The organism is Apibacter sp. wkB309 (assembly GCF_002964915.1).
Classification (GTDB): Bacteria; Bacteroidota; Bacteroidia; order Flavobacteriales; family Weeksellaceae; genus Apibacter.
On record NZ_PSZL01000002.1, the window covers coordinates 288,357 to 340,669 of the forward strand.

Consider the following 52,313-nt stretch of genomic DNA (forward strand, 5'->3'; position numbering starts at 1 on the left):
CTTATTTCATTCTCTGCCGTATAAACTAATTGTAATTGGAATCCTTGACTTCTCTTTAGATTGGTAAATTGATTATTTATAAAATTTTCTGCTATTTGTTTTGCTTCCTCCTGATCTATTTGTTTAGACCATACCGGCAGACTATTAAATATAAATAATAATAAAAATAAAAAATTTCTCATAGTGATTTGTTTATAAATTATATTCAAATGTAATAAATAAATGAATTTGTTATGTGATTTCATTTAATTTTAATAAGCCAATCTAAGCCTTTATATTTTAAAAATACACTTAACATTCACATCTTTAATGGAATAAAATATTACCATAAATTGAAAACAATCTTGCCTTCTTTAATTTTTATAAACAAGTTTGATTAAAAGTTTTTTTATACATATAAAAAAAGGTTGAAAAATATCTTCCAACCTTTTTTTAGACCATTATTTATATATTTTAATTTTGTAATAGGTATAATAAAATATTATTATATTGAATGGATTATTAAAACTAGAGTGTTTCTTTTAACCATTTAAAAAATTCTTTTTGCCAGATTATACCATTTTGAGGTTGTTGAACCCAATGGCTTTCTTCCGGAAAATACAAAAGTCGGCTCTTTATGCCCTTTAACTGCGCTGCTTGAAAAGCTTCCAGCCCTTGAGTATAAGGAACTCGATAATCTCTTCCCCCGTGAATAATCAATATAGGAGTATCCCAATTAGAAACTAATTTAATAGGATTAAATTCTTTGTAAGCTTTGGGTTGAGGATTTTCCCAATAAGATCCTCCAATATCATAATTGGGAAAGAATATTTCTTCGGTTGATCCATACATGGATTCTAAGTCAAATACCCCACAATGTGAAATAAAAGTTTTAAATCTTTTCTTATGAATACCTGCTAAATAATAAACCGAATAACCGCCATAACTGGCTCCTACAGCACCTAAACGATTTTTGTCCACATAGGACTCTTTAGAAACTTCATCAATAGCTGATAAATAGTCTTTCATAGGTTGTCCACCCCAGTCACCTGATATCTCTTCGTTCCATTTTACCCCGAAAGAAGGCAATCCTCTTCGATTTGGGGCTACAACAATATAACCATTAGATGCCATAATCTGAAAGTTCCAACGGAAACTGTAAAATTGAGATACCGTACTTTGAGGCCCTCCCTGGCAGTATAATAAAGTCGGGTATTTTTTATTTTTATCAAAATCGGGAGGAAATATTACCCAAACCAACATTTTTTTTCCGTCGGTGGTATTAATCCACCTTTCTTCAACTCTACAACTTTTTATCTTTCGATAGAGGTCATCATTTACTGAAGTTAACTTAGTTTCTACTCCGGTTTTAATATTTACTTTATAAATTTCAGACGCATGATTCATGTCTTGACGCTCTCCAACCAAATAATCACCGGTGATACGTATACTAACATAATCATGCTGACCGTTAGTAATTTGTCTAATTTTTTTTGTTTTAATATCTAACTCAAAAAATTGTTTAGTAGCGTTGATACCGGCCAAAAAATAAATTTTCTTTCCATTTTTAGCCCAAACATAGTCTATTACCGTATTATCCCAAGTTGAAGTTAAATTTATAGTTTTCTGAGTAGCCAAATCATAAATTTTCAGATCATTCTTATCTGCCTCATATCCATCTGTCTTCATTGACAACCACGTCAACATTCCACCTTGTGGACTAAACTTAGGGTTAGTATCATAACCTTTATTTTCAACAGTTAAATTTTGCGTTTGTTGTGAAAATATATCATAAAGGTATATATTCGTATTGGTTGAAATTGCATCTTGAGTTCCGAAAAGTTTTTTGGATTGGTAAACTAAATATTTACTATCCGGAGAAAATGAATAATCTTCGGAAATATATTTTTCATCCTTATTGATATCCACCAAACTTCCGTTTGTACTACCAATGAATATATGTTTAAATTTTCCGTCTTTCCAGGTATCCCAATGTCTATACATTAAATGATCATACACTTTCACATCTGATTTTTCCATTGTTGGATATATATCTGTGCCTAAAACTTCTTCTAATTTCACCGATTTTGATATGGCAAAATGGTTGGAATTATTCGCATAAAGTAACCCGGAAAGAATTTCGTTTTCTTTATTTATTTTTTCTGTTTTCTTAGTTTTTAGATTATAAGAATAAATATCATCTCCCACCGAATATATAAATTCATTTTGTGAATGAAAAGACAACGCTTTTTCCTTGTCTTTACTTTCAGTAAGTCTGATAATTTGCCCATCTAGATTTAGATGATATAAATCTCTGGTACTGCTGTTTTCATCAACATTATAATATTGAACTCCATAAATAATGTCTCCGGTATCGTTTACAGCGTCTATAGATACCCTACCTAAACTCCAAAGTAATTCAGGAGTCAAATTTTGTTTTTGTGCCATAGTAAAAATCCCAATTAGAATTGATACAAGTAAACTACTTTTTCTCATTACTAACTCTTTCCGTTTTTTGAAATAATTTCAAAATTAACATTTTCTTAAACACTTATTTCATTACTTCTTAACTTTAATCAGATTTATGGGTAAATTAATAGTCATTATTTTTATATTGGCACAATTATTTCAAGATAATATAGTTAATATAAATATTTTGTAATCATGGCAATTTTAGTATTACTGAGACACGGTCAGAGTGTTTGGAATCTGGAAAATAAATTTACCGGTTGGGTTGATGTAGAATTATCCGACAAAGGAAAAGAAGAGGCTAAAAAAGCCGGCGATCAGCTTAAAGGTTTACATTTTGATTATGCGTATTCATCTGCTTTGAAAAGAGCTCAAGAAACATTAAAAATCGCGTTGAATGAAGCCGGAATAAAAAATGTACCCACGAAATTTGATAAGGCGTTAAATGAAAGAATGTATGGAGATCTGCAAGGTCTAAATAAGGCTGAGACAGCTAAGAAATTCGGAGATGAACAAGTTCATATTTGGCGAAGAAGTTACGATGTCGCTCCACCTAATGGAGAGAGCCTTAAAGATACTGCAGAAAGAGTAATTCCTTATTTTGAAAGTGAGATAGTTCCAAAAATTAAGGCCGGAAAAAATATAATAATAGCGGCACATGGAAATAGTTTACGTGCATTAGTTATGTATTTAGAAAAAATGACTCCCGACGAAATTATAAAATTTGAATTAGCTACAGGAGCGCCCAGACTCTATGAATTAGATTCCAATTTACATGTTTTAAAGGTTAAAAACCTCTAATATGTGTAAACTTCTTATGAAATTAACAAAATTATATTTTTTAAGCTAGCTTAAAATAAAAATATTAAAAAAAGTTCTTTTCATAGTAAGTTATTCTCTTCGAATAGCTTTTCTCAAATATTTAACTAAACATATGGTCCTGATTTCAATTGAAATCAGGACTTTTATATTATGAATTTTTTATTTATAATTATTTCATCAATAAACTATTCAAATTAAAAGCTTTTATATATATTTTTCTAATTAAAAATCTCAAGATTTACTTAATCATGTAATTAGTTATTATATACTAATATTTATATTGTTATTAATTTTATTATTATATATATTTTTTTATTCAATATATATTTGCAAGTTACTATATCTTTTTATATATTTATAAAATATAAAAACTTTATCATACTACAATAGATCACATACTTTTGAATAACCTAATATTGTCTAATTAGGTGTTTCCAACAATTACTTAGTAAAAAACGAAAATCCTATCTTATAACCATTTAATTCACCTCCTTATCATAGTTGAAATTTATAATTATTGCATTGACTGTGTACTTTTTAGTGATTGATATGAATTGACTATGGTAATAATTGGATTAGACACGTAAACAACTAGTTACGAATTTCTGATGATATTCTGTGTCTTTGAATAAAAATAATCATTTTATTAATGATATAGTTAAAATTAGAGGTATCATAAATTTAATAAACATGGTTGATCATAAATTACAATTATTTTTAGAGAAAGTTTTATTATCCCAATGGGAGAATAAAATACAATTTAAACCTGAAATGAAATTATATGAAGATTTTGGATTAATTGGACATGATGCAAATGATTTTCTTACATATTTTACGAAAGAATTTAATGTATCGATTAGCAATGAATTTAAATTTAACGAAAGGTTTTATCCTGAAACCTATTCTGCGTTAGATATATTAAAAAGTATATTTAATAAAATCGTAAATATCTTTCTTTATCAACGATTAATTTATGAAAAAGAATTAAAGGATCTTAGTATAAAAGAATTAGAATTAGCTATTGAAAGTGGGGTGCTATTATAATACAATTGATTTTACCAATAACTATATAATATTAAAAAATGATATTTTGCTTCATTTATAGTTATTCTAAACTTTTTAAATAACAAAAGGTCTCTATATTAAAAAGATTTGAGCATTGAAGAATTATAAGAGGTCATTAAATCGAATAGCAAATAAACATTATAAGATTTTACAATTAATTTATTCATAATTTTTTCTTACTTTCTGAAATGACAATTAATTTACATAAAAAAAGGCTTAAATTACTAAAAGTAACTTAAGCCTTAGATTAGTAGCCCGTAGGGGAGTCGAACCCCTCTTGCCAGAATGAAAATCTGAAGTCCTAACCGATAGACGAACGGGCCTACTATTATTTTTATTTACGCTAATGCGTTAACGTGCTTGTTTAATTTAGATTTCAAGTTAGAGGCTTTATTCTTATGAATAATGTTTCTTTTTGCTAACTTATCAATCTGAGAAAAAACAGCCGGTAATTTACCTACCGCTACAGTTTTATCTGTTTCAGCTCTTAATTCTTTAATAGCTGTACGAGCTGATTTATGATAATACTTATTACGTAATCTTCTTACGTGATTCTGTCTTATTCTTTTTATTGCTGACTTATGATTTGCCATTTTAATTCTTTCTTTTCATTATCTATTTGCGGTGCAAATGTAATTATTTTTTACAATCCTACAAATATACTTTTTCATTTAATTTGTTGTAGACCCACAGGGATTCGAACCCCGACAAACGGTACCAAAAACCGGTGTGCTACCGTTACACCATGGGTCTGTACCAACAAAAAAACCTTAACTGAAAAAAATCAAGGCTTTTCTTGTTGTGGGCGATGCAGGATTCGAACCTGCGACCCCCTGCTTGTAAGGCAGGTGCTCTGAACCAGCTGAGCTAATCGCCCCTTTAAAACAAAGACATTTAAGAGCTTTTCTTTATTACTTTGTTCCGTAATTGGATTGCAAATATACGCTCATTTTTTATACTTGCAAATATTTTTTTAAAAAATTTCTGCTACTACAAAATTACTTCCTCCTATAAAAATCAAATCTTCTTTGTCAGACTGGGTTTTAGCGGCATCAAATCCTTTTGCAACACTATCGAATTTTTGATAATTTTTGAAGTATAAATCTATTTTTTCGGAATATTCATTGGGATGTAGTCCTCTTTGAATAGCCGGTTTAACAAAATAATAGATGGCATCAACCGGCAATAGTGGAAATATTTTATCTAAATCTTTACCTTTTACAAAGCCGATTACAATTCTCAGTTTTTTATAGGTTACCCGTTTAAATTGTTCGGCCAATTGTTTAAAGCCATCCTCATTATGGGCCGTATCGCAGATAATCACCGGATTTTCCCATTGCAAAATCTCCCATCTTCCTCTAAAGTTCATTGAATCTTTTACATGCAAAAGGCCCTTTTTAACCTGATCAACAGATATTGTAAATCCTTTATCATTTAAAACATTGATGATACTTACTACCGTTTTTTTATTTTTTTCTTGATATATACCTTTTAAATCTGATGGATAGTTTACCTTATTTTTTGTCGCATCTATATATTCGGCATTACGCTCTTGAGCAATATGTACTAGTAATTTTTTAACTTCTTCCTTATCTTCTCCAATAACTACAGGAATTCCGGGTTTAATAATCCCCGCTTTTTCTGTGGCTATTTTTTCAAGTGTATCTCCCAATAAATCCACATGATCCATCGATATACTGGTTATTGCACATACTTCGGGAGTGATAATATTTGTTGAATCTAACCTTCCGCCTATTCCAACCTCTATTACAGCTATATCAACTTTTTCTTTAGCAAAATAGCTAAAAGCCATAGCGGTCGTTAATTCAAAGAAGGAAGGATTAAAATCCTTAGTAAAATGATCTCTAATATTAATTAAAAAATTATATACAAACTCTGCGGGGCATTCTTTTCCGTCAACCCTTATCCGTTCAGTGAAATTTTTAAGATGGGGAGAAGTAAATAATCCCACTTTATACCCGGCTTCTTTTAAAATGGAGGCGGTCATATTGGAAACACTTCCTTTTCCATTAGTTCCCGCTATATGTATGGATTTAAATTTTCTGTGCGGATTTCCTAAAATCTCACTCAGTTTTATTATATTTTCAAATCCGGGCTTATATGCAGAATTCCCAACATTTTGATAATTTGAAACTTGGGTATACAACCATTCTAAAATTTCTTCATATGTCTGCATGACTAAAAATAATACGATTTATATTATTATAAATTAAAATACACTTAAAGTAATCCGTAAAATTTTAAATAACCATTTTTTAATAAAGAAATTATTTTTCTATACTTTTTTTACAATTCCCACATACTTTCCTTCAAATTCAACAATTATGGTTTGTAAATGATTTTGATTTACCCAATCCATAAAAGCAGAATTATCTCCAATATCATCACTGATAAAAAAGCCGTTTTTTTCTATTCTTTCCCATAGTAAAGGATAGGCCCACATTCTACCTTTATAACTTTTATCGCTATCATAATGAGCTATCTCAAAAGTCTGTTGTTCTTTGAATATTTTAGGCAGGGATTCTTTATCTGCTTGTCTAAATAATTTCCAATAGTTTCTAAGATTATCAGGAACTACACATCCAACAAATTTATCATTATTCCTGTCCAAATAAGGCATATCTGAACTATACAAATTTCCACCTCTTTTTTGTAAAGACAATAAAGCCGCCAAAGAGCTCCACCCGTAAGCTACTCCGGTTTCTATAACATTTTTAGCCTGAGTATATTCACATAGTGCGTAGATAAGATCTAATGCTCCGGCTCCGCCCATTTTAACCGGACAAGCCGCCTCAATTTTTTTTGACTCCTCCATTGGTCCTGCAAAATCTTTATATAAAGAGTATTCATTTTTTGTAATCTGGTAAATTGCATCTTGCTGACTGATTGCTCTTTCTGCACACCATAATTCGGATTCTTTTTTTCCTTGAACCGCGCTCCCTCTGTCGAAAATATTTTTATAAATTTTTCTTACTAATTCCGGATATAATTGTGGTCTGGCTAAATAACCGAATAATGTTCTTAAAACTGATTGCATTTAGATTTTACTTTTTATTATACTGATATGATGCAAATGTAGTTAAAATACTTATACCATTAGATTGCTAACTATTTTGGACATATAGAGTGTTAATTCCCATGAAAAGGTTCGTTTTATCTTTTTCTCAATTTTTATAATTAAATAATTAATAGTATACCGTTTGATTTATAAGTGAACATAAATTTAAAAATTATATTTTAGCTATATATATATTATCCTCGATAATTCAAATCTTAATAATTCAATACAGTAATTAGCAATAAATGAGTATAATGCGAAAAACGATTAAAGATTTTATGAATAATGAGAAGTCCGTAGGAATACTTCTTATCTTGTGTACAATCTTTTCTATAATATTGTCAAATTCAACTTTTCACACTTTCTATCATAATTTTTGGGAAACATCGGTTTCTTTCAAATTAGGAAACGAATATCTTTTTAGCACCCAGGGGAAGCCTTTAACTGTATCTGAGCTAATAAATGATGGGTTAATGAGTATATTTTTTTTAATGGTGGGATTAGAACTTATTCGTGAAATACATATTGGAAAACTTTCCAATCGTTCGCAAGCCCTTTTACCTGTTTTGGGTGCTATAGGCGGAATGATTATTCCTGCGGGAATATATGCATATTTAAATTTCGGAAAAGACACTATTTCAGGTGCAGGAATTCCTATGGCAACCGATATAGCATTTGCGTTGGGGGTATTGAGTTTATTAGGAAAAAAAATTCCCTTGTCTCTCCGTGTTTTTCTTACTGCCTTAGCTGTAATTGACGACTTAGGGGCTATTTTGGTTATAGCCTTTTTTTACACTAAAAAACTTTCTTGGGTCTTTTTATTTCTTGCCTTATTCATATGGACGATACTATTACTTTTTAAAAAACTAAAGATCAATCATTTATATTTATATATAATCGGCGGTATAGGAATTTGGTATTGCTTACTTAATTCCGGTGTACATGCAACCCTTGCGGGTATATTACTGGCATTTACCATACCCTTTGAAGGTGGTGATCCCCATGGCCAAGCCATGAAATTACTGACTATACTCCAATTACCTGTCAATTTTATAATACTTCCTCTTTTTGCACTTGCCAACACAGCCTTATCTATTCAATTAAACATTCAAGAGCTTTTCTCTCAATCGTACACACTTGGAATATTTTTTGGCTTAATCGTTGGGAAACCTTTAGGAATTATTTTATTTACTTATCTGGCTTGTGCTTTGAAATTTTGCAGGCTTCCTTCGGAAACAGATTGGAAGCAAATGATAGGAATCGGTTTTTTAGGTGGAATTGGATTTACTATGTCTATTTTTATTACCTTATTGGCTTTTAATCCGGCTATACATGCCGACTATATAACTCATGCTAAAATTATGATTCTATTTTCCTCCCTATGTTCTGCTTTAATTGGATATATATACTTATATTTTATATTCCGAAAAAATAAAATCTAACAAAAATCTTTTGTATTTTCACACCTTTAAACCTAATAATAATATGAAAAAAATATTTTTATTACTTGTATTAACATTTTTTATAATGACCACGAACGCACAAATCTATAAAACTAAAACAGTAACAGATTCAAAGGGGTATACTTATGAAACGGTAACGAACGATCCCTCCAATTCAAGAATTTATACGCTGAAAAATGGTTTAAAAGTATATTTATCCCGAAATAATGATGAACCAAGAATTCAAACATACATTCCGGTACGTACCGGATCTGCTAATGATCCGTCCGAGAATACCGGCCTTGCTCATTATCTAGAGCATATGATGTTTAAGGGAACCAGTAAACTCGGAACTTCTGATTGGGATAAAGAATCTGTATTATTAAACCGTATTTCAGATTTATACGAACAACATAAAGCCGAAAAAAATCCAAAAAAGAAAAAGGAAATTTATAAAAAAATAGATGAAGTATCCCAAGAAGCATCCAAATACGCCATTGCTAACGAATACGACAAGTTAATTTCAGAATTGGGCGCTACCGGAACCAATGCGCATACTTGGCTAGATGAAACGGTTTATAAAAACAACATTCCATCCAACGAATTAGAAAGATGGTTATTTGTTGAAAAAGAACGATTTTCCGAATTAGTTTTACGTCTCTTTCACACAGAATTGGAAGCTGTTTATGAAGAATTTAATCGAGCTCAAGATAACGATATGCGTTTAGTTAATTATGAATTGATGGATGCTCTATTTCCTACCCATCCTTATGGACAACAAACCACTATAGGAACATCCGAGCATTTGAAAAATCCATCCATGAAAGCAATTCATGAATATTATGAAACTTATTATGTTCCCAATAATATGGCAATTGTATTGGTGGGCGACTTAAATTTTGATGAAACCATACAATTAGTAGATACCTATTTCGGCAATTTCAAATATAAAGAATTGCCTGTTTTGAAAAAACCCATTGAACAGCCGTTGACATCTGTTGTTAAAAGAGTAGTAAAAAGTCCATCTTCAGAAAGAATCCAATTAGCTTTTAGATGTAGTGGAGCCGGAAGCAAAGAGGCTCTTTACGTTAAAATGGTTAATATGATTTTGAATAATTCCGGTGCGGGGTTAATCGATATAAATATCAATCAAAAACAATTAGCTCAAGGGGCAGGATCGTATATATCTATTTTTAAAGACTATGGTCTTCATTCCTTATATGGAGCTCCTAGAGAAGGACAATCTTTGGAACAAGTACAAAAACTTTTACTAGATCAGTTAGAAATCATAAAAAAAGGAAATTTTGATGATTGGTTGATTAAAGCTATTGTCAATGATTTAAAAACGCAACGCATCAGCAGCTGGGACACAGCTAACGGGGTAGCAACTCAAATGTATAATGCTTTTATCCAAAATTTATCTTGGCAACAAATTTTAGATGAATTTAATGAGTTGGATAAAATGAATAAAGAGAGTATTGTAAAATTTGCCAATGAATTTTATAAGGATAATTATGTTGTGGTCTATAAAGAAAAAGGAATCAATGATAAACTGGTCCGCGTTGAAAATCCGGGAATAACTCCAATAACTTTAAATCGTACGGAACAATCAGATTTTTATAAAAAATTCTCGCAACTTCCCGAAAAAGAAATTCAACCTCAATTTATAGACTATAAGAAATTAATAACTTTTGATCATGTAAAAAATATTCCTCTTTCCTATATTAAAAATTCAAATAACGAATTAGGAAACTTATATTATATATTTGACTTTGGATCAGATAACAATGAAGAATTAGATCTTGCCCTAAATTATCTTTCCCTTCTGGGCACTGATAAGTATACAAAATCCAATCTTGAAAAAGAGTTCTATAAAATAGGAATCAGTTATACTATTCAGGTTCAAAATGAACAAATATTCCTAAACCTGCAAGGTTTAGAAAAAAATATTCCAAAAGGTATAGAATTATTTGAACATTTTTTGCAAAATGCTAATCCTGATTCAGAAACATATCAAAAATATGTACAAACTATACTTAAAGCCAGAAAAAATTCTAAATTAAATAAACAGGCAATATTTAATGCTTTAGCTTTGTATGCCCGTTATGGAGAAAATAACAGATTAAGAAATTCTATTTCTGAAGCGGATTTATTAAACAAAAAACCTGCGGACTTAGTTAAGATATGTAAAAGTTTATTCGATTACAAACATGAAATATTTTACTATGGACCGAATGAATCTGTTATTAAAAAAGCGGTTCAAAAATATCATAATTTCGGAAGCGGAAAAGAGTATAATTCTCCTATAACTTATAAGGAACTTGCAGCTGACGGCAGCTTGTTTTTTGCTCCTTACGACATGGTACAAGCCGAAATACTTTTCCAATCAAGAGGAAATAAATTTGATATAGCTAAAATGCCTTATGCAAAAGTATTTGGTGAGTATTTTGGCAGAGGTCTGTCTTCCATTGTTTTTCAAGAAATTCGTGAAAGTAAATCATTAGCTTATTCTGCTTACGCCAGTTATACCATCGCCTCTGATAAGGATAAATACGATTATGTTTCTTCCTATATTGGAACTCAAGCCAATAAATTACCACAAGCAGTTGATGCAATGAAAGATTTAATGAACAATATGCCTGAAATTACTAAACAATTTGACAATGCTAAAAAAAGTGCTTTGAAACAAATTGCTTCAGACCGTATAACTAAATCTGCAATTTATTGGTCCTATCTTGCCGCCAAAAAAAGAGGAATTGATTATGATTTAAGAAAAGATATGTATTCTCAAATACAAACATTGCAACTTAAGGATCTTAAAGATTTTTTTAATCGTGAAATCAAGGGAAAAACCTATAATGTATCTTTAATTGGAAAAAAGGAAAATCTTAATTGGAATTCGGTTAAAAAATTAGGAACAGTTCATGAATTGTCTATTGATGAATTATTTAATTATTAATACATCTTATTCTATATGAATTGTTTAAATTAATATTCTATTAAATTAAAAAAGAAAATTTTCTAACTTTTATAAGAAAAGAACCGAATATAATTATTCGGTTCTTTTTTACTTTTTATGTAAACTGACTTTTTCGATTAGAAATAGTAAATGTAAATAGAGATTAAATATACAGATCTAAATCTCCTTTTCCCCGGCGGAGTATTTCCGGACTCCCGGAAGTTAAATCTACAACCGTAGAAGGAGTATAACCTCCCGCACCGCTATCAATAACTATATCTACTAATTTATCATATTTCTCGGCTATTAATTCGGGATCTGTAATATATTCTAAAATCTCGTCATCATCATGCGTTGAAGTAGATGCTATGGGATTGCCTAATTTTTCAACGATAATTCTTGGAATATTATGATCGGGAATTCTAATTCCTACTGTTTTTTTATTCTTATAATAAGAGGGCAGCGTATTGGAAGCTGCAAGAATATATGTAAAAGGCCCCGGCAAAGTTCTTTTCAGAAGTTTAAATAGATTCGTTTCAATGGGCTTAGTGTACTGAGATAAATTTCTTAAATCATTACAAACAAAGGAAAAGTTTGTTTTTTCCAGTTTAACATTTTTAATTCTGGAAAGCTTTTCCATGGCTTTGTGATTAAAGATATCACAACCCAATCCATAAACCGTATCGGTAGGATAAACAATTATTCCTCCCTTTTTTAACACCTCAACTATTTCATTAATTGCTTTCTCTGAAGGATTTTCCGGATAAATTCTTAGGATTTTGGCCATAATGTTAATTCTTACAATTGGTAAACAATGTATTATTCTTTTACAAAATCCAGTGAAGCAGAATTAACACAATATCTCAATCCGGTTTTTGTAGGGCCATCGTTGAACACATGTCCCAAATGACTCCCACAATTAGCACAAAGGATTTCCATTCGAGTCATCCCATGAGAAGTATCTAATTTTTCGATAATTCGGCCTTTGGCTATTTCATGATCAAAGCTGGGCCATCCGCAATGCGAATCAAATTTAGAATCACTATCAAACAGAACCGCACCACAAGCTTTACAAGTATACACTCCTTTTTCAAAATGCATATTGAATTTTCCACTGTAAGGAGCCTCTGTTCCTTTTTCTCTCAAAATGTAATATTCTTCGGGAGAAAGCTGCTTTTTCCACTCTTCTTCTGATTTTGTTACCTTCATTTTTGTTTCTTTTTTTGTTACTTCTAATCTGTCTTTAGAAATGCAAGATAGTATGAGTAATCCCAAACCTATACTAACTGCCGACTGAAACAGCTTATTGAATTTATTCATGGTAAAAAACAAAATTCATTCCAATAGTAGAACTACATTTTCTTAAGGATTATCGCTAAATTCGTTATTGTAAACATCTAAAAGCAGGAAAAAGCCGGATAATAATATAGGACCGAAAATTAATCCGATAAATCCAAAAATATTCATTCCTAATATTACCCCAAAGATGGTAATTAACGGATGAACATCGTCCAGTTTTTTAAGTAATGTAAACCTCACGATATTGTCCGATGTTCCAATAATTATAATGCCGTACAATAAAATAAATACAGATTGCCAGGTTTCTCCGGAAGTGAACAATAAAATGGCAACCGGAACATAGGCCAATGCAGAACCTACGATAGGCAACATGGAAGTAAAAGTTGTAACCGCAAACCAAAACCATAAATTATCCAATCCTACAATGGCATAGCCGACAGCTCCTACCATTCCTTGAACAACAGCAACTAATGGGATGCCGATGGCATTGGATTGAATCATTTTTTTCAACCTTTGCCCTAGCCTTTCGGTATTTTGTTTTTTTAAAGGAGACCATTTTAAAAAGGTGCTTTCAATTTTCCTGATATTCATAATCATAAAATAGAATAAAACAAAAGAAAAGAAAAAAACAACTACAGAGTTTACCGTTGAATTTAATATTTTAGGCACGACCTTGCCTACCCAGGTGGTCGCTTGAATGATATTGTCTTTGCTAAGTATATTTAGTCCATATTTTGTTTGTAAATCATTTACAATACTGACCAGAGAATTATTTATTTTATCAAAATAAGTTATAGCCGTATGTACCTGTGAATAGGTTAATTCAATAATAAAATAAACAGGAATCGAAATGATCAATAAGGCAAGAAGAAAAACTATACTAATTGATATCCATTTTTTCAATCCCTTTTTTTCTGTCAGATATAAGAAAAAATCTTTGGATAAGGCATATAATGTAATTGCTCCTAAAAAGCTGGGAAGAAATATAGCCAACTGACTTATAATAAGGATAAAAAGAGATATTATTATAATCAAAAACAATATCTGATGTATTACTTTTCCACTTATTTTTTCATTCATTTATACTATCAATTACTTATTATTTATACTCGCTAGTTAAGGTTGCTTCATTTTTATTAAATATTCAATAGCTTCTTCATAACCGGGTAATCCTTTGCCTTTAATCTGATGTACACAAGCATCTTTAATGACTGAAATTTTTCTAAATTCTTCTCTTTTTTCAATATCGGAAATATGAACTTCAATAGCCGGTGCGGTTACTGATTTTATAGCATCGTGTATTGCATAGGAATAATGGGTATATGCTCCCGGATTAATTACAATACCTTCACATTTAAAACCTTTTTCATGAATCTTATCAATAATCGAGCCCTCATGGTTGGTTTGATAGTATTCTAATTCCACATCAATAAATTTTTTTTGCAAATGTTTAAAATAATCTTCAAAAGAATAATGACCGTAAATATCTGTTTCTCTTTGTCCAAGCAGGTTTAAATTAGGACCATTTATAATTAATATTTTCATAATCTTTTTTTACGAATATAAGGAAGAATGAATGAAATAAAAACATAAATTTTGGCGAAAAAGAATATTTAAGTATATTTGCACACCTGAAAAAAATGCCCAGGTGGCGGAATTGGTAGACGCGCTGGACTCAAAATCCAGTGGTAGCAATATCGTGCGGGTTCGATTCCCGCCCTGGGTACATGCAAATCGCAACATGTTTATTTATAAACAGTTGCGATTTTTTTTATATAATATACCTATTTGATTTCTTTAACTTTTACCTAAACCTTTTTAGCAAACCCGAGCTTTACCGCCTGGTTTTTACTATTTTTTCGATCTCACTGATTTTTATCGAATTTCTTTAAAATTAGCTAATTTTATTTTTTATTACTCCCGTTGCAACAGCAATATCTTTGGTTAATTTAGCTAAGGGTCTTTTAGTAAATTCTTTTTCATCATAAAAATTGCCATAAGCTAATTGATAGGCCTCTTCTAAGGTCAGATGAATATCGGGAAATGCTTGCTGTAAGGTTTCTATATATTTATCATTAAATATACATCTTTTCTTTATAATCTCTTGTACAATATCTCTGTGTTCATTAGCTATTTTATTATATTCAAAAACTTTGATATTTCCCTTTACTTTTTCTTGTAAACGTTGATCTTCATTTTCCTCATTTATCTTAGTGAAAACCTTTATTTCGTCAGTTTTCCCGATAGCACCCAAATAGGTTTCCGGTTTGTAATCATATTTAATTAATTGGTGCTTAGGATTGGATTCATAGGGTGACAAATATTTTTCATAAGAAAAATCAACAGTTCCTTTGCAGTCTCTATTGCAAACACTGCATGAAGGAATCAAATTAAAAAAATTTAATGCTAATAAAGGATGTTTACTTTTGGGCAAGAAATGATCAAGTTCGGGCCTGGTTATTTTTTTTACCCCTTTAGATAAGGTAAACGTATATTGGCGATTGCAATAGCAACATACTTGTATTCCTAGTTTTTTAGTCAGTTGATAGGGGCCCCATTCCTTCTCCGGTGTAATTTTCTGAAACCAGTTTTCATAATCAAAAATCTTATTTAGCAAGATTTTATAATTCCTATATTTTTCTTCATATTTTTTATATAGAACGATGTCTTCTTCATTTGAACTTAAATCCAAACCTAAAATTCGACGACAATTAGTATGTAAATCATTAAGTATCTTTAAAACCTTCTTGAAATCTTTAAGTTCTTCACGGAATAAGGATTTATTTTTTAATTTTTTATATTTTTTATCAACACTTTTATTGTCTTTAAAGATTACTTTAATAAAAGAATCATATTGTGAATGATGCAACCTAATTTTTTTTATATTATTCTCAACATCATCGTCTTCTATTTTTCCTTGATGGATTAAATGTATCGTTTCAAATAAATTTTTATAAAAATCAACTCTTTTTTTAACTTCTTCAGAAATAAATGCAATGTGTTGATCTCTGGCAGTTAACAAATCAGATTCTGAAATACATTCTCGTATACTAATCATGAGTTTTGTTTTTAAGATTTTTAAGATAATTTAGTCTTTCTTCCAATTCATGTATTTCATTTTCTATGGATGGCCCAAAAACTTCATTATACATTTTAATGAGCTTACTTTGGATTATATGTTCGTCAACCATACTGATTAATTTTCTAATCCTTAGTTGTTCTTCGTCTGAAATGTCAATGTGTTGATTATTGTTTTTATTTTCAATCATCTTATTCAAAACATGGATCATTTCTTCAATTTTCTTTTTAGCAAAATCTCCCACTAATCCATCTTCTAAAAAAAAGGAATCTGCCAATAAATTTGAAATATTAGCGCCAAAAGTTTTTCTTTTGTTTGTTAATACTTTTGTATAATTTTCACCTTTTCCCAAAAAAAGTATATTTTGATGAGGTATATCTGAAAGAGTTAAAGAGTCATGGGTGGTAAAAATGATTTGAAGCTTTTTATTAACAAAAATTAATGGTAGAACCTCCAAAAGCATGTTAATGTATTTCTTTTTCCACAAAGGGTGAAAGCATACATCTGCTTCATCCAGTAAAATTAAATATTCGTCTATATTATTCAATTTGTCCCTCTTTTTTTCAATATGATAAATTTGTTCATTGAAAATTGAAAATTGTTCGTACATCAATTTTTCACCACTGCTTAACTCTCTATCTGTAGAAAAATTAAATAAAGGCTCATCAGTAACTTTAAAATGTTTTTTAAATTCTTTGGTAAAATCCTGATATGCATCTATAATTTCTAATGTATTTAAATTACTAGCGTTGAAGTTGAAATAGTAATCGTGACGAATATCAAATTCATTTGATTTTTCTAATGTTGATAACAAAACATCAATTAATTTTTTTATTTCTTGTACAGGTAATTGAAATTCTATATTATTAACTTTGATATAGGCATTATCTAAATACCAAAAAAAAGCATCTTTAAGACCATAAATTTTTTTAGTTTTTAAATATTCCACGGTTTTACCTCCTCTTATAAAACCTTCACGTATGTATATGTTACCCGTTTCCTCAAAAATTAAATGTATTCTCTTTATTACAGCCTTTATAATATTTTCTTTTAATAAATGTTTTTCAAATGACTTTCTTACATAAAGCTTTTTTTCATAAAACTCTTTTTCACTATTAATTGAATTATATTTTCTCTCAAATATTCTTTCTTCTTCTTTTCGTTTTCTTTCTCTATCGTCTTTAAAATATTGAAAAAAAGGCTTAAATGTATCCGGTATATTATAATAATCTTTATTGGAATGATTTATTTTTATTTTTATATTATTTATCGTAGGCAGTCCCAGTTCTAATAATTTAGTATATACTTTTTTGTTTTTAATTAACCTAAAAATTCTTTCTAACATTGCATTATTATGAATTTTCAAGAACCTTGAAAATTCCGGGTCAGCATACTCACTATCTTTTTTTAATATTGAATATTTTGAAAGTGTTAGAACATTTTGGAGGGGTGAGCTGGTATTCGGATTATCATCATATCCAAGAATTGAATTATAATAAAATATTAATTTGGAATTATGGGGTATTTTTTTACCATCCGTTCCTATAAATTGGCAGTTACCATCTCTTATGGCTTTTAGCAAAGTGGATTTACCCGCACCGTTATTTCCTACAATAGCGGATACCGATTGAATATTTTCTCCCCAAAAATTTGAAATGTACTTAGGCTCTTTTTTTGAACCGGATGAATTTTTATTTTCAATATAATTTAAATCTGTATCCATCGCCTCGTTAACCAGATTTAGTTTTAACTCCTCATGATCAGAGCCGAAAATATAAGGCAAGGTCCCTTTAGGGATATGTATTTTAGAAATCATAATAAATTAGTTTTTTCAGATAATAAAGTTAAAAATTTGTCTTGATTGAAATAAATTTTTTTAATCTTTATTTTTTTATTTATCTGCCATATATTTTACATTCTAAATTCCTTAAAACTTTTTTATATCTATAAACAGTTTTACTTAATGTTTCGATTATTTTTAGGGATTATATACATATATCGTAAATTTTGTATCCGTTAAGTTCCTATACGTTCTATACTTATTAACAACGAAGGTATACCTCGGAAACAATAGGTATAACTTATCCTCCGGGCATACCCTCTTCCCCTAATTAGTTTCCGATGGCTATTTCATTACTTTTTAACTACTTAACTGTAATTTTTAGATTTTCATACTCATCCAAAAAAATAAGAGAACTTTAATAATAAAGCCTCTTATTGTTTTTAATGATTAAAAATTTTGTGTAAACTAAGTTTTTCTCTAAACTATTTTAATTAAAAAATCTTTTTTAGGGTGTCTAACTTTTGGATAATTAACTAACCAATCATTCTCTTCATCTCGGTAACCCAAAGGAAGCATAACAACACTTCTTAAACCCAGTTCCCGTAATTGTAAAAGTTCGTCTAAAGCCTGATTATCGAATCCCTCCATCGGAGTAGTATCAACTTTTAATTCTGCAGCAGCAGCAATCGATAATCCAAAAGCTATGTACGCTTGACGTGCTGCATGCTCAAAATTATTTTCAGCAGCTGAATTCAGATATACTCCTTTAATACGATCCGTATAGCTCTGATAAGCATCAGACGGCTGATTGCGTTCTCTTGTTATATGTCCGTAAATGGTATCGATTCTTTCTTCTGTATAATTATCCCAAGCAGCAAAAACTAAAATATGTGAACAATCTTCCACTTGTTTTTGGTCCTTAGACAGGGAAACCATCTTTTGCTTTAATTTCTGATTAGTAATTTCTATAACCTTAAACGGTTGTAATCCGGAAGAAGTGGGAGCTAGCCAAGCTGCTTCAATGATTTGATCTACCAACGATTGTTCAACTTTTTTTGAGGCATCGAATTTTTTTGTTGCATACCTCCATTTAAGTGAGTCTATTAATTCCATATAATTAATTTTAATATATTATTTTGATTCTGATTTATCCTTGCATTTATTCTTACATTTTGCCGTAACAATAGATAATAACTTATAAAATTCTTTCTGAAGTTCTGATAACTCATTTTCCTCCATATCCAATTCCGTCTTAAGAGTGTGAGGAATTATCCATGCTTCTTCTTTCATTTTCCTCCCTTGATCTGAAAGATGAATCAACATATGCCTTTCATCTCTAGTAGAACGACATCTTTTTATAAGTCCGTTTTCCTCCATTCTTTTAAGCAATGGAGTTAAGGTTCCGCTATCTAACCACAACATTTCTCCTATATCTCTCACGCATATTTCTTCATTTTCCCATAAAACTAACATCACTAAATACTGAGGATAGGTTACCCCTAATTTTTCTAAATGTGGCCTATAAAGCGTTGTAATCAGTCGGGACAACGCATAGATGGGAAAACATAATTGATCTTTTAATTGTAAACTTTCCATACCGTTTTTAGATTGAGTAAAATTAAATTGTACACAATTAATATGCAAGTTTTTTAGTTTATTTTATTAATAAATTTATTTTCAAGAGTTCTTACTTGGTTTAATTATATACTATTTCATTTTTATAAAATTTATACCTCCCAAAAAACTAATTTATTATAAACTTATAATGGTTCGCATGATTTAAAATGTTCTCCATGCAGTAAATGTTGTAATTTAATATGAGTTTCTATATACTATTTGTACCTTTGCACAAATCCTAATCGTATAAAGACTTAAAAAATTTAATCAATTAAATGATTGAGTTAAAAAATATTACTAAAACATTCGAACATAAAGGCAAAAAAAACATAGCCCTTTCCAATATTTCTCTTTCGGTTTCCGAAGGAAAAATAGTTGGTGTTATTGGTGAATCCGGTGCAGGAAAAAGCACACTGATAAGATGTGTTAATCTACTGGAAAGGCCTAATTCAGGAGAGGTTTGGATTGATGGTCAAAATTTGATGGAATTATCTCCTTCCAAATTAACCTCTGCCCGTAGAAATATAGGAATGATTTTTCAGCATTTTAATCTTCTTTCCTCCCGAACTGTATTTGATAACATTGCTTTTCCCTTGGAATTAAATCATACTCCCAAGACTAAAATAAAAAATAGAGTTTATGAATTGGTTGAACTGGTAGGACTTACGGATAAATTAGACAGTTATCCGGCGAACCTTTCCGGAGGACAAAAACAGAGAGTTGCTATTGCCAGAACGTTAGCCAACAACCCTAAAGTTTTATTATCCGACGAAGCAACCAGTGCCTTAGATCCCTCCACTACTCGCTCCATTTTATCTTTACTCAAAGATTTAAATAAAGAGTTGGGAATCACTATTTTATTGATTACTCATGAAATGGATGTGGTAAAACAAATTTGTGATGATATAGCTGTCATGAACGGTGGAAAACTAATTGAGCAAGGAAGTGTTTCTGAAATTTTTTCAAATCCTAAAACGGAATTAGCTCAGCGTTTTATATCTTCATCTTTACATTTAGAAATACCGGTAGATTATCAAAAACGCATTACCCATATGCCGGAAGAAGGAAAACATCCTTTACTAAAACTACAGATATCTGGTAATACGGTAGATGAACCGGTATTATCCGAAATTTCCAGATTATTTGATATTAACAACAATATTATAAGTGCTCAAATGGATTATGCGGGGGGCGTTAAATTCGGGGTCATGCTAACGGAAATTATCGGTACGATTTCTAAAGAAATGGCTGCCATTGAGTATTTAAAAAGTAAAAACATTAAAGTAACTTTATTAGGATATGTCTAATTCAATTATTGATCTCTTAGCAAAAGGAACTTGGGAAACCATAGTCATGACTTTTGTCTCCGGCTTTTTCGGTTATTTGATAGGATTGCCTGTCGGAATCCTTCTATTTATCACTCGCAAAGGTCAATTTAAAGAAAGTCTTGTTTTCAATCAAACGGTTTCTACCTTAGTAAATATATTCCGCGCCATTCCTTTTATTATTTTAATTGTTTGGATGATTCCTTTTACGCGGATGATTGTAGGAACTTCCATAGGAGTACCTGCAGCCTTAGTTCCTCTAAGTTTGGGAATTGCCCCGTTTATCGCCAGAATGGTTGAAAACAGCCTGCTGGAAGTACCTAACGGTTTAGTTGAAGCTTCTAAAGCTATGGGAGCAACTCCTTTTCAAATTATTAAAAAAGTATTGCTACCCGAAGCATTGCCTTCATTAATTAATTGCGCTACCATTTCATTAATTACTTTAGTCGGTTATTCGGCTATGGGAGGAACTGTTGGAGCCGGTGGATTGGGAAAAATTGGATATCAAGAAGGATACGTAAACAAGAATATGGAAATTATGAATTTTGTTTTATTATTATTAGTTTTACTTGTTTTTGCGATCCAATTTGTCGGAGATTATCTTTCAAAAAAAGTGGATCATCGTTAAAAATTTAAAAAAAGTCTAAAATAATATGATAATGAGAAAACTAATAGTATTTACCTTACTTGCTTCTGTTTTTTTTCTAAGTTCTTGCAAAAAAGATCGGGCAAATAATCCTAATTTTATTAAGGTTGGAGTTGAATCGGGGCCGGAGTTTGTGGTTGCTCAAACCGCTCAAAAAGTTGCTAAAGAAAAATACGGGCTAGATGTTGAATTGGTAGAATTCAATGATTATATTTTACCGAATACGGCACTTAATGATGGGGATATTGATATTAATATTATTCAACATAAACCATTTTTGGATAATATTATCAAACAAAGAGGATATAAACTTGCCATAGTAGGAAATACTTTTATTTATCCATTGGCCGGATATTCTAAAAAAATAAAATCGCTTGATCAATTACAACCCGGCAGTACGATAGGAATTCCAAATGATGCCACTAACAGAGGAAGAGCATTATTGCTTCTTCAAAAAGAAGGATTAATCAAATTAAAAGACCCTAAAAGCCTTATTTCCAGCGCTTCTGATATAATTGAAAATCCTAAAAATTTAAAGATAGTCGATATGGATCCTGCTATTTTAACTGAAATTCTAAATGATGATAAAGTAGCTGTTGCCATTATCAATAATACATTTGCAGCCAAAGACGGTTTTACATTAAAAGATGGTCTTTTCGTTGAAGACAAAGATTCCCCTTATATGAATGTAATCGTTTCAAGAGAAGATAATAAAGATGCTGAAAATGTAAAAACATTTGTTAAAGCTTATCAATCGGATGAAGTTGCAGAAACTACCGATCGAGAATTCAAGGGAGGAGCTGTTAAAGGCTGGTAATTCATCCTTTTTTAATCAATCAAATTTTAATGAAGATTTTTAGATGGATTAAATGGATTTTTATTGGTTTATGGGTACTTTCTATTGTAATGGTTTTTGTATACAAATGGTTGCCTGTTCCATACACTGAACTTATGTTAAAAAGATTTTTTGTGAATGGCTCAACCATTGAAAAAAGATGGATTCCGATAGAACGTATGAATAATTCCATAAAACTTGCGGTAATTTCCAGTGAAGATCAAAATTTTTTTAAACACGGCGGATTTGATTTTAAAGAGATTCAAAAAATAATAGAAAAACAAGGATCTCCCAAAAGAGGAGGAAGCACCATTTCACAACAAACCGCAAAAAATGTTTTTTTATGGGAGGGTAGAAATTATGTCAGAAAGGGTCTGGAAGTATATTTCACTTCTCTCATTGAGTGGATTTGGGGTAAAAAAAGAATATTGGAAGTATATTTAAATGTTATAGAATTCGGTGACGGAATTTATGGCATAGAAGCCGCTTCTCAACATTATTTTCACAAATCGGCTTCTCAGCTTACAAAAAGTGAGGCTGCAACTTTAGCCGCTCTTTTACCCAATCCTCGTGAATATGGAAAAAAAATTAATGGAAAGTTCATTCAAAAAAGAAAACTATGGATCATGCGACAAATGTCTAATTTACAAGGCTCTGTAAATTTTCTGTAGTATATATAAATTAAAAAAAACTAAAAATGCTTAAAAAGATTCTCTTCTTCTGCTTACTTTCTCAACTCTGTTTTTCTCAACAGGCTTTAGAAAAAGTATACAGCTCATCCGTTAACGGTATACAATTATTCAATCCCGATACGAATGATGAAACTCCTTTTATATCCATGAACAAAGGTATGTTTGTGCTTACTTTTGATCTGTTAGATAAAGGCTACGAAAAAATTTACTATACTATTAAGCATTACGACAGAAATTGGAATGAAGACCATCTTTTTGAATCAGAATATATCGACGGATATACCTTACCTCAACTATACGATTATCAACCTTCCTTTAATACGAGACAAAATTACACTCATTATACCTTAGAATTTCCAAATAAAGACATGCAACCTAAGGTATCCGGAAATTATCTTCTAACTGTTTTTACTGATAACCACAAACCTTTATTCAGTAAGAGAATTGCGTTTTACGACGATTTTGCTCATATTAATGTTGGATATGAGAGGTATTCTACATCTAAAAACCCGAACATAACACAGCGAGTAAAAGCACAAGCTGTCATTTCGGGAATAAATTCAATCTCCACCCGACAACTTTCTTTATGTTTACTTCAAAATAACAATTGGCAAACTGCGATCTATAATATAGAACCACAGTTTGTAAACGGTAATTCTTTCACTTTCGGACAACTTACCAATGCTTTTGAAGGAGGTAATGAATTTTATACTTTCGATACCAAAAATATTTCCATCCCCGGTTACGGAGTTTTTAAATCGGAAGAAAATAATCCACTTTATCTTACCTATTTATATTCCATTGCTCCTTATCCGCTTGACTATGCCTATAATCCTGATGTCAATGGTGCTTATTATTTCAGGAGATTTGATCTTAACCAGGAAAGGGATGCCCGAACTGAAGGCGATTATACTCCGGTAACTTTTTCTTTGGAACTTAAACAGCCTTTAGAAAATAAAGATTTGTATGTTGTAGGATTATTCAATAATTATGAACTTTCCGATTCTAATCGGATGATTTACGATGAAAATCAAGGTTTATACGTAAAAACAATGCTATTAAAACAAGGGTATTATAATTACACTATTGCAACCGTTGATAAAAAAAACAACCATTTTAGCATTTCAGAAATTCCCGGTTCATTTTGGCAAACAGAAAACCTATATCAAGGTTTGTTATATTATACTCCTTTTGGTGGCACTTATGATGCACTTATAGGCTACGGAGAAATTAGAGCCAACAGATTATAATTCTTATCTAGTTATACGGTATTTAAAATTTGAATAAAAATGATTAAAATACCCTTATATTTCTATAGGTTTACTATTTTTGTTACATATTAAAATGAAATAGAATCAAATTTATGTATATCCTTTTTAAAAACATACACCATTATGTAGGTATGATTACCCTTGTTTTTGTATTATTACTTACTGTTGTATCGTTTATTTATTATTTACAGGAAAGACCTGTCAGTGGTCAGGTGAAAAGAATCTCTCTTATAACTTTGATATTCACACATACACAGATACTCCTTGGAATACTATTATTTTTCAGCTCTCCTATCTTTCAAAATGCCGGCATGAAAGATATTATGGGAATTGCTGCAATACGAAGAAATTATATAGAACATCCTTTCTCTATGGTTTTGGTTGGAGTTTTAATTACTATTGTAAATGCAAAAATTAAAAAAGCACCTAAAATTTCAGTTTGGACGCTTCTTATGTCTGTCGTCTCACTTGCTTTAGTACTCGGAATGATTCCTAGAGCATTTTGGAACAGTTTATTACCCTAAAAGATAAATAATTAAAAATCATTAAAGTATATATTTATGAAAATTGCAATTGTTGGAGTAAGCGGAGCTGTTGGGCAAGAGCTTCTCAAAGTTTTAGACCAAAGAAATTTTCCTTTAACTGAATTAATACTTTTCGGATCCAAGAGAAGTGCAGGACAAGTTTATAAATTTAAGGACAAGGAATATACAGTCAAGGAACTTCAACATAATGACGATTTTAAAGGGGTAGATATTGCTTTAGTTTCTGCAGGAGGAGGTACTTCGTTAAATTTTGCGGAAACCATCACTAAATATGGTGCGATCATGATTGATAATTCATCTGCGTTTAGAATGGATGATGATGTACCTTTAGTAGTACCGGAAGTAAATGCGGAAGATGCATTGAATACTCCCAAAAATATTATTGCAAATCCCAATTGTACAACCATTCAAATGGTGGTATCTTTAAAACCAATTGAACAATTATCACATATAAAAAGGGTGCATGTTTCTTCATATCAATCAGCATCCGGAGCGGGTGCTTCTGCAATGAAAGAATTGATTGAACAAGCAAAACAATCAACTGCCGGAGAGGAGGTTCTAGTTGAAAAATTTGCTCATCAATTGGCTTTTAATTTGATCCCTCATATTGATGTGTTTACTGAAAACGGATATACTAAAGAAGAAATGAAAATGTATAATGAAACTCGTAAAATTATGCATTCCGATATACAGGTATCTGCTACCTGCGTTCGTGTTCCTGTTATGCGCGCACATTCTGAAAGCATATGGGTGGAAACTGAGGACGAATTAACTGTTGAACAAGTTAGAAACGCTTTTGAAAAATTCAATGGGATAATTGTTGAAGATATTCCTTCAGAAAAAAAATATCCTATGCCTTTATTCTTATCAGGAAGAGACGAAGTATTTGTTGGAAGAATAAGAAAAGACCTTACCAATCCTAAAGGTATTGCTTTCTGGAGTGTAAGTGATCAGATACGTAAAGGGGCCGCTTTAAATGCTGTTCAAATTGCAGAATATTTGATTAAACATAAAAAAAGATAAATCGCAATCTATACCATATATGATAAAGTGTATCCGATTTAATCCAATCAGATACACTTTTTTAGTTTATACGAAATAAAAACTACAAGTTTTGTAACTTTGCTTTTATGAGTGCCTTAAAAACTTTAAATCCATATTTTTTAAAACACAAAAAACTCCTTCTGTATGGAGTTGTATTTATTATACTTTCCAATTTTTTAACTATTTACCCTGTAAAATTTATTGGAAAGGCCATTAATATTATTGCTCAATCTCTTACCCATTCAAATTCACTAGATAAAAAGCAATTAATGAAGCAGCTTCTTCTTTATGGAGGAATTATCGTACTGGCTCCAATTACTTCCGGAATCATGAAGTTTTATATGAGGCAAACCATAATCGTTGCTTCCAGAAGAATCGAATTTGAACTTAAAAATAATATATATAAACATTATCAAACGCTTTCTTTCAGTTTTTATAAAAAATCTAAAATAGGAGACCTTATGAATCGCATCAGCGAAGATGTGGTAAATGTCCGTCAATATTTAGGACCCGGAATTATGTATAGCGCCAACTTATTTATAATGCTTATATTGATTCTCGGATATATGCTGGCTTCTGATCCGGTGATGACTTTTTATGCTATTCTACCCTTGCCGTTTCTTTCTTATTTTATATACAACCAAAGTACCATTATTAATAAGAAAACTAAAATTGTACAAGGCAAACAATCGGAACTTTCTTCATTTGTTCAAGACTCTTTTTCCGGGATAAGAGTTATTAAATCGTTCACTAAAGAAGACTATATCATATCAAAATATATAAATCAATCGAATCAATATAGAAATGAATCCCTTTCTCTTTCTACTACAGAAGCCATTTTTTCTCCTTTAATGGTTTTAATCATCGGATTAAGCAACTTATTTATACTCTATATTGGGGGCCAAAGATATATAGACGGTAAAATAAACGTCGGGACTATTACAGATTTTTTTCTTTACCTTAATGTTTTAATATGGCCATTTACAGCTTTAGGATGGGTTATATCTATGGTCCGAAGAGCTGAAGCCTCCATGGAAAGAATTAATGATTTCTTGAACGTTAAAGAAGAGATTAAAAATACCAACTTTAATGTTTATCCTATAAAGGGTAAAATCAGATTTGAAAATGTTTCTTACACCTATCCGAATACAGGAATACAAGCTCTTAACCGTGTATCTTTTGAAATACAACCCGGAGAAACGATTGTGTTTATGGGAAAGACCGGATCGGGAAAAACAACTATTGCTCTGTTATTGGAACGTCTTATTGAGCCGGATTCAGGAGCAATTTATATTGATGATGAACCTTTGTCCCAACATAATTTAAATGTAATTCGAGATAAAATCGGGTACGTACCTCAGGAAAGTTTTCTTTTTTCGGATACCATTTTTAATAACATTTCTTACGGGGTTGAAAATGCGACATTGGAACAAGTTGAAAAATATGCTAAAAAAGCAGAAATTCATTCCAATATCATGGAATTTAAAGATAAGTATCAAACGGAAGTAGGTGAACGGGGGGTAACCCTATCGGGAGGTCAAAAACAGCGTATATCGATTTCAAGAGCATTGATTAAAGATCCTACCATATTTTTATTTGATGACAGTTTATCTGCCGTTGATACTGAAACAGAAGAAAAAATATTATCTAATATTGAAAATGACATTGATATTAAAACAACAGTGATTATTACTCACCGCGTCTCATCCGCTAAACATTCAGATAAAATTATTGTGCTGGATCAAGGACAAATAAATGAGATAGGAACTCATGCAGATCTTATTTTAAATCAAGGTTTTTATTCTGAACTTTATAAAAAACAAATTACGCAAAAACTATCATAAAAACAATTGTAATATTAAGAGTATTTTTTATATTTTTGCTCTGTTTAAACAAAAAAAATTAAATTTTATTATCCCTTAAAAGATATAATTTAAGGCAATAAAAAACAAAACACATATATGATGAATGATTTTGAAAATGTAGAGAAGAAAGAAAATGAAATTTTCTCTAAAGTATTAAGAGCAGGAAAAAGAACTTATTTTTTCGATGTAAGAGAAACCAAAGCAGGTGATTACTATCTAACAATTACTGAGAGCAAAAAGAATATTTCTGAAGAAGGCGCTTTAGGTTTCAAGAAATTTAAAATCTATTTATATAAAGAAGATTTTAAAAATTTCAAAGATATCTTTGAAGAAACTACTGCTTTCATTATTAAAGAAACCGGAGAAAAAGTTATTTCCGAAAGACATAGAGACGATTTCCATCTTCAATCCGAAGAAAATAAAGACAATGCAAATTCAGCAAATATTTCAAATTATACTAACGTTGAATTCGATGACATTTAGATAATATTTTTTAAAAATCTAAATTTATACGATATAAAAAAACAGATATTTATCTTGAAAATATCTGTTTTTTATTACACCTATTTCATTAACTTTTATTTAACATATTCTAAACATTGTGTTAAATATATATAAAAAAAGTTAAATTGATCGTATAAATATGTATATGATTCTTATTTTTGATCAACATAAATTAGTTGTATCATCTTTGAATATATGAAGTCTTTAATAAAAATACTCTCTGTAATTATAGTAATTTCAACTTCTGCTACCTCATGTGTATCTAATTACGTAGCAAGTAATAATGATACTTATAAATATCCTACCACTAACGAAATGCTGGTTTATCATCCTAAAACTGTTAAACTTTACAGTACGGCATCGGTTAGTGATGAAAATTATTCTACAACATTAAGAAATGATGTTGCTTTATTGGAAAACAGCAATATCTATGCCGAAAGCAGATTTTCAAAAAGAGCTTATAATTTACTAAGTGAAGCCAGAACTTATTTAGGAACTCCTTATAAATACGGAGGAACTACTAGAAGAGGTATAGATTGCTCTTCTTTTGTTCAGCATGTGTTTGCTGCATTAAACATTTCTTTGCCTCGTACATCAATTGAACAATCGCATAGAGGAACTTTTGTTTCTAAACATAATCTAAAAAAAGGAGACCTTATTTTCTTTGCTCATACTCCTAAAAGCAGAATTTCTCATGTAGGGATTGTTGAAAGCGTAAGCCCAACCGGGGAAATATTTTTTATTCACGCGTCTTCGTCCAAAGGAGTAACTATTTCTTCTCTGGATACTGCTTATTGGAGCGCGAAATTTAGAACAGGTAAAAGAATTTTAGATTCTGATATAGACATTCAAAAAATACATGAAGAAGCTCAAAATGATACTAGCCTAGCTAAAGCTTCTGTATAAAAATTAATTTTAACACTACGAAGGGGTGCTGTTTATAACGGCTGAGATTATACCCTAAGAACCTGGACAAGTAATGTTGTCAAGGGAAATCTTAGATAAAGATTTCAAATTATTGAAATCTTATTTTTTTTAGTCCTGTAACATATCCCTGAAATTTATTTATTATGAAAAAAAGGGATTGGTTTTATTTATTAGTTATCGCTCTTTTTAGTTTAAGCCTACAAGGACAGATTAAGAAAGATTCTTTAATTGAATTAAAAGAAATTATTGTTTCAGGAAATGCTCCCATTACTAAAGAACGTATTACCTCAAAACAACTGGAAGCCAAAAATTTAGGCCAAGATATCCCCTACTTGTTAAAAAATAATCTTTCGGTAGTTTCCACTTCAGATGCCGGAGCAGGAGTGGGTTATACCAGTTTAAGAATAAGAGGCAGTGACCAGACACGAATAAATGTTACTTTAAATGGAGTTCCTATCAACAATGCAGAGTCTCAAGGTCCTTTTTGGGTAAATATGCCCGATATTGCCTCTTCATTATCTAACCTTACCATACAACGGGGAGTAGGTACATCAACGGAAGGAACGGGATCTTTTGGCGCTAGTATTAATGCTAAAACTCAAACACCGTCCAAAACACCATATTTCCAATCAGATCAATCTGTAGGTTCGTTTAAAACACATAAGCACACCTTTGGATTGGGGACGGGTAAATTTTTTAATGACGCACTTACTTTAGATGCCAAAGTATCTTTTATAAAGTCTGATGGATATATAGACCGTGCTTTTTCTGATCTTTTTTCTTATTATGTCCATGGTTTGTACGAAAAAAATAAGACATCTATCGGGTTAATGACATTTGGCGGACAAGAAAAAACCTATCAAGCTTGGAATGGTGTTAATGAAGAAATGATGAAGAAAAGAAGGACTTTTAATTCATGCGGAGCCATTTATGATCAAGATGGAAATATTATCCGATATTATACTAATGAAACCGATAATTATAATCAAGATCATTATCATTTATATTTTAAACAAAGGTTTACTAATTCTTGGGTATTAAATTCCACGCTTTTTTATACTCGTGGTAAAGGATATTATGAAGAGTATAAACAAGATTCCAAATTATCCAATTATAAATTAAATGACCTTATAATAGGTAATGAAACTATTTCGCGTTCAGATTTGATTCGAAGACAATGGCTGGATAATAATTTTTACGGAATATTAAATCGTGTAACCGGAACGATTAATAATTGGAATCTTGAAATTGGAATGGGTGCAAATACCTATAAAGGATATCATTACGGAAATGTTATTTGGGCTCAATATTTTTCAAATGGCTTGAAAGATCATGAATATTACAGAAATAAAGCAGATAAAGACGAATATTCAGGCTTTTTTAAAGCTATAGTAACTCTTACACCCAACTTAGACTTATTTGGAGATATTCAATATCGATCCATACAATATAAAGGTCATGACCTCCCGGGTGGAGAAAGTGTTTACAAGAATGGTGGACCTATAAAATTTGATAAAAACTATAATTTTATCAATCCCAAAATCGGTACATCGTATAAAATTGATAAAGGATCTATCTATGTAACCTATGGATTAGCTCAACGAGAACCCAGCCGAAACGATATATTGGAAAACAAAAATGTAAAAGCAGAACTCCTTCATAATGTGGAGTTAGGAATTCAACAAAATTTCCGTGAATTTTCATATTCCGCAAACTGGTACGGAATGTATTACATCAACCAATTAGTGTTAAGCGGTAAAATAAATGATGTAGGAAGTTTTATACGAGAAAACAGCGGTAAAAGTTATCGAACCGGAATTGAACTTTCGGCAGCCTATCAATTTTCTGCCCAATTTTCACTTTCTGCTAATTCAACCTTAAGCATCAATAAAAATATAAATTTTAAAAAGGAAACTGATTCTGAAATAAAAAAACTAGGAAATACAACAATCGCTTTCTCTCCCTCGTATATTGGAAATGTTATAGCAGAATGGAAACCTATAAAAAATTTAAATTGCAAATGGATGAACCAATACGTTAGCAGTCAATATCTGACCAATGAAGAGCCTAAAAATGGAAAATTAAACGGTTATTTTATTTCTGACATGGTATTTGAATTTTCCCCAGCATTTTTTTCAATGAAATCTTTTAATTTAAAACTTGCCTTAAATAATATTTTCAACACAAAATATGAAAATAACGGATATTATTATGATAATACTCCTTTTTATTATCCTCAAGCCGGATTTAATTTTTTAACAGGCATCAGCTTTAAATTCTAACCATATGCTTTTGTGAAAACCTCGGATAAAAATTTTATTTTAGTTGACTGATTCTATTTAAATATATATTTTTGTATTAAAGATTTAATATGAAAAATCTGTTTATTTTATTTTTTTCCTTATCGATTATAAGCTTAACTGCACAAGATAAAAAATTAATCCAGTGGAAAAATTTATCAGAGGGTGACAGTCTTCAAGTACATGGAGATAATAGGTTGTTGTTTGTAGATATTTTTACTGACTGGTGCGGTCCTTGTAAATTTTTAGATAAATATACATTCCAAAATCAAGAAGTGGCTTCTTATATTAATGAGAATTTTATTCCGGTTAAATTCAATGCAGAATCTAAAGAATCCATAACTTTTAAAGGAAATACGTTCGATTACATTACAAACGGACAAGCCGGAATACAATCTTGGGCTTATTATGCATTAGGAGGAAATTTAAGATATCCTTCCATGGTATTAATAAATGAAAGAGGGGAAACAGTTTCTGTAATTTCAGGATTTATGCAGCCCGAAGAGTTTTTGAATACTATAAAAAATGTAAAATCTCAATTAGACCAAAATTTAGTCAAAGACAACTAATAAAAGCTCCTTGCCTTGATGTATACCAATATTTTGAAGAATTATTGTTGTATCGACTATGCTTATTATTGTTTCCTGTAATTATAATTGTACCGTCGGAAACTATTTCACATTCAATTAATGGATTATTTACAATCAGATAATCAACGGAATACTTATAATTTTTTGAAGATTTATTTAATATTTGAATTTTTTTACCTTCCCATTTATAAATTTTATCTTCCTTAGAAGGTCTTATTTGTATCTCATTGATTCTTTCTCCTATGCTGTAAGGATCTATAATATATCGCTTTACTAGTTCCCAATTTTCAGTTGAATCTCCTACGACTAGCAATTTCTTGCCATCCCTGAATCCCAATAAAGAATTTTTATGATTGAATACTATAAAATTTTTCTCTCCGGATAAATGATAATCATTATATAAAATACTCAACTGAAAGAGAATTATGCATAATAAAGGCGGAATTAGATGGTTCAATTTTAATCCTGAAAGATAATTTTTTAAAAAAATCAAAGAAAATGAGACAAAAAACAATTCCCATAAATTTAATGGAATATTTTTTAACATTAGTGGTTCTACCGAAGATATATAATAGGTAGAATCCACCAAAAGCTTAACTAAAAAATCATAAATAAATGAAAAATATTCCTGATACTCCCATGGTAAGAAAACCAAAAATAACTCTACTATTGATGAATAAGTAATTATAAATGTATAAGGTATTATCAAAATATTGATAGGAATCGATAACAATGAAAATTGATGAAAATAAAATAATACAAAAGGAAGCGTTCCTACCTGCGCAGCTAAAGTAACCGCCAATGGATTTACGATCCATTTATTAATTTTTTTATTCTTACTTTTCATATGATAAATCAAGATGGGGGACAACCAGACAATAAAAAATACGGCTATATAACTTAATTGAAAACCCACGGAATATATTTCATTCGGATCGCATAAAAGAATAATAAAAGCAGATAAGGCCATACTGTGATAGATAGAACCGGTACGTTTCAACAATTCAAAACAATAATAAATCGTTATCATTAAACATGATCGGAAAACAGAAGAGGTAAGTCCGACCAAACATCCAAAAAACCATACAAACAGTAATGAAATGATAATAATGGTTTTTCTGTTTCCACTTTTCATTAATAGGGTTAATAGGTTGAAAATAATACCAAATAACAGAGCAATATGCATTCCTGATATGGCTATTAAATGCATAATTCCGGATTTAGAATAAACATCAATAGATTCTTTTTTCATTTCCGACCGATCACCCAATAAATATGCTTTTAAAAATTCTTTTGAATCTTCTCCTAATGTTGAACTTTCAATTTTTTTAACTAAATACTGATTAAAATTTTTAATCGAATAAATTAGTGATGCATGCGGTGATTCTGAAATAATCTCATCTACTCTGCCCGTCTGCAAAATATAATTTCTTTTTAGATAATTCGAATAATCAAATTGATGAGGATTTAAAGCCCCTGTCGGATCAGTAATTGTAAGTTTCAAAATATATTCATTGCCAAGAGTTAAAACCGAATTATATTTTTGTTTATCAACAAAGATCAAAATAGATCCATTAGTTTGAAACTGTTTGTTTTTATATATAATAGTTGTAACCTCTGCAGTATATTTTCGAAAATTTTTACTTGAATTATTTTGCTCTTTTAATATAACTGTTAGTACTTGAGCTTTTCCATTTTCTTTATAATTTATATAATGATCATCTAATAAACAATTATTTAATTCAACTACAACCATTCCAACTAAACTCCAGCTTACTAAAGTTAAAATTGAAAATATGCCTTTGTAATCAGATTTATTAACTATAAATCCTAAGAACACTAAGAGTAACCCCAATAAAATTAATACATAAGGTATCGGAATGAAAATGAGATCACATAAAAAAATCCCCATTATCAAAGCCAAAAAATAATATACATAAGGATTTTTTGAAAAATTCATAGAAGTTTATTTAGCTAAAAATAGAAAATTTAGAGTTGATAGTATATAAAATCTCACAATTTATTACATTTTTTTTCAATATAGATTTTAGTATTTTATTTAATACTATTATATTTACTACTGTAAAAGAGTACAAAAACAAACTAATTAAATTAATATTTATGAATCTAAAGTATAAAGCATTAGACCTGTTTTGCTTTTTAAGCATTATGGCTCCTACGGCTATTGGTTTTGCACAAAACATATCTCCGGATTCAACTCAAATTTCAGAAAAAGAAATTGACGATGTTGTAGTCATTGGAAAAGGAGTTATAGATGTTGTAAAGGAAAGAGAAACCCCTATTGCTGTCTCTATTATTAAAAAACAAGAAATCAGGGACAAAGGAGGAAATCAGGAATTTCCTGCACTTATGAAAAATGCACCTTCCATTTATGTTAATGATGCCACCGGATATGGGGACTCAAAGATGATTACAAGAGGATTTAATCAATCCAATACCGCTGTTTTGATAAATGGTCAGCCTGTTAATGGTATGGAAAGCGGAAGTGTATATTGGACCAATTGGACCGGATTAATAGACATTGCCAACACCATCCAAGTACAAAGAGGTCTTGGGTCTTCTAAACTTGCTATATCTTCCGTTGGCGGCACCATAAATATTGTAACTAAAGCCACCGAAAAAAAAGCCGGTTCAACGGCTCGATTTTTAACGGGCAATGACGGTTTTTGGAGAACTACCTATGAATACAACAGCGGTTTACAGGGAAAATGGGGAGTATCTTTTTCAACCTCAACGTGGAGAGGCGACGGGTACAACAGAGGAACTAAAGGTTATGGTCAAAATTACTTTTTATCAATTGGCTTTCAACCCAATGAAAAGCATAATTTCAATTTTATAATTTTTGGAGCACCTCAAAATCATGATCAAAATTATTATACAAAAATATCTGATTTTAAAAGATATGGTTACCGATATAATGTAAATCAAGGGTGGTTAAACGGAAAAGAACTTTTATTACGAACTAATTATTATCATAAATCAGTAGCCAATTTAAATTGGGATTGGAAAATCAATGAAAAAAGTACTTTGTCTACCGTGTTCTACGGCTCTTTAGGAAGAGGTGGAGGAACCGGGGGATATGGCTCTAAATACATTGAAAGTCAAAACATTTCTACTCCACAAAGTCCCAACGCCATACCCGGAAGCAGAAATCAGGAAAATGGAACCATCAGTTGGGATGCAATTTTCGATTATAATTCTACACATAATACCGATGGAATAGGAACAGGTAGTGATAATTTCATCATACGATCTTCGGTAAACAATCATCAATGGTACGGACTGGTATCCAACTTTAATCATAAATTTAAAAAACATTTTGAGTTTAATGTCGGAATTGATGGGAGAGCTTATACGGGTACTCATTTTCAACAAGCCAATAATTTTTTAGGATTATCCGGAATTACCGACAATATCTCAACCAATGTAAACGGTACTCATACAGCAACTAAAAACTATAATATTAATCCCTGGAGTTCCTTATTTAGAAATGTAAGTAGGGGGCAAAGATTGAGTTTTGATTACGATGAAACCATTCAATATATTGGAGCATTCGGACAATTTGAATATGTTAATCATTTTATGAGCGCCTTTATACAAGGAGTAATTTCCGAACAATATAATTCCAGAAAAGATCGATTTAATTACACTCCCAACCATCAAAAATCTAAAACACTAAATAATACCGGTTACAATATCAAAGGAGGAGTAAATTTTAAAATTAATGAAAATCACAATATTTTCGGTAATGCCGGATATTATTCCAGACAGCCTTTTCAGAATAATTTATTTTTAAATTGGAAAAATGATGTCAACCCACTGGCTGATAATGAGGAAATCATTGGATTTGAAATCGGATATGAACTTCATTATAACTTTTTGGATTTAAGTATAAATTTATACAGAACCAGTTGGAATAACAGAGTAGAAACTATTTCAAATGAAAGCATCAATCAAATAGAAAATCGATCAGGCATCGATGAACTCCATCAGGGAATAGAAGTGGAATTTCTTGCCAAGCCTATCAGAAAATTACATTTTAAAGGGCATTTATCTTTAGGCAATTGGAAATATAATGGTAATGCGCATTCTACAACGTACGATTCCAATAATCTGTCCAATATTTTGAGTGAAAAGGATATTTTATTGGATGATGTTAAAACTTCAAACGCTCCCCAATTCAGTTATGGAGTTGGTTTAGTGTATAAAGCATTTAAAAATTTCACTTTTGATGCTGACTTAAACAGATATGAAAAATTATATTCGGATTTTGATGTAACCCGGGCGGCTACAAATACAAAAATCGATTTAATTGAGCTTCCCAATTATTTTACGTTAGATATGGGAGCTTCATATACTTTATATTTCGACAAAGCCTCATTACGTTTTAGAGCCAATGTCAACAATGCATTAAATGATGTATTTATGACCTATTCTAAAACCAATATAAAATCCGGTGATAAAGGAGCAGAAAACGTGAAATTTAAAGGAATCGATACCGCGAATCAGGTCTATTTCGGCAACGGAAGAACTTGGAATTTCGGTGTTACCTACAATTTTTAGTTGATAAGTTAACGATAAATAATCCTACATACTCATAAGATGTTATGTTTGATTATTTGGATCTAATTCATACGTGATTAAATTCTAAAATATTTTGGTAATTACTTGATAATTACAATAAATAGTAGAGTAAAATAGTAATTATTTTACTCTATTTTTATTATTTTTGTTTGAATAGCATTAACATTATGGATGTAATTAAAGATCAAATTATTAATAAATCAATTGAGCTGTTTACTCAAATAGGAGTTAAAGTGGTCACCATGGACATGATCAGTAAAGATTTATGCATGTCCAAAAAAACTATCTATGAACATTTTTCCAGCAAAGAAGATTTAATAAAAAATACATTCAGTAAATGCATTACCGCTGCTATTCAAGAACTTGAAAATAAAATTAAAAATTGCCCGAATATCATTCAACAAAAATTTATTATTCTTGAAGACAGCAGCCATTTTATTTTTTTTAAAGAAAACCAAACCTTATTTCAACTAAAAAATTTCTACCCGGATATTTATACCGAAATGATTTCTTTACAAAACAATTCCTTAAAAACGTTAATTAAAACAAATATTATTTTAGGCATTGAGGATGGATTATACAGATCTAAAATCAATAAAAAATTAACGGTTGAATATTTTTACCTGATTGAAAAGATTATAGCCATTGATGATAAACTTTCAGAAGTTAACGTAAATGATAACGTTGTGAAAAAATATTTTATAGAGTTATTAATACGTTCAATTGCTACCAAAAAAGGTTGTAAAGAACTTGAAAAATATATTTCTAAAAATTAAGAAGGAATTACCGAAACTGTTTTAAGTCCGAAAAAAGATGAAATGGAAATGATATGCTCAAAGACCTCTGCTTGAACTTCTTCATATTCATTCAAATCCGAAGTATTGGTAAAGCAATAAACCTCTAAAGGAACCCCATAAATCGTTGGATCCAAAAGCCTTATCAAAATTGTATCCATTTGAGATATGCGCAAGTTTTTTTTAAGATAAACTTGTACATACTTTCTAAATATTCCCATATTCGTATGACTTACGCCTTCATCCAATGTAATAGTGGTAAAATATTCTTTGAGAAGGCTACTATTTTTCAGCTCTTCAAACTCTTTTTTTCCTAAAAACTCAATGGATTGGCTATTGAAAACAATTGACCTTTTTATTCTTCGAGTATGTGAAGTTTTCATAGGGTCATAGTTTCTAACTTCTGTGGATATCAAATCATAAGTGGGTATGGTAGACACAGTTTTGTCTTTATTTAAAATTTTAGTGGTAATTAAATTAATGTCCACAATGCTTCCTTCTAAATTATATTTGGAGATAGAAATGTAGTCGCCCGATTTTAATTGTTTGGAGTTCGAAATATTAACTCCTGCCACAAATCCTAATATAGGATCTTTGAATACCAGAATTATAACAGCCATGGTAGCCCCTATAAAGGTAATAATATTAGAGCTTGTTAAATCAAATACAATCGAAATAATAATAAAGCTGGATAATACTATAATTAACATTTTAAGAAGTTCCAAAAATGTATTTAATCCAACGGTAACATAGCTTCTGTCTCTATTTTTTACTTGAGCATAGGAATTGATAACACTAATTAGAAATTTAGCAATAAACGTTATTAAAAATATACTGAATGCTAAATCTAAAATATGGAAACTCTGAGGATGAGGGTAAAAAATAACAGGCACTAATAAATAACATATTCCCAAAGGTAAGAGACGAAAGAAACTGGTAAATACATTTTTCTCAATAAAAGTATTCATCCATATATTTTTTGTATTGGGAACAATTTTCAATACGATTTTTAATAATACTTTACGCTGTAAAAAATCTAAAATCAAAAAAATAACCAGTATTATTAAAACTTTACTTGCAATTTGAGTGATTAAAACCACTTCATCGGGAAAATGATTCGAAATATATCGATCCAACTGATCGATTATCGTATTTTGGTTTTTTTGCCTTAATGTATTTGCCTCATTCATTAATCCGCTAAGTTTATATCAATTTATTAGAGATAAAGAGAAAAGTTTATAATTTATTAAGTATCTTTATAGTTACTTTTAATGTATCATATTTTATGCCTGACTTAATTTGGATAATTTTAATATTTATTCTCATACTTATTGGAATTATAGGCTCTGTTTTACCTGCATTACCGGGAACACCTATAGCATTTATAGGTTTATTAGTTTATAAGTTATGCCCTCTTGGCGAAAATCTAAGTTGGTGGTGGATTTCTTTTTGTGCGATTTTAACCATACTAGGAATGGTCATTAACTATTTTATGCCTATTCTTACTGTTAAAAAATTCGGAGGTTCCAAATACGGTGCTATCGGAGCTACTATTGGAACATTAATAGGTTTTATCGTACCCTATGGTTTTCTGTACGGACCTTTTTTAGGAGCCTTTGTTGGAGAATTGATTTATGATTTTATGAATAAAAGAGGGGCTTTAAAAGCCTCTTTGGGTGCTTTGCTGAGTTATTTTCTTTGTATGGGAGTTAATATAATTATATGCGGAATCATGATGACCATTTTTATTATCCATCTCACCTTTACTTATTTTAGCGTTAATTGATAAATAAACTTTATATTTAAAGTATCAAATACAATACTTTATGAAATTATATCCGATTGAAACCGGAAATTTTAAACTCGATGGAGGTGCTATGTTCGGCATTGTACCTAAATCTATCTGGCAAAAAACACATCCTGCAGATTCTAATAATTTGGTCGATTTAGCTATGAGATGTCTTCTTATTGAAGATGGCAAAAGACTAATATTAATTGATACGGGTATTGGAAACAAACAAAATAAAAAATTTTTTGGATATTATTATTTATGGGGCGATTTTTCTTTAGAAAAATCCTTAGCTCGATATGGCTTTACCTGTGATGATATTACTGATGTTTTTCTTACTCATTTACATTTAGATCATTGCGGGGGCGCCATCAAATGGAATAAAAGCAAAACGGGTTATAAACCAACATTCAAAAATGCTATTTATTGGAGCAATGAAGATCATTGGAATTGGGCCGTCCAACCTAATTTAAGAGAAAAAGCCTCTTTTTTAAAAGAAAACATTCTTCCCATTAAAGAAAGTGGTCAATTACAATATGTATCCATTCCTAAAGATAATTTTCTAAAAAATTCACCCTTAGGCTTTGATATATATTTTGTTAATGGACATACAGATAAGCAAATGTTACCCGTAATAATTTATGAGGGAAAAACAATAATTTATGCTGCTGATTTGTTACCTACTATCGGACATATTCCAATTCCTTATATTGCGGGATATGATACCCGCCCCCTACTCACTATACCCGAAAAGGAACAAATTTTAAATCTTGCCGAATCTCAAAATTATTTTTTCTTTTTTGAACATGATGCCGTTCATGAACTGTGTACAGTTAAAAAAACAGAAAAAGGAATCAGGCTCGATCAAACGTTTAGCTTTCTGGATATTTTTGGAAAATAAAAAACTCTATCAATCGTAATCAATGATAGAGTTTTTTACTTCTTTAAATACTATCTATTTTAATTGTCGTTGGCTGCTTGTATAGCTGTAATTACAACCGTATTGTAAATATCTTCTATTTTTGCGCCTCTACTTAAATCATTGATTGGTTTTCTCAATCCTTGAAGTACAGGCCCCAGCGCTAGTCCTCCGGATTCCCTTTGCACTGCTTTGTATGTATTATTACCGGTATTTAAATCCGGGAAAATCAATACATTTGCCTTTCCTGCAACTAAAGATCCCGGCATTTTACTGCTACCTACACTTGGAACTACCGCCGCATCATATTGAATCGGTCCTTCAATTAATAAGTCAGGACGCAAAGATTTTACCAGCTCTGTTGCTTTTCTAACTTTATCCACATCTACTCCCGCTCCTGAATATCCGGATGAATAAGAAAGCATGGCTATTTTCGGCTCAATTCCAAATTCTTTTGCAGTTCCTGCAGCAGAAATTGCTATATCTGCCAACTGTTCGTAAGTAGGATTAGGAACAATCGCACAATCACCGTAAACTAGTACCCTATCTTGCAAGAGCATGAAAAATACGGAAGAAACGGTTTTAATTCCCGGTTTTGTTTTAACAAATTGTAATGCAGGACGTATTGTGTGAGCAGTAGTATTTTGAGCTCCCGACACCATTCCATCTGCATCTCCTTTATACACCATCATGGTCCCAAAATAGGAGGCATCCAACATTAAATCTTTAGCCTGAGCATGTTCCATACCCTTATCTTTTCTAAGTTCATATAAGGTATCAACATAATCATTTAACTTATCGTTTTCTGTATTATCTAAAACAGAAATCAGATCCGTATTCCAACTTAGTCCCAGTTGGTTAACTTTTTGTATTATTTCATCCGGTTTACCTAAAATTGTGATTTTTACAATTTCATCATCCGCTAACATGGAAGCGGCGCGTAGAATTCTCTCATCTCCTCCTTCCGGTAAAACTATATGTTTGTGGGCTGCTTTTGCTTCTTTCAATAAATTATACTGGAACATTCTTGGGGTAATTCCTTCAATTTTAAATGAAGAAATCCTCTTATCAAGCTCCGGCACATCTACATATTGTTCAAACAGGTCAATATTACGTTTAATTTTTGCCGTGTTTTCAGGATAAATTGTTGATTTAATATTATCAATAGCTGTTGCTGCTTCAAATGTTCCCATATCAACAAGCATAATAGGCATGTTTACACTCGATCCATCAATCATTTTCATAATTGAAGCATCAGGACCTATTCCTGCAGTTAGTATTATTCCTGAAATTCTTTTAAAATTAGATAAGTTGGAAAGTAAAGTTCCAACGATTAAATCGGATCGATCACCGGGAAGTATTACAACGCAATCTTCTTCAACATAGTTAATGAATTGAGATAGTAACATACCTCCAATCATAAACTTAGTGATGGATCGATTTAAATTTTCACTTCCATGAAGTACTTTAGCTCCTAAAACATCAGCCACTTCTTTTAGTGTAGGAAAGCTTAAAGGTTTATCGTTAGGAATTATAGATAATAAAACGGAATCACCAATGCGTTTCTTACTTTTAGTAATAACTTCTTCTATATCTTTATCACATTTATTAACAATTACCGCAATAACTTTATTATCCTTCTTTAAAAAATTGTTTAATTCCAGACTTATATTTTTAGCTAAATCGTGTGAATTTTTAAATGAATCTTTTACAACAAGAACAACCGGAATATTTAATGATTTAGCAATGATAACATTTAAATCATATTCTAATGAAGTACTTCCTGCTGATATATCAGTACCATCAATTAGTACAAAGTCAAATCTATCTTCTAATGCTTTATACTTTTGAATAATACTATCGTATGCCTCATTTAATCTGCCACTATTTTGAAGATCAATAATTTCACTTTTAGTAAAAGCGTACGCATCTTCATAACTCTGATTAAGATTAAAATAAGAAATCATAGTTTCAATATGGTTATCTTTTATCCCATCATCTAAATCATCAATAATAGGACGAAAATAACCAATATTCGGTGTTCTTCTCATTACCATTTGCAATATCCCCAAGCTAATTAAAGATTTTCCGCTATAAGGACATGTAGCCGCTACATATACTGATCTATTGTTCATTTAATATTATAATTGTAAGTATTGCAAAAGTACAAAATTGAGGAATATACATTTAATTAAATTTATAAATTAAAATATATCTAAATAATGTCATTTATTTATTATAAAATATGATTTTTAGTAAAAAAATATGCATTCTTATTAAAATTCAACTTTCAATCCGTCATAAGCTAAAAAAACATGATTAGGCAATGTTTTTTCCACCTCTTCATGAAACCCTAATTGATAGCTGATGTGTGTTAAATAAGCCTTTTTAGGCTTAACTTTCTCAATGATTTCCAATGCATCAAACAAAGTAAAATGGGAAGCATGAGCTTCCTTTCTTAAAGCATTGATAACTAATACTTCTGAAAATTTAATTTTTTCTATTTCTTCTTCAGAAATGGAGGAAGCATCAGTGATATATGATAATCCCCCTATTTTATATCCTAAAATGGGCAACTTACCGTGTAAAATATGTATGGACTGAATAGAAACATTTTGAAAAGAGATATCACCATTCACTGAATGTAATTCAAAACCGGGAGCACCCGGATATTTCACTTCTGCAAAAGCATAAGAAAATCTTCTTTTTATATCTTCTAATACCCTTTCCTTTCCAAAAATAGGAATATCATGTCCTTTCAAAAAATTGATGGGACGTAAATCATCTAATCCTCCAATATGGTCTGTGTGTTCATGCGTTATTAATACGGCATCTACATTGGATTTATTTTCTCGCAACATTTGCTGTCTGAAATCAGGACCGCAGTCAATTAATAAATCCAATCCTTTATATTGAACCAGTGCAGAAGTCCGTAATCTTTTATCTTTTACATCTTGAGACTTACATACCGGATCATTTGAACCTATTACCGGAATTCCTTGAGAAGTTCCTGTCCCTAAGAATGTTATATTACTTTTTTGTAGTACCATAATTTTTGTAAATTTACGAACAAAAGTTGAAAATATGCTCTCTCATAAACAAGTACTAACCCCTAGGCAAAAAGCTCTTCAGATTAATTTAAACAAAGACATTTATGGGACTTTTTCTGAAATAGGAGCAGGTCAGGAAACCGTACGCTATTTTTTTAGAGCGGGCGCAGCTTCTAAAACTATTGCCAAAGCAATTTCTGCCTATGATAAAGAAGTAAGTGATTCTATTTATGGAAAAGAACCGGATAATAGATATGTTTCTCAAGCACGATTGCATAAAATGCTTGACCATGAAATTGAATTAATTGAGGAACGAATCGATAGAAGCAATTGTTCAGGCAGAAAATTTTTTTCTTATGCCAACACAGTTACTACCATCAATTTTAATAAAACTTTTAAAGGGCATGGTTGGGTTGGAATCCGATTTCAATTACACGAATTAGAACCGTATAATGAAATTATTTTACATGTTCGTTTCCATGAAAACGACACTAAATTACAACAGGAAACCTTAGGCATTTTAGGAGTAAATTTAATCTATGGTTCTTTTTTTTACAGCGATAATCCCAAAAAAATAATTTCATCTCTTTATGATGAACTCAGCACCGATCAGATTGAAATTGATATGATTAATTTCAGCGGACCGGATTATGCTGCTGTGGACAATCGTTTAATGAGCTTACAGTTAGTTAAAAACGGAATGGCGGATGCAGCTGTTTTTGAGCCTAACGGAAAAAATGTTCTTCCCGCGGATGAATTATATAATAAAAATATTTTCGCTTTAAGAGGAAGTTTCCGTCCGGTTACCCATGTAAACATTGATATGTGTAATCAAGGATTGAAAATGTTTATGAATGAAAAAAAGGTAAATAAAGAAAATACTAAGGTACTATTTGAAATTACTTTATCTAACCTGCTTGCTTCCGGAGAGATCAATGAACAAGATTTTCTAGATCGGGCGGATGTTTTAGGAAAATTAGGATATACTGTTTTAATTTCTAATTTTTCCGAATATTATCGTTTAGTAGATTATTTCAGCAGATTTACTACGGAACGAATCGGTATTTCAATGGGCGTTAATAATTTATTGGACATTTTTAAAGAAGGATATTATAACCACTTAAGCGGTGGTATTATGGAAGCTTTTGGAAAGCTGTTTAAGCAGCATATGCGAATTTATCTTTATCCTTATGTTGATCAAGAAACAGGACAGTTTCTCAATTCTGAAAATTTAAAAGTTAATGAAAGCCTTAAAGATTTATACAAATATTTCAAAAAAAATAAGAGAATTGTAGATATTAAAGATTATAATGAATCCTATCTCAGAATTTATGGAAAGCAAATTCTTACTCAGATTGCTTCCGGTAAAAACGGTTGGGAAATTAATATGCCCAATGAAGTCGCCGATATGATTAAAGAAAAGGGTATGTTCGGATACTCAGTGGATTATGCTATTAATTAATGTTTTAATGAAATGATTATATATTCAGAAAGTTTTCACGTTGAATATCCTTTAGAAAAGGAATGGATCGATTGGGTTAAAAATACTTTAATCCCTGAAATGTATGAAATTCAAATATTTACTAAGGTTATATTTTCAAAAGTTATTTCTCATCCGGATGAATCAGGAAGTACCTATTCTCTCCAATATTATGCCGCTAACAAAAAAGATTTAGAAGACTATTATAAAAACCATTCCGATCGATTTGCTCAATTATTATTTCATAAGTTTGGAACCCGAGTTTTGTCCTTTAAAACTGAATTAGAGCTACTTGAAAGTTTCGAATTTTAATATACCATTTCTTCTATATAAAAAGAAAATACACTATACAAAGTAATTTATTATTTTCCAATCAAAGAGATGATATAAATTTTTTTGTATAATCCAATGTTTTTTCAATTTCAATATCTTTTATACAATCAGAAATAAACCATGTTTCATAACCTGAAGGCGGCAAATATATTCCGTGGTTTAGTAGATAATGAAAATATTTGTTAAACATTTCATGATCAGCTTTTGTTGCATCATCAAAGTTTGAAACTTCTGATATACCAAAAAATACGGTCATCATCGATGAACATTGATTAATACATATGGGTATACCGGCGTTTTTAAAAATAGTTCTTAATTCATCGGATAGGATTTTTGTAGTTTGTGTAATTCTATGGAAAATATCTAAATCATCTTTCAGTAGGGATAAGGTTGTATATCCGGCCCTCATAGCAATTGGATTTCCGGATAAAGTTCCCGCTTGATAAACCTTACCAACCGGAGATAAACAATCCATTATTTCCTTTCGAGCGGCAAATGCTCCGACGGGCATTCCACCTCCAATAATTTTACCATAAGTTACTATATCTGCCTGAATGTTAAAAAACTCTTGAGCTCCCCCCATCTTTGCTCGAAAACCTGTCATGACTTCGTCAAAAATCAGTAATGACTGATTCTCTTCACATAGTTGCTTTAACTTAACAAGAAAATCTCCTTTAGGAGATATACATCCCATATTACCTGCTATAGGTTCTAGTATAACTGCTGCAATTTCGCCCTTATTCTTTTCGAAAACAGATTTTACAGATTCGATATCGTTATATTTAGCCAACAAAGTATCCTTTGCCGTTCCTTCCGTTACCCCCGGACTATTAGGATTTCCAAAGGTAACAGCACCACTTCCGGCTTTTATAAGAAAGGAGTCGGAATGTCCATGATAGCACCCTTCAAACTTAATAAATTTATTTCTTGATGTAAAACCTCTTGCTAATCGAATTGCAGACATACAGGCTTCCGTACCTGAATTAACCATTCTTATTTTATCAATAGAAGGCACAGAAGAGGTAATCAATTTAGCAATTTCTGTTTCTAATTCCGTAGGAGTTCCAAATGAAAACCCATTTTTCATTTGCTCTTTTACTGCTTCTACTACTTGGGGATGATTATGACCTAGAATCATAGGGCCCCATGAGTTTATATAATCTATATATGTGTTTCCGTCTTCATCTGTAAGATATGCCCCTTTTGCCGATTTCATAAAAACAGGAACTCCTCCGACAGATTTAAATGCTCTTACGGGCGAATTTACTCCTCCGGGTATATATTGTTGTGCCTCTTGAAATAAAGCCTTACTTCTTTTAAATAACATCTACCAACCCTATTTTAACTTTTTCTCCCTTTTAATAAAATTCTATCTCCTTGTTTAGGCTCATCTCCCGGAAACATTAAATTTCTTTTGTATAATTCAATTAAAGAAATACCATTTTCTTGGGCTATATCGTACATTTTCTCTCCTTCCTTTACAATATGTTCTTTGTTGATTCCTTTTTTCTTTTTAGGATCTAAAAAGATTTTTTGGTTAATTACTAAACTATCTTGAAAGAGTAAATCATTATAAGATTTTAATTGATTTAATGAGATGTGATAGGCTTTTGAAATATCTTCCAACGTATCTCCTTTCCTTAATATAATATATCTTACTTTTCCATTGGGATGAATTCTAATTCTAGAGCTAGGGAATTCAAAATTATTGGTTTTAACGACAGCAATTTTCTTTACATTTTCTACTTTTTTATCCGTTACTTTAACCGGAGTTGTTTTTTGGGGAATATCAATTTTTACTGTTTTTGTATTAGCATCTGCCAACAAAATTGATGATTCATCTACCTTTTCAATACTATTATTGGATTTATATGTATCCGGATATAACTCTGCTAACTTTTTATCTACATTATCAGAGGTTAAAGAATCAAACTGGTATAATTTATATCTTTCAATTAAATTGATTAACATATATGCGTACTTGGGATTAGTAGCATATCCTGCTTTTCTTAAACCATGTGCCCATGCTTTATAATCTTTTCTATCTAATTGAAACAGTTTTTTATAATAGGGTCTTTCTGCTAAAAATAAAGAATGGTCTCTGTAAGATTCTTTTGCAGAGGTATATTTTCTAAAACATTCTCCTCTGGCATCATCATCATGATACATTCTCCCTCCGGTCCAATCATTTTTACATTTAATGCCAAAATGATTATTTCCTACCTGTGCTAAAATACTCTGCCCGTTACCTGTTTCTAAAATTCCTTGTGCTAAGGTAATACTTGCAGGAATTTGATACATTTCCATTTCTTCTACCGCAATTTTAGCATAAGTTTGAATGTATAATTCATCTTTTTTTACAGATTCTTGAGCCAGAATGAAATTTCCTAAAACTATCGCTATTAGAAATATTCCAAATTTTTTCATGTTACAATTATAGGTTTATTTTTCTTCTTTAAGTACTTATTCATTTCTTTAATTCCTTGTAAACCTCCTGTGTGTATTGCTAAAATTTTTTTGTCCTTATGGATTTGCCCCTTTTTTATCATGTCTCTTAATCCGAACATCATTTTTCCTGTATATATAGGATCAAGGGGAATATGATTGAGATAATAAAATTCGTTAATAAAATCGATTAATTCGGTCGTAATTTTAGCGTATCCTCCAAAGTGGTACTCCAAATTTACTATAAAATTTTCTTTGTTAGTATGTTTTAATAATTCTTTAACTAAAAAATGAGCGTTTTTTAATACCGGAAATCCGATTATTTGTTGGTGAGGAAGTGCTCCTACAGATAATCCCGAAACAGTTCCTCCGGTACCCATTGCAGAAGTAATTATGTCATAAGAAGAGGTTTTTTCTGATAGTATTTCTGCTGCTCCTTTTACAGCCAATGAATTTGTTCCGCCCTCAGGTACTAAATAATGATTAGGAATGGTATTAAGTATATTCTGTATATAACTCGACTGTTCTTTTAATCTATATTCATGCCTAGGTACAAAAATAAATTCCATGCCATAAGCGGAAGCTTCTGTTAGTGTTAAATTATCTTTCCATTTATCAACAATTTCTTCTCCTCGAATTATACCTATAGATTGGAAACCATTCTCATTAGCTGCTGCCGCACAGGCTACAATATGGTTAGACATTGCTCCGCCAAAAGTTACCAATATTTTCTTTCCTAATTCTTTAGCTTTTTGAATATTATATTTTAATTTCCAAAATTTATTTCCTGAAATGACGGGATGAATCAGATCTTCTCTCTTTATATGAAGAACTTGATCTGTTTGTAAGCCCGGAAATTGAAAAGTTTGTATAGGTACATTCATTTTATTTTCATGAATTTATTTTTATATGAATATATCTAATGATTTAATAAACATTCCATAAACAACTAAAGCATATTCATTTATACTAATTTAAATAAAGAATATGCTTTAGTGATATAATTTTTTAATTATTTTTAATCTTATCTTACTCCATGCATCATTTTTACTAGTACTTTATTTAATGCGATCATCAATACTCCACAAATGATTACAAATAATGAAATATATAAAAATATTTTACCTGCTCCTAATGTTTCGACTGTAGAAGCTAAAAAGCCTCCTACTATATTCGCAATAAAGGATGCCATTAGCCATACTCCCATTAATAGAGATGCTAATTTAGGAGGTGCCAATTTTGTTACTACGGAAAGTCCGACAGGCGATAAACATAATTCCCCTATGGTATGAACAAGATACGTTAAAATTAACCACCATATACTCGCTTTAATGGTAACATCGGCTATATCGCCCCCTCGTTCTGCAACTGCTCCTAACATAAAGAAAAATCCAACTCCTAAAATTATCATTCCTAATCCCATTTTTAACGGAGTTGTTAGTTTCTGCCCTAATTTAGTATTCCAAAAATATGCAAAGATTGGAGCTAAAACTACTATAAAAAATGGATTTACCGATTGGAATAATGAAGTGGGTATATTGTATTCTCCAATAAAAGGCAAGTTTACATTTCTGTCGATAAATTTATCTGTATACAATGATAAAGATGAACCGGCTTGCTCAAATCCTGCAAAAAAGAAAATAGCAAAAAAGAAATAAATAAATATAACAGCAACTCTTTGTTTTTCATTCTTAGTTAGTGGAACGTTTGGATCAACATCACTATTCGTATCGTTTTTGGTGACTTTTCCTTGAGGTTTCAACCCTAGATCTCCTAAATATTTTTTCGCCAACGTATTATAGGTAATTTGTCCAAAAAACATTCCGACTGCAGCTGCAAGGAAACCATATTTATACCCATATGATATTATTTTTCCTGCGGCATCTCTTGTAGAGAAAATATCATCGGTTAATATTCCTACAATAATGGGAGCAATCAATGCTCCTAAATTTATGCCCATATAAAAAATAGAAAATGCTGAGTCTCTTTTAGGATCGCCATCTGCATATAAACCACCTACCAAAGTTGATATATTGGGTTTAAAAAATCCATTTCCTATAATTAGAAGGAATAACCCTACATACAGTCCACTTTGGGTATTTAATGAAAATAATGCCAGTTGCCCACACATCATTATAATTCCTCCTATTGTAATGGAATGTCTTTGCCCTAAATATTTATCTGCCAACCATCCTCCAATTAATGGAGTAAAATAAACAAACCCCGTAAAGAAACCATATATTAAGCTGGCTGTTTGAGCATCTATACCTAAACCTCCTTCTAAATAAGATTTTGTAAGATATAGTATTAAAATTCCTCTCATCCCATAATACGAAAATCGTTCCCACATTTCTGTTAAAAACAGTAGGTATAACCCTTTAGGATGCCCTTTTTTAACTTGAGTTTCTGTCATAATATAATTTATACTTAGTTTTACTTATTATTATTATTATTTAACTTCTTGCATTAATTTCCTTATCAAAGGAGAAAATAGAATTAAAGCAATACCGGTAATTAATGCATAATTGGCCAATTGTCCGAATCCTGTAGTATATGAATATAATTTAGTTACTAAAGATGCATTTTCATCCGGAGAAGACATTTCTGCCCCTAAAAGACCTGCTACATATTGTGCATAAGAACTGGCTAAGAACCACATTCCCATCATCATTCCTGATAAATTTTTGGGAGATAATTTGGTAACTATAGATAAGCCTACCGGAGATAAACAAAGTTCTGCGAACGTCATAACCAAATAGGCTATAGTAAAGATATTTAAAGATGTCATTCCGTTGGAATCGGCAAAATATCTTGTACTATATAAAATATAAAAAGAGCCGGAAAGAAATAAAAATCCCAATCCAAATTTTATTACCGTATTGGGTTCTAATTTTATTTTTGCCAACCATAGCCATAATAATCCAAACAAAGGACTTAAGATTATTACAAATAAAGCATTGGAGCTATTATTTACAATATTGGGGTCAATATTAAAAAACAGTAATTTATGACTTAGGTTTCCTTCGGCAAAAATAGCCAGAGCTCCTCCACTTTGTTCAAAAAATGCAAAAAAAAGTATTGAAAAAATAATTAAAATCATCGCTGCAACAAGTTTTTTTCTTATTTGTGCGCTTTTTATTTTAATAAGTTCTATAATAAACAAAGCTATTGCCAACGGACCAATGGTATACATAAAATAATCGGTATATCGAGTATTATGTATCATGGCATAAATAATAGGTACGCATAACAATACTCCTAAGTACACAAACATCTCACGTGTTCTCCTGGTTGAAGGTTTCATATCTATCAATGGTGAGTCACCAATAGGACCTAAATATTTTTTGGTTGCTAGGAAGATTAAAATACCTATTAGCATTACTATCGCTGCGGCTAAAAAGCATAAATTCCAGGAATGATATTTTCCTAAATAAACACATAAAACCCCACCAAACAAGGCTCCTAAATTTATACCCGAATAAAAAAGCCCGAATCCTGCATCTCTTCGTGGATCTTTTTCACTGTATAAATCTCCAACCATTGTGGAAATGTTAGGCTTAAAAAACCCGGTTCCAATTATTGATAATGTTATTCCAAAATAAAAAAAATCATGTGGAGAATAAGCGATAATTAAATTACCTAAAACCATGGTTAAACCTCCAATGAAAAGAGATTTTTTAAATCCTAATATTTTATCTGCCAATATCCCCCCAATAAAAGTAAAAGCATAAATAAATGCTTGTATTGCTCCGTATTTAAGGTTAGAATCTTTATCAGTAACTCCTAATTGACCGACCATAAAAATTGTAAGAACTCCTCTCATACCGTAGAAGCAGAAACGTTCCCACATTTCAATCAAAAATAGATATATTAGCTGTTTTGGATATTTTCCGCGAAAATTATGAATTTCTTCTAAAGTAAGTTCTTTATTTTTTTGGATATTGTCATTCATATTATTATCACTGTTAGTAGTATTAATCGTTTTAAATTCATAAATGCTTAAAAATCAATTATTTATATTTTTTAATTGATTTTTTACTATCAAAAATACTAAAAATTCCTAAAATCAAATAGAAGTATAAGCAATAATCTTAAAAATAATATAATTTTTGAATAAAAAATAGAGCTTATTTATTTTATTATCTTAAATTTTTTTTACTTAATAATGAAATAATTTTAAGCTATAATTACTAACAATAAATATAAAGACGTATTTTTTTAATGATTTATTAAACTAATTGGTATAAATATTTACTACGAACTATCACGTAAAATAATTTTCTAATCAGATTAATTTATTATTAATTATTTAATTCATTAGATAATTACTTTTAAGTAGTAGTTATTGTATTATGAAATTTAAATACTATAAGCTAAAAAAAACATCGAAAAATTAGTTACAAAAGAAATAGAATCAATAAAACCTATTTCATTAATTTATGATTTCAAAAACTATTTAGATTTACTATTTTTAAATAAGAAGGTCCTTATCGGGATTGAGATTGTTTTTAATAACGTCGATGAGTATACCAAACCACTCCAAACAAAAACAAAAAAAGCCTTGTATATTACCTATACAAAGCTTTCTTTTTTAAAAAACCGGCGGCTACCTACTCTCCCGCGTTTGCAGTACCATCAGCGCAAGTAGGCTTAACTTCTGTGTTCGAAATGGGAACAGGTGAGCCCTACCGCTATAACCACCCTAAATATCTTAATGGGATTTTATATAAATTTGTAAACGCTTACGGCCAATTATATTAA

At 30.7% G+C, this 52,313-nt stretch carries 44 protein-coding genes, 4 tRNA genes, 1 rRNA gene and 1 riboswitch (1 of these 50 only partly in view); of the genes, 23 read left to right on the forward strand and 26 right to left on the reverse strand.

Features of this window, described 5'->3' with window-relative positions; all coding sequences use genetic code 11:
* Positions 1 to 182 carry the 5' portion of a thiol protease/hemagglutinin PrtT gene (locus tag C4S75_RS02970; RefSeq protein ID WP_158254202.1) on the reverse strand. Its footprint begins 1,975 nt before the window's first position, so 182 of the gene's 2,157 nt are visible here — the first part of the coding sequence; the start codon lies at positions 180 to 182; the stop codon falls past the left edge of the window.
* Between the two features lie 325 nt (positions 183 to 507).
* Positions 508 to 2,475: a S9 family peptidase gene (locus C4S75_RS02975; protein ID WP_105296841.1), complete on the reverse strand. Its 1,968-nt coding sequence runs from the start codon at positions 2,473 to 2,475 to the stop codon at positions 508 to 510.
* A gap of 168 nt (positions 2,476 to 2,643) precedes the next feature.
* Between C4S75_RS02975 and C4S75_RS02980 the strand changes: the two genes are divergently transcribed.
* Both C4S75_RS02980 and C4S75_RS02985 read left to right on the forward strand, forming a co-directional pair.
* Positions 2,644 to 3,249 carry a 2,3-diphosphoglycerate-dependent phosphoglycerate mutase gene (locus C4S75_RS02980; RefSeq protein WP_105296842.1) on the forward strand — a complete coding sequence of 202 codons (606 nt, stop codon included), beginning with the start codon at positions 2,644 to 2,646 and terminating at the stop codon, positions 3,247 to 3,249.
* A gap of 711 nt (positions 3,250 to 3,960) precedes the next feature.
* A complete protein-coding gene (locus C4S75_RS02985) occupies positions 3,961 to 4,314 on the forward strand; it encodes a DUF1493 family protein (RefSeq protein WP_105296843.1) in 354 nt (117 codons plus the stop codon).
* Positions 4,315 to 4,586: 272 nt separating this feature from the next.
* Here the strand turns inward: C4S75_RS02985 and C4S75_RS02990 are convergent.
* From C4S75_RS02990 to C4S75_RS03015, 6 genes are all read right to left on the reverse strand, one after another.
* Positions 4,587 to 4,658: transfer RNA gene (locus tag C4S75_RS02990), tRNA-Glu, on the reverse strand.
* A gap of 15 nt (positions 4,659 to 4,673) precedes the next feature.
* Positions 4,674 to 4,928: a 30S ribosomal protein S20 gene (rpsT, locus tag C4S75_RS02995; RefSeq protein WP_105296844.1), complete on the reverse strand. Its 255-nt coding sequence runs from the start codon at positions 4,926 to 4,928 to the stop codon at positions 4,674 to 4,676.
* A gap of 89 nt (positions 4,929 to 5,017) precedes the next feature.
* Positions 5,018 to 5,088: transfer RNA gene (locus C4S75_RS03000), tRNA-Gln, on the reverse strand.
* Between the two features lie 49 nt (positions 5,089 to 5,137).
* Positions 5,138 to 5,212 (reverse strand) — tRNA-Val (locus C4S75_RS03005).
* A 96-nt stretch (positions 5,213 to 5,308) separates the two neighbouring features.
* On the reverse strand, positions 5,309 to 6,532 hold the full coding sequence (locus C4S75_RS03010; RefSeq protein WP_105296845.1) for a folylpolyglutamate synthase/dihydrofolate synthase family protein: 1,224 nt from the start codon (positions 6,530 to 6,532) through the stop codon (positions 5,309 to 5,311).
* 99 nt (positions 6,533 to 6,631) lie between these two features.
* A complete protein-coding gene (locus C4S75_RS03015) occupies positions 6,632 to 7,393 on the reverse strand; it encodes a class I SAM-dependent methyltransferase (protein WP_105296846.1) in 762 nt (253 codons plus the stop codon).
* Between the two features lie 299 nt (positions 7,394 to 7,692).
* On the opposite strand from C4S75_RS03015, the gene nhaA reads away from it, so the two are divergent.
* Positions 7,693 to 8,856 carry a Na+/H+ antiporter NhaA gene (nhaA, locus tag C4S75_RS03020; RefSeq protein ID WP_255410570.1) on the forward strand — a complete coding sequence of 388 codons (1,164 nt, stop codon included), beginning with the start codon at positions 7,693 to 7,695 and terminating at the stop codon, positions 8,854 to 8,856.
* Between the two features lie 43 nt (positions 8,857 to 8,899).
* Positions 8,900 to 11,815, forward strand: coding sequence for a pitrilysin family protein (locus C4S75_RS03025; RefSeq protein ID WP_105296891.1), 2,916 nt, complete (start codon positions 8,900 to 8,902; stop codon positions 11,813 to 11,815).
* Between the two features lie 163 nt (positions 11,816 to 11,978).
* On the opposite strand, the gene C4S75_RS03030 is transcribed toward C4S75_RS03025, so the two are convergent.
* The 4 genes from C4S75_RS03030 to aroQ form a co-directional block, all read right to left on the reverse strand.
* Positions 11,979 to 12,602, reverse strand: coding sequence for an L-threonylcarbamoyladenylate synthase (locus tag C4S75_RS03030; RefSeq protein WP_105296848.1), 624 nt, complete (start codon positions 12,600 to 12,602; stop codon positions 11,979 to 11,981).
* Positions 12,603 to 12,634: 32 nt separating this feature from the next.
* Entirely contained in the window at positions 12,635 to 13,024 is a 390-nt protein-coding gene (msrB, locus tag C4S75_RS03035; protein WP_255410572.1) for a peptide-methionine (R)-S-oxide reductase MsrB, read from the reverse strand.
* 153 nt (positions 13,025 to 13,177) lie between these two features.
* A complete protein-coding gene (locus C4S75_RS03040; RefSeq protein WP_105296850.1) occupies positions 13,178 to 14,194 on the reverse strand; it encodes an AI-2E family transporter in 1,017 nt (338 codons plus the stop codon).
* A 36-nt stretch (positions 14,195 to 14,230) separates the two neighbouring features.
* Complete coding sequence (gene aroQ, locus C4S75_RS03045) at positions 14,231 to 14,659, reverse strand: type II 3-dehydroquinate dehydratase (RefSeq protein WP_105296851.1); 429 nt, start codon at positions 14,657 to 14,659, stop codon at positions 14,231 to 14,233.
* Between the two features lie 97 nt (positions 14,660 to 14,756).
* Here aroQ and C4S75_RS03050 point away from each other — a divergent pair.
* Positions 14,757 to 14,840: transfer RNA gene (locus C4S75_RS03050), tRNA-Leu, on the forward strand.
* Positions 14,841 to 15,008: 168 nt separating this feature from the next.
* Here the strand turns inward: C4S75_RS03050 and C4S75_RS03055 are convergent.
* From C4S75_RS03055 to C4S75_RS03070, 4 genes are all read right to left on the reverse strand, one after another.
* On the reverse strand, positions 15,009 to 16,172 hold the full coding sequence (locus tag C4S75_RS03055; RefSeq protein WP_105296852.1) for a hypothetical protein: 1,164 nt from the start codon (positions 16,170 to 16,172) through the stop codon (positions 15,009 to 15,011).
* A complete protein-coding gene (locus C4S75_RS03060) occupies positions 16,165 to 18,009 on the reverse strand; it encodes an AAA family ATPase (protein ID WP_105296853.1) in 1,845 nt (614 codons plus the stop codon). Before C4S75_RS03060 ends, C4S75_RS03055 begins: the two co-directional genes overlap by 8 nt.
* 444 nt (positions 18,010 to 18,453) lie before the next feature.
* Positions 18,454 to 19,089 (reverse strand): NAD(P)H-dependent oxidoreductase, encoded by a 636-nt coding sequence (locus C4S75_RS03065; protein WP_105296854.1) that lies wholly within the window; start codon positions 19,087 to 19,089, stop codon positions 18,454 to 18,456.
* Positions 19,090 to 19,107: 18 nt separating this feature from the next.
* Entirely contained in the window at positions 19,108 to 19,620 is a 513-nt protein-coding gene (locus C4S75_RS03070; protein WP_221404043.1) for a MarR family winged helix-turn-helix transcriptional regulator, read from the reverse strand.
* Positions 19,621 to 19,868: 248 nt separating this feature from the next.
* On the opposite strand from C4S75_RS03070, the gene metN reads away from it, so the two are divergent.
* The 12 genes from metN to C4S75_RS03130 all read left to right on the forward strand — a co-directional run bounded on the left by metN (position 19,869) and on the right by C4S75_RS03130 (position 32,116).
* The gene (gene metN, locus C4S75_RS03075) at positions 19,869 to 20,900 is read left to right on the forward strand and encodes a methionine ABC transporter ATP-binding protein MetN (protein WP_105296856.1); all 1,032 of its coding nucleotides are present in this window, start codon (positions 19,869 to 19,871) and stop codon (positions 20,898 to 20,900) included.
* A complete protein-coding gene (metI, locus tag C4S75_RS03080; protein ID WP_105296857.1) occupies positions 20,893 to 21,546 on the forward strand; it encodes a methionine ABC transporter permease MetI in 654 nt (217 codons plus the stop codon). The genes metN and metI overlap by 8 nt, the downstream gene beginning before the upstream one ends.
* Before the next feature lie 31 nt (positions 21,547 to 21,577).
* Positions 21,578 to 22,381 (forward strand): methionine ABC transporter substrate-binding lipoprotein MetQ, encoded by an 804-nt coding sequence (gene metQ, locus C4S75_RS03085; protein ID WP_105296858.1) that lies wholly within the window; start codon positions 21,578 to 21,580, stop codon positions 22,379 to 22,381.
* A 29-nt stretch (positions 22,382 to 22,410) separates the two neighbouring features.
* Entirely contained in the window at positions 22,411 to 23,070 is a 660-nt protein-coding gene (gene mtgA / locus C4S75_RS03090; RefSeq protein ID WP_105296859.1) for a monofunctional biosynthetic peptidoglycan transglycosylase, read from the forward strand.
* A 26-nt stretch (positions 23,071 to 23,096) separates the two neighbouring features.
* On the forward strand, positions 23,097 to 24,341 hold the full coding sequence (locus tag C4S75_RS03095) for a type IX secretion system plug protein domain-containing protein (protein ID WP_105296860.1): 1,245 nt from the start codon (positions 23,097 to 23,099) through the stop codon (positions 24,339 to 24,341).
* A 113-nt stretch (positions 24,342 to 24,454) separates the two neighbouring features.
* On the forward strand, positions 24,455 to 24,886 hold the full coding sequence (locus C4S75_RS03100) for a hypothetical protein (RefSeq protein WP_105296861.1): 432 nt from the start codon (positions 24,455 to 24,457) through the stop codon (positions 24,884 to 24,886).
* 36 nt (positions 24,887 to 24,922) lie between these two features.
* A complete protein-coding gene (locus tag C4S75_RS03105) occupies positions 24,923 to 25,930 on the forward strand; it encodes an aspartate-semialdehyde dehydrogenase (protein WP_105296862.1) in 1,008 nt (335 codons plus the stop codon).
* A gap of 107 nt (positions 25,931 to 26,037) precedes the next feature.
* Positions 26,038 to 27,795 (forward strand): ABC transporter ATP-binding protein, encoded by a 1,758-nt coding sequence (locus tag C4S75_RS03110; protein ID WP_105296863.1) that lies wholly within the window; start codon positions 26,038 to 26,040, stop codon positions 27,793 to 27,795.
* 120 nt (positions 27,796 to 27,915) lie between these two features.
* The gene (locus C4S75_RS03115; protein WP_105296864.1) at positions 27,916 to 28,299 is read left to right on the forward strand and encodes a DUF3276 family protein; all 384 of its coding nucleotides are present in this window, start codon (positions 27,916 to 27,918) and stop codon (positions 28,297 to 28,299) included.
* Positions 28,300 to 28,515: 216 nt separating this feature from the next.
* Positions 28,516 to 29,226, forward strand: coding sequence for a C40 family peptidase (locus C4S75_RS03120; protein WP_105296865.1), 711 nt, complete (start codon positions 28,516 to 28,518; stop codon positions 29,224 to 29,226).
* Positions 29,227 to 29,237: 11 nt separating this feature from the next.
* Positions 29,238 to 29,332, forward strand: a riboswitch (TPP riboswitch).
* A gap of 58 nt (positions 29,333 to 29,390) precedes the next feature.
* The gene (locus tag C4S75_RS03125) at positions 29,391 to 31,529 is read left to right on the forward strand and encodes a TonB-dependent receptor (protein ID WP_105296866.1); all 2,139 of its coding nucleotides are present in this window, start codon (positions 29,391 to 29,393) and stop codon (positions 31,527 to 31,529) included.
* Positions 31,530 to 31,618: 89 nt separating this feature from the next.
* A complete protein-coding gene (locus tag C4S75_RS03130) occupies positions 31,619 to 32,116 on the forward strand; it encodes a DUF255 domain-containing protein (RefSeq protein WP_105296867.1) in 498 nt (165 codons plus the stop codon).
* Here C4S75_RS03130 and C4S75_RS03135 read toward each other — a convergent pair.
* On the reverse strand, positions 32,103 to 34,097 hold the full coding sequence (locus C4S75_RS03135) for a ComEC/Rec2 family competence protein (protein WP_105296868.1): 1,995 nt from the start codon (positions 34,095 to 34,097) through the stop codon (positions 32,103 to 32,105). The two genes, C4S75_RS03130 and C4S75_RS03135, sit on opposite strands and share 14 nt — an antisense overlap.
* Before the next feature lie 161 nt (positions 34,098 to 34,258).
* Here C4S75_RS03135 and C4S75_RS03140 point away from each other — a divergent pair, with 161 nt between their 5' ends.
* Positions 34,259 to 36,721, forward strand: a complete 2,463-nt coding sequence (locus tag C4S75_RS03140) for a TonB-dependent receptor (protein WP_105296869.1) — start codon at positions 34,259 to 34,261, stop codon at positions 36,719 to 36,721.
* A 188-nt stretch (positions 36,722 to 36,909) separates the two neighbouring features.
* The gene (locus C4S75_RS03145; RefSeq protein WP_105296870.1) at positions 36,910 to 37,518 is read left to right on the forward strand and encodes a TetR/AcrR family transcriptional regulator; all 609 of its coding nucleotides are present in this window, start codon (positions 36,910 to 36,912) and stop codon (positions 37,516 to 37,518) included.
* Here the strand turns inward: C4S75_RS03145 and C4S75_RS03150 are convergent.
* The gene (locus tag C4S75_RS03150) at positions 37,515 to 38,726 is read right to left on the reverse strand and encodes a mechanosensitive ion channel family protein (RefSeq protein ID WP_105296871.1); all 1,212 of its coding nucleotides are present in this window, start codon (positions 38,724 to 38,726) and stop codon (positions 37,515 to 37,517) included. The genes C4S75_RS03145 and C4S75_RS03150 overlap by 4 nt on opposite strands.
* A gap of 95 nt (positions 38,727 to 38,821) precedes the next feature.
* Between C4S75_RS03150 and C4S75_RS03155 the strand changes: the two genes are divergently transcribed.
* Positions 38,822 to 39,322, forward strand: a complete 501-nt coding sequence (locus C4S75_RS03155; RefSeq protein ID WP_105296872.1) for a DUF456 domain-containing protein — start codon at positions 38,822 to 38,824, stop codon at positions 39,320 to 39,322.
* Between the two features lie 40 nt (positions 39,323 to 39,362).
* Positions 39,363 to 40,226, forward strand: a complete 864-nt coding sequence (locus tag C4S75_RS03160; RefSeq protein ID WP_105296873.1) for an MBL fold metallo-hydrolase — start codon at positions 39,363 to 39,365, stop codon at positions 40,224 to 40,226.
* Between the two features lie 59 nt (positions 40,227 to 40,285).
* Here C4S75_RS03160 and pta read toward each other — a convergent pair whose 3' ends face one another.
* Together pta and C4S75_RS03170 are read right to left on the reverse strand one after the other, a co-directional pair.
* Positions 40,286 to 42,379 (reverse strand): phosphate acetyltransferase, encoded by a 2,094-nt coding sequence (gene pta, locus C4S75_RS03165; protein WP_105296874.1) that lies wholly within the window; start codon positions 42,377 to 42,379, stop codon positions 40,286 to 40,288.
* A 141-nt stretch (positions 42,380 to 42,520) separates the two neighbouring features.
* Complete coding sequence (locus C4S75_RS03170) at positions 42,521 to 43,294, reverse strand: MBL fold metallo-hydrolase (RefSeq protein WP_105296875.1); 774 nt, start codon at positions 43,292 to 43,294, stop codon at positions 42,521 to 42,523.
* Between the two features lie 34 nt (positions 43,295 to 43,328).
* On the opposite strand from C4S75_RS03170, the gene C4S75_RS03175 reads away from it, so the two are divergent.
* Positions 43,329 to 44,756 carry a nicotinate-nucleotide adenylyltransferase gene (locus C4S75_RS03175; protein WP_105296876.1) on the forward strand — a complete coding sequence of 476 codons (1,428 nt, stop codon included), beginning with the start codon at positions 43,329 to 43,331 and terminating at the stop codon, positions 44,754 to 44,756.
* A gap of 12 nt (positions 44,757 to 44,768) precedes the next feature.
* The gene (locus C4S75_RS03180) at positions 44,769 to 45,086 is read left to right on the forward strand and encodes a DUF4286 family protein (protein ID WP_105296877.1); all 318 of its coding nucleotides are present in this window, start codon (positions 44,769 to 44,771) and stop codon (positions 45,084 to 45,086) included.
* A 61-nt stretch (positions 45,087 to 45,147) separates the two neighbouring features.
* Here the strand turns inward: C4S75_RS03180 and hemL are convergent, their stop codons facing one another.
* The 6 genes from hemL to rrf all read right to left on the reverse strand — a co-directional run bounded on the left by hemL (position 45,148) and on the right by rrf (position 52,257).
* Complete coding sequence (gene hemL / locus C4S75_RS03185; RefSeq protein WP_105296878.1) at positions 45,148 to 46,434, reverse strand: glutamate-1-semialdehyde 2,1-aminomutase; 1,287 nt, start codon at positions 46,432 to 46,434, stop codon at positions 45,148 to 45,150.
* Between the two features lie 14 nt (positions 46,435 to 46,448).
* Positions 46,449 to 47,534 carry a glucosaminidase domain-containing protein gene (locus C4S75_RS03190; protein ID WP_105296879.1) on the reverse strand — a complete coding sequence of 362 codons (1,086 nt, stop codon included), beginning with the start codon at positions 47,532 to 47,534 and terminating at the stop codon, positions 46,449 to 46,451.
* A complete protein-coding gene (locus tag C4S75_RS03195; RefSeq protein ID WP_105296880.1) occupies positions 47,531 to 48,436 on the reverse strand; it encodes a 1-aminocyclopropane-1-carboxylate deaminase/D-cysteine desulfhydrase in 906 nt (301 codons plus the stop codon). Before C4S75_RS03195 ends, C4S75_RS03190 begins: the two co-directional genes overlap by 4 nt.
* 140 nt (positions 48,437 to 48,576) lie before the next feature.
* Complete coding sequence (locus C4S75_RS03200) at positions 48,577 to 49,965, reverse strand: peptide MFS transporter (RefSeq protein ID WP_105296881.1); 1,389 nt, start codon at positions 49,963 to 49,965, stop codon at positions 48,577 to 48,579.
* A gap of 36 nt (positions 49,966 to 50,001) precedes the next feature.
* Entirely contained in the window at positions 50,002 to 51,504 is a 1,503-nt protein-coding gene (locus C4S75_RS03205; RefSeq protein WP_105296882.1) for a peptide MFS transporter, read from the reverse strand.
* 645 nt (positions 51,505 to 52,149) lie between these two features.
* Positions 52,150 to 52,257, reverse strand: a 5S ribosomal RNA gene (gene rrf, locus C4S75_RS03210).
* Positions 52,258 to 52,313: the final 56 nt, after the last annotated feature.

Excerpts from the sequence above, each read along its gene's own strand:
- C4S75_RS02975 (WP_105296841.1), bottom strand. The coding sequence starts at position 2,475 with ATGAGAAAAAGTAGTTTACTTGTATCAATTCTAATTGGGATTTTTACT.
- C4S75_RS02980 (WP_105296842.1), top strand. The coding sequence starts at position 2,644 with ATGGCAATTTTAGTATTACTGAGACACGGTCAGAGTGTTTGGAATCTG.
- C4S75_RS02985 (WP_105296843.1), top strand. The coding sequence starts at position 3,961 with ATGGTTGATCATAAATTACAATTATTTTTAGAGAAAGTTTTATTATCC.
- rpsT (WP_105296844.1), bottom strand. The coding sequence starts at position 4,928 with ATGGCAAATCATAAGTCAGCAATAAAAAGAATAAGACAGAATCACGTA.
- C4S75_RS03010 (WP_105296845.1), bottom strand. The coding sequence starts at position 6,532 with ATGCAGACATATGAAGAAATTTTAGAATGGTTGTATACCCAAGTTTCA.
- C4S75_RS03015 (WP_105296846.1), bottom strand. The coding sequence starts at position 7,393 with ATGCAATCAGTTTTAAGAACATTATTCGGTTATTTAGCCAGACCACAA.
- nhaA (WP_255410570.1), top strand. The coding sequence starts at position 7,693 with ATGAATAATGAGAAGTCCGTAGGAATACTTCTTATCTTGTGTACAATC.
- C4S75_RS03025 (WP_105296891.1), top strand. The coding sequence starts at position 8,900 with ATGAAAAAAATATTTTTATTACTTGTATTAACATTTTTTATAATGACC.
- C4S75_RS03030 (WP_105296848.1), bottom strand. The coding sequence starts at position 12,602 with ATGGCCAAAATCCTAAGAATTTATCCGGAAAATCCTTCAGAGAAAGCA.
- msrB (WP_255410572.1), bottom strand. The coding sequence starts at position 13,024 with ATGAAGGTAACAAAATCAGAAGAAGAGTGGAAAAAGCAGCTTTCTCCC.
- C4S75_RS03040 (WP_105296850.1), bottom strand. The coding sequence starts at position 14,194 with ATGAATGAAAAAATAAGTGGAAAAGTAATACATCAGATATTGTTTTTG.
- aroQ (WP_105296851.1), bottom strand. The coding sequence starts at position 14,659 with ATGAAAATATTAATTATAAATGGTCCTAATTTAAACCTGCTTGGACAA.
- C4S75_RS03055 (WP_105296852.1), bottom strand. The coding sequence starts at position 16,172 with ATGATTAGTATACGAGAATGTATTTCAGAATCTGATTTGTTAACTGCC.
- C4S75_RS03060 (WP_105296853.1), bottom strand. The coding sequence starts at position 18,009 with ATGATTTCTAAAATACATATCCCTAAAGGGACCTTGCCTTATATTTTC.
- C4S75_RS03065 (WP_105296854.1), bottom strand. The coding sequence starts at position 19,089 with ATGGAATTAATAGACTCACTTAAATGGAGGTATGCAACAAAAAAATTC.
- metN (WP_105296856.1), top strand. The coding sequence starts at position 19,869 with ATGATTGAGTTAAAAAATATTACTAAAACATTCGAACATAAAGGCAAA.
- metI (WP_105296857.1), top strand. The coding sequence starts at position 20,893 with ATGTCTAATTCAATTATTGATCTCTTAGCAAAAGGAACTTGGGAAACC.
- metQ (WP_105296858.1), top strand. The coding sequence starts at position 21,578 with ATGAGAAAACTAATAGTATTTACCTTACTTGCTTCTGTTTTTTTTCTA.
- mtgA (WP_105296859.1), top strand. The coding sequence starts at position 22,411 with ATGAAGATTTTTAGATGGATTAAATGGATTTTTATTGGTTTATGGGTA.
- C4S75_RS03095 (WP_105296860.1), top strand. The coding sequence starts at position 23,097 with ATGCTTAAAAAGATTCTCTTCTTCTGCTTACTTTCTCAACTCTGTTTT.
- C4S75_RS03100 (WP_105296861.1), top strand. The coding sequence starts at position 24,455 with ATGTATATCCTTTTTAAAAACATACACCATTATGTAGGTATGATTACC.
- C4S75_RS03105 (WP_105296862.1), top strand. The coding sequence starts at position 24,923 with ATGAAAATTGCAATTGTTGGAGTAAGCGGAGCTGTTGGGCAAGAGCTT.
- C4S75_RS03110 (WP_105296863.1), top strand. The coding sequence starts at position 26,038 with ATGAGTGCCTTAAAAACTTTAAATCCATATTTTTTAAAACACAAAAAA.
- C4S75_RS03115 (WP_105296864.1), top strand. The coding sequence starts at position 27,916 with ATGAATGATTTTGAAAATGTAGAGAAGAAAGAAAATGAAATTTTCTCT.
- C4S75_RS03120 (WP_105296865.1), top strand. The coding sequence starts at position 28,516 with ATGAAGTCTTTAATAAAAATACTCTCTGTAATTATAGTAATTTCAACT.
- C4S75_RS03125 (WP_105296866.1), top strand. The coding sequence starts at position 29,391 with ATGAAAAAAAGGGATTGGTTTTATTTATTAGTTATCGCTCTTTTTAGT.
- C4S75_RS03130 (WP_105296867.1), top strand. The coding sequence starts at position 31,619 with ATGAAAAATCTGTTTATTTTATTTTTTTCCTTATCGATTATAAGCTTA.
- C4S75_RS03135 (WP_105296868.1), bottom strand. The coding sequence starts at position 34,097 with ATGAATTTTTCAAAAAATCCTTATGTATATTATTTTTTGGCTTTGATA.
- C4S75_RS03140 (WP_105296869.1), top strand. The coding sequence starts at position 34,259 with ATGAATCTAAAGTATAAAGCATTAGACCTGTTTTGCTTTTTAAGCATT.
- C4S75_RS03145 (WP_105296870.1), top strand. The coding sequence starts at position 36,910 with ATGGATGTAATTAAAGATCAAATTATTAATAAATCAATTGAGCTGTTT.
- C4S75_RS03150 (WP_105296871.1), bottom strand. The coding sequence starts at position 38,726 with ATGAATGAGGCAAATACATTAAGGCAAAAAAACCAAAATACGATAATC.
- C4S75_RS03155 (WP_105296872.1), top strand. The coding sequence starts at position 38,822 with ATGCCTGACTTAATTTGGATAATTTTAATATTTATTCTCATACTTATT.
- C4S75_RS03160 (WP_105296873.1), top strand. The coding sequence starts at position 39,363 with ATGAAATTATATCCGATTGAAACCGGAAATTTTAAACTCGATGGAGGT.
- pta (WP_105296874.1), bottom strand. The coding sequence starts at position 42,379 with ATGAACAATAGATCAGTATATGTAGCGGCTACATGTCCTTATAGCGGA.
- C4S75_RS03170 (WP_105296875.1), bottom strand. The coding sequence starts at position 43,294 with ATGGTACTACAAAAAAGTAATATAACATTCTTAGGGACAGGAACTTCT.
- C4S75_RS03175 (WP_105296876.1), top strand. The coding sequence starts at position 43,329 with ATGCTCTCTCATAAACAAGTACTAACCCCTAGGCAAAAAGCTCTTCAG.
- C4S75_RS03180 (WP_105296877.1), top strand. The coding sequence starts at position 44,769 with ATGATTATATATTCAGAAAGTTTTCACGTTGAATATCCTTTAGAAAAG.
- hemL (WP_105296878.1), bottom strand. The coding sequence starts at position 46,434 with ATGTTATTTAAAAGAAGTAAGGCTTTATTTCAAGAGGCACAACAATAT.
- C4S75_RS03190 (WP_105296879.1), bottom strand. The coding sequence starts at position 47,534 with ATGAAAAAATTTGGAATATTTCTAATAGCGATAGTTTTAGGAAATTTC.
- C4S75_RS03195 (WP_105296880.1), bottom strand. The coding sequence starts at position 48,436 with ATGAATGTACCTATACAAACTTTTCAATTTCCGGGCTTACAAACAGAT.
- C4S75_RS03200 (WP_105296881.1), bottom strand. The coding sequence starts at position 49,965 with ATGACAGAAACTCAAGTTAAAAAAGGGCATCCTAAAGGGTTATACCTA.
- C4S75_RS03205 (WP_105296882.1), bottom strand. The coding sequence starts at position 51,504 with ATGAATGACAATATCCAAAAAAATAAAGAACTTACTTTAGAAGAAATT.